At 68.4% G+C, this 55,841-nt stretch carries 52 protein-coding genes (2 of these 52 running past the window's edge); 32 read left to right on the forward strand and 20 right to left on the reverse strand.

Features of this window, described 5'->3' with window-relative positions; all coding sequences use genetic code 11:
• Both D3H34_RS06470 and D3H34_RS06475 read right to left on the reverse strand, forming a co-directional pair.
• Positions 1 to 2,174, reverse strand: partial view of a hypothetical protein gene (locus tag D3H34_RS06470; RefSeq protein WP_119552617.1) — the 5' portion only. The gene continues 1,060 nt to the left of window position 1, outside the view; the window shows 2,174 of its 3,234 coding nt (coding positions 1-2,174); its start codon is at positions 2,172 to 2,174; its stop codon lies off the left edge, out of view.
• 224 nt (positions 2,175 to 2,398) lie between these two features.
• Positions 2,399 to 2,785: a DUF4259 domain-containing protein gene (locus D3H34_RS06475; protein WP_167481130.1), complete on the reverse strand. Its 387-nt coding sequence runs from the start codon at positions 2,783 to 2,785 to the stop codon at positions 2,399 to 2,401.
• Between the two features lie 328 nt (positions 2,786 to 3,113).
• On the opposite strand from D3H34_RS06475, the gene D3H34_RS06480 reads away from it, so the two are divergent.
• Both D3H34_RS06480 and D3H34_RS06485 read left to right on the forward strand, forming a co-directional pair.
• Positions 3,114 to 4,115 (forward strand): hypothetical protein, encoded by a 1,002-nt coding sequence (locus D3H34_RS06480; protein WP_119552619.1) that lies wholly within the window; start codon positions 3,114 to 3,116, stop codon positions 4,113 to 4,115.
• 205 nt (positions 4,116 to 4,320) lie between these two features.
• A complete protein-coding gene (locus tag D3H34_RS06485; protein ID WP_119552620.1) occupies positions 4,321 to 5,121 on the forward strand; it encodes a DUF1266 domain-containing protein in 801 nt (266 codons plus the stop codon).
• A gap of 31 nt (positions 5,122 to 5,152) precedes the next feature.
• Here the strand turns inward: D3H34_RS06485 and D3H34_RS06490 are convergent, their stop codons facing one another.
• Together D3H34_RS06490 and D3H34_RS06495 are read right to left on the reverse strand one after the other, a co-directional pair.
• On the reverse strand, positions 5,153 to 5,983 hold the full coding sequence (locus D3H34_RS06490; RefSeq protein ID WP_205736679.1) for a class I SAM-dependent methyltransferase: 831 nt from the start codon (positions 5,981 to 5,983) through the stop codon (positions 5,153 to 5,155).
• Between the two features lie 56 nt (positions 5,984 to 6,039).
• On the reverse strand, positions 6,040 to 7,935 hold the full coding sequence (locus D3H34_RS06495; protein WP_119552621.1) for a sigma-54-dependent Fis family transcriptional regulator: 1,896 nt from the start codon (positions 7,933 to 7,935) through the stop codon (positions 6,040 to 6,042).
• Positions 7,936 to 8,166: 231 nt separating this feature from the next.
• Between D3H34_RS06495 and adh the strand changes: the two genes are divergently transcribed.
• On the forward strand, positions 8,167 to 9,687 hold the full coding sequence (gene adh / locus D3H34_RS06500; RefSeq protein WP_119552622.1) for an aldehyde dehydrogenase: 1,521 nt from the start codon (positions 8,167 to 8,169) through the stop codon (positions 9,685 to 9,687).
• Complete coding sequence (locus tag D3H34_RS06505) at positions 9,687 to 10,070, forward strand: DUF779 domain-containing protein (RefSeq protein WP_119552623.1); 384 nt, start codon at positions 9,687 to 9,689, stop codon at positions 10,068 to 10,070. Before adh ends, D3H34_RS06505 begins: the two co-directional genes overlap by 1 nt.
• An 11-nt stretch (positions 10,071 to 10,081) precedes the next feature.
• Here D3H34_RS06505 and D3H34_RS06510 read toward each other — a convergent pair whose 3' ends face one another.
• Entirely contained in the window at positions 10,082 to 10,999 is a 918-nt protein-coding gene (locus tag D3H34_RS06510) for a LysR family transcriptional regulator (protein WP_119552624.1), read from the reverse strand.
• A gap of 141 nt (positions 11,000 to 11,140) precedes the next feature.
• Between D3H34_RS06510 and D3H34_RS06515 the strand changes: the two genes are divergently transcribed.
• The 13 genes from D3H34_RS06515 (at position 11,141) to D3H34_RS06575 (ending at position 26,532) form a co-directional block, all read left to right on the forward strand.
• Positions 11,141 to 11,557 carry a YjfI family protein gene (locus D3H34_RS06515; RefSeq protein WP_119552625.1) on the forward strand — a complete coding sequence of 139 codons (417 nt, stop codon included), beginning with the start codon at positions 11,141 to 11,143 and terminating at the stop codon, positions 11,555 to 11,557.
• Positions 11,558 to 11,569: 12 nt separating this feature from the next.
• Positions 11,570 to 12,292, forward strand: coding sequence for a PspA/IM30 family protein (locus D3H34_RS06520; RefSeq protein ID WP_119552626.1), 723 nt, complete (start codon positions 11,570 to 11,572; stop codon positions 12,290 to 12,292).
• Entirely contained in the window at positions 12,289 to 12,651 is a 363-nt protein-coding gene (locus D3H34_RS06525; protein ID WP_119552627.1) for a hypothetical protein, read from the forward strand. Before D3H34_RS06520 ends, D3H34_RS06525 begins: the two co-directional genes overlap by 4 nt.
• Positions 12,652 to 12,693: 42 nt before the next feature.
• The gene (locus D3H34_RS06530) at positions 12,694 to 13,338 is read left to right on the forward strand and encodes an OB-fold-containig protein (protein WP_119552628.1); all 645 of its coding nucleotides are present in this window, start codon (positions 12,694 to 12,696) and stop codon (positions 13,336 to 13,338) included.
• Between the two features lie 57 nt (positions 13,339 to 13,395).
• Positions 13,396 to 15,564 carry a flotillin family protein gene (locus tag D3H34_RS06535; RefSeq protein WP_119552629.1) on the forward strand — a complete coding sequence of 723 codons (2,169 nt, stop codon included), beginning with the start codon at positions 13,396 to 13,398 and terminating at the stop codon, positions 15,562 to 15,564.
• Positions 15,565 to 15,575: 11 nt separating this feature from the next.
• The gene (locus D3H34_RS06540; protein ID WP_119552630.1) at positions 15,576 to 16,121 is read left to right on the forward strand and encodes a TFIIB-type zinc ribbon-containing protein; all 546 of its coding nucleotides are present in this window, start codon (positions 15,576 to 15,578) and stop codon (positions 16,119 to 16,121) included.
• Between the two features lie 12 nt (positions 16,122 to 16,133).
• Positions 16,134 to 21,401, forward strand: a complete 5,268-nt coding sequence (locus D3H34_RS06545; protein WP_119552631.1) for a DNA repair ATPase — start codon at positions 16,134 to 16,136, stop codon at positions 21,399 to 21,401.
• Complete coding sequence (locus D3H34_RS06550; RefSeq protein WP_119552632.1) at positions 21,401 to 22,099, forward strand: phospholipase D-like domain-containing protein; 699 nt, start codon at positions 21,401 to 21,403, stop codon at positions 22,097 to 22,099. Before D3H34_RS06545 ends, D3H34_RS06550 begins: the two co-directional genes overlap by 1 nt.
• The gene (locus D3H34_RS06555; RefSeq protein WP_119552633.1) at positions 22,099 to 22,872 is read left to right on the forward strand and encodes a magnesium transporter CorA family protein; all 774 of its coding nucleotides are present in this window, start codon (positions 22,099 to 22,101) and stop codon (positions 22,870 to 22,872) included. The genes D3H34_RS06550 and D3H34_RS06555 overlap by 1 nt, the downstream gene beginning before the upstream one ends.
• Before the next feature lie 118 nt (positions 22,873 to 22,990).
• Positions 22,991 to 24,163: a CaiB/BaiF CoA transferase family protein gene (locus D3H34_RS06560; protein ID WP_119552634.1), complete on the forward strand. Its 1,173-nt coding sequence runs from the start codon at positions 22,991 to 22,993 to the stop codon at positions 24,161 to 24,163.
• The gene (locus tag D3H34_RS06565; protein WP_119552635.1) at positions 24,160 to 25,143 is read left to right on the forward strand and encodes a hydroxymethylglutaryl-CoA lyase; all 984 of its coding nucleotides are present in this window, start codon (positions 24,160 to 24,162) and stop codon (positions 25,141 to 25,143) included. The genes D3H34_RS06560 and D3H34_RS06565 overlap by 4 nt, the downstream gene beginning before the upstream one ends.
• Positions 25,140 to 25,520 (forward strand): VOC family protein, encoded by a 381-nt coding sequence (locus tag D3H34_RS06570; RefSeq protein ID WP_119552636.1) that lies wholly within the window; start codon positions 25,140 to 25,142, stop codon positions 25,518 to 25,520. The genes D3H34_RS06565 and D3H34_RS06570 overlap by 4 nt, the downstream gene beginning before the upstream one ends.
• Before the next feature lie 46 nt (positions 25,521 to 25,566).
• Positions 25,567 to 26,532, forward strand: coding sequence for a Bug family tripartite tricarboxylate transporter substrate binding protein (locus D3H34_RS06575; RefSeq protein WP_119552637.1), 966 nt, complete (start codon positions 25,567 to 25,569; stop codon positions 26,530 to 26,532).
• 25 nt (positions 26,533 to 26,557) lie between these two features.
• On the opposite strand, the gene D3H34_RS34205 is transcribed toward D3H34_RS06575, so the two are convergent.
• Complete coding sequence (locus D3H34_RS34205; protein WP_167481131.1) at positions 26,558 to 26,704, reverse strand: hypothetical protein; 147 nt, start codon at positions 26,702 to 26,704, stop codon at positions 26,558 to 26,560.
• Positions 26,705 to 26,893: 189 nt separating this feature from the next.
• On the opposite strand from D3H34_RS34205, the gene D3H34_RS06580 reads away from it, so the two are divergent.
• Complete coding sequence (locus tag D3H34_RS06580; RefSeq protein ID WP_119552638.1) at positions 26,894 to 27,367, forward strand: GNAT family N-acetyltransferase; 474 nt, start codon at positions 26,894 to 26,896, stop codon at positions 27,365 to 27,367.
• Here D3H34_RS06580 and D3H34_RS06585 read toward each other — a convergent pair.
• On the reverse strand, positions 27,354 to 27,920 hold the full coding sequence (locus D3H34_RS06585; protein WP_119552639.1) for a LuxR C-terminal-related transcriptional regulator: 567 nt from the start codon (positions 27,918 to 27,920) through the stop codon (positions 27,354 to 27,356). The genes D3H34_RS06580 and D3H34_RS06585 overlap by 14 nt on opposite strands.
• Positions 27,921 to 28,030: 110 nt before the next feature.
• On the opposite strand from D3H34_RS06585, the gene D3H34_RS06590 reads away from it, so the two are divergent.
• From D3H34_RS06590 to D3H34_RS06605, 4 genes are all read left to right on the forward strand, one after another.
• A complete protein-coding gene (locus D3H34_RS06590; RefSeq protein WP_119552640.1) occupies positions 28,031 to 28,834 on the forward strand; it encodes a CoA transferase subunit A in 804 nt (267 codons plus the stop codon).
• A gap of 1 nt (position 28,835) precedes the next feature.
• Positions 28,836 to 29,474: a 3-oxoacid CoA-transferase subunit B gene (locus D3H34_RS06595; protein WP_119552641.1), complete on the forward strand. Its 639-nt coding sequence runs from the start codon at positions 28,836 to 28,838 to the stop codon at positions 29,472 to 29,474.
• A gap of 106 nt (positions 29,475 to 29,580) precedes the next feature.
• Complete coding sequence (locus tag D3H34_RS06600) at positions 29,581 to 30,978, forward strand: CoA transferase (protein WP_119552642.1); 1,398 nt, start codon at positions 29,581 to 29,583, stop codon at positions 30,976 to 30,978.
• A 12-nt stretch (positions 30,979 to 30,990) separates the two neighbouring features.
• On the forward strand, positions 30,991 to 32,055 hold the full coding sequence (locus D3H34_RS06605; protein WP_119552643.1) for a DUF4241 domain-containing protein: 1,065 nt from the start codon (positions 30,991 to 30,993) through the stop codon (positions 32,053 to 32,055).
• Positions 32,056 to 32,059: 4 nt separating this feature from the next.
• On the opposite strand, the gene D3H34_RS06610 is transcribed toward D3H34_RS06605, so the two are convergent.
• Positions 32,060 to 33,229, reverse strand: a complete 1,170-nt coding sequence (locus tag D3H34_RS06610; protein WP_119552688.1) for a pyridoxal phosphate-dependent aminotransferase — start codon at positions 33,227 to 33,229, stop codon at positions 32,060 to 32,062.
• Between the two features lie 25 nt (positions 33,230 to 33,254).
• Positions 33,255 to 34,205: a LysR family transcriptional regulator gene (locus tag D3H34_RS06615; RefSeq protein ID WP_119552644.1), complete on the reverse strand. Its 951-nt coding sequence runs from the start codon at positions 34,203 to 34,205 to the stop codon at positions 33,255 to 33,257.
• 154 nt (positions 34,206 to 34,359) lie between these two features.
• Between D3H34_RS06615 and D3H34_RS06620 the strand changes: the two genes are divergently transcribed.
• The 5 genes from D3H34_RS06620 to mmsB all read left to right on the forward strand — a co-directional run bounded on the left by D3H34_RS06620 (position 34,360) and on the right by mmsB (position 39,627).
• Positions 34,360 to 35,883, forward strand: a complete 1,524-nt coding sequence (locus D3H34_RS06620) for a CoA-acylating methylmalonate-semialdehyde dehydrogenase (RefSeq protein ID WP_119552645.1) — start codon at positions 34,360 to 34,362, stop codon at positions 35,881 to 35,883.
• A gap of 32 nt (positions 35,884 to 35,915) precedes the next feature.
• On the forward strand, positions 35,916 to 36,275 hold the full coding sequence (locus D3H34_RS06625; protein ID WP_286185485.1) for a lysozyme inhibitor LprI family protein: 360 nt from the start codon (positions 35,916 to 35,918) through the stop codon (positions 36,273 to 36,275).
• Positions 36,272 to 37,426: an acyl-CoA dehydrogenase family protein gene (locus D3H34_RS06630; protein ID WP_119552647.1), complete on the forward strand. Its 1,155-nt coding sequence runs from the start codon at positions 36,272 to 36,274 to the stop codon at positions 37,424 to 37,426. Before D3H34_RS06625 ends, D3H34_RS06630 begins: the two co-directional genes overlap by 4 nt.
• Before the next feature lie 137 nt (positions 37,427 to 37,563).
• Positions 37,564 to 38,682 (forward strand): enoyl-CoA hydratase/isomerase family protein, encoded by a 1,119-nt coding sequence (locus D3H34_RS06635; RefSeq protein ID WP_119552648.1) that lies wholly within the window; start codon positions 37,564 to 37,566, stop codon positions 38,680 to 38,682.
• Positions 38,683 to 38,730: 48 nt separating this feature from the next.
• Positions 38,731 to 39,627: a 3-hydroxyisobutyrate dehydrogenase gene (mmsB, locus tag D3H34_RS06640; RefSeq protein ID WP_119552649.1), complete on the forward strand. Its 897-nt coding sequence runs from the start codon at positions 38,731 to 38,733 to the stop codon at positions 39,625 to 39,627.
• On the opposite strand, the gene D3H34_RS06645 is transcribed toward mmsB, so the two are convergent.
• The gene (locus D3H34_RS06645) at positions 39,612 to 40,883 is read right to left on the reverse strand and encodes an MFS transporter (RefSeq protein ID WP_119552650.1); all 1,272 of its coding nucleotides are present in this window, start codon (positions 40,881 to 40,883) and stop codon (positions 39,612 to 39,614) included. The genes mmsB and D3H34_RS06645 overlap by 16 nt on opposite strands.
• 97 nt (positions 40,884 to 40,980) lie before the next feature.
• Positions 40,981 to 41,907, reverse strand: a complete 927-nt coding sequence (locus tag D3H34_RS06650; protein WP_119552651.1) for a LysR family transcriptional regulator — start codon at positions 41,905 to 41,907, stop codon at positions 40,981 to 40,983.
• 100 nt (positions 41,908 to 42,007) lie between these two features.
• On the opposite strand from D3H34_RS06650, the gene metE reads away from it, so the two are divergent.
• The 3 genes from metE to D3H34_RS06665 all read left to right on the forward strand — a co-directional run bounded on the left by metE (position 42,008) and on the right by D3H34_RS06665 (position 45,786).
• On the forward strand, positions 42,008 to 44,353 hold the full coding sequence (gene metE / locus D3H34_RS06655) for a 5-methyltetrahydropteroyltriglutamate--homocysteine S-methyltransferase (protein WP_119552652.1): 2,346 nt from the start codon (positions 42,008 to 42,010) through the stop codon (positions 44,351 to 44,353).
• 135 nt (positions 44,354 to 44,488) lie between these two features.
• Entirely contained in the window at positions 44,489 to 45,244 is a 756-nt protein-coding gene (locus D3H34_RS06660; protein ID WP_286185486.1) for a hypothetical protein, read from the forward strand.
• 197 nt (positions 45,245 to 45,441) lie between these two features.
• Positions 45,442 to 45,786 (forward strand): alpha/beta hydrolase, encoded by a 345-nt coding sequence (locus tag D3H34_RS06665; protein WP_119552654.1) that lies wholly within the window; start codon positions 45,442 to 45,444, stop codon positions 45,784 to 45,786.
• A gap of 96 nt (positions 45,787 to 45,882) precedes the next feature.
• Here D3H34_RS06665 and D3H34_RS06670 read toward each other — a convergent pair whose 3' ends face one another.
• Entirely contained in the window at positions 45,883 to 46,467 is a 585-nt protein-coding gene (locus tag D3H34_RS06670; RefSeq protein WP_119552655.1) for a DNA-3-methyladenine glycosylase I, read from the reverse strand.
• Positions 46,468 to 46,515: 48 nt separating this feature from the next.
• On the opposite strand from D3H34_RS06670, the gene D3H34_RS06675 reads away from it, so the two are divergent.
• Positions 46,516 to 48,264 carry a dipeptidase gene (locus D3H34_RS06675; protein ID WP_119552656.1) on the forward strand — a complete coding sequence of 583 codons (1,749 nt, stop codon included), beginning with the start codon at positions 46,516 to 46,518 and terminating at the stop codon, positions 48,262 to 48,264.
• 18 nt (positions 48,265 to 48,282) lie between these two features.
• Here the strand turns inward: D3H34_RS06675 and D3H34_RS06680 are convergent, their stop codons facing one another.
• From D3H34_RS06680 to D3H34_RS06715, 8 genes are all read right to left on the reverse strand, one after another.
• Complete coding sequence (locus D3H34_RS06680) at positions 48,283 to 49,359, reverse strand: M48 family metalloprotease (RefSeq protein WP_119552657.1); 1,077 nt, start codon at positions 49,357 to 49,359, stop codon at positions 48,283 to 48,285.
• A 241-nt stretch (positions 49,360 to 49,600) separates the two neighbouring features.
• Positions 49,601 to 49,915 (reverse strand): chaperone modulator CbpM, encoded by a 315-nt coding sequence (locus D3H34_RS06685; RefSeq protein WP_119552658.1) that lies wholly within the window; start codon positions 49,913 to 49,915, stop codon positions 49,601 to 49,603.
• 2 nt (positions 49,916 to 49,917) lie between these two features.
• Entirely contained in the window at positions 49,918 to 50,880 is a 963-nt protein-coding gene (locus D3H34_RS06690; protein ID WP_119552659.1) for a DnaJ C-terminal domain-containing protein, read from the reverse strand.
• Between the two features lie 52 nt (positions 50,881 to 50,932).
• Entirely contained in the window at positions 50,933 to 51,598 is a 666-nt protein-coding gene (locus D3H34_RS06695; protein WP_119552660.1) for a histidine phosphatase family protein, read from the reverse strand.
• A 37-nt stretch (positions 51,599 to 51,635) separates the two neighbouring features.
• Positions 51,636 to 52,217 (reverse strand): glutathione S-transferase family protein, encoded by a 582-nt coding sequence (locus tag D3H34_RS06700; protein WP_119552661.1) that lies wholly within the window; start codon positions 52,215 to 52,217, stop codon positions 51,636 to 51,638.
• Positions 52,218 to 52,257: 40 nt separating this feature from the next.
• On the reverse strand, positions 52,258 to 52,896 hold the full coding sequence (locus D3H34_RS06705) for a CDP-alcohol phosphatidyltransferase family protein (RefSeq protein WP_119552662.1): 639 nt from the start codon (positions 52,894 to 52,896) through the stop codon (positions 52,258 to 52,260).
• Between the two features lie 97 nt (positions 52,897 to 52,993).
• A complete protein-coding gene (locus D3H34_RS06710) occupies positions 52,994 to 53,746 on the reverse strand; it encodes a glutamine amidotransferase (protein WP_119552663.1) in 753 nt (250 codons plus the stop codon).
• 34 nt (positions 53,747 to 53,780) lie between these two features.
• Positions 53,781 to 54,683 (reverse strand): LysR family transcriptional regulator, encoded by a 903-nt coding sequence (locus D3H34_RS06715; protein ID WP_147400391.1) that lies wholly within the window; start codon positions 54,681 to 54,683, stop codon positions 53,781 to 53,783.
• Between the two features lie 141 nt (positions 54,684 to 54,824).
• On the opposite strand from D3H34_RS06715, the gene D3H34_RS06720 reads away from it, so the two are divergent.
• A protein-coding gene (locus D3H34_RS06720; RefSeq protein ID WP_119552665.1) for a CaiB/BaiF CoA transferase family protein crosses the window boundary here: on the forward strand, positions 54,825 to 55,841 show its 5' portion. 138 nt of this gene lie beyond the right edge of the window; 1,017 of the gene's 1,155 nt are visible here — the first part of the coding sequence; it begins with the start codon at positions 54,825 to 54,827; the stop codon falls past the right edge of the window.

Here is a 55,841-nt window from a genome sequence, read left to right on the forward strand (position 1 = left end):
CCGTCGTCGCCGAGGAGGCCGCCCAGAAGGCCGTCATCGCCCACCAGGCCACTCAGCAAGCCGTCTTCGCCGCCGAGGAGGCCGGCGAGCGGGGTGGCGCTGAGCAATGCGCCGACCGCGCCATCCGGGCCGAGCAGGCTGTCCACGAGGCCGTCGCCGCCAAGCAGTCCGCCGGTGAGGCCTTCGCTGCCGAGCACGCCGGCCAGCGCGCCGTCGCCACCGAGCACGCCGCCCAGGATGCCTTCGTCGCCGAGGAGGCCGTTGACCAGGCCGTCATCGCCCAACACACCGCCGAGCAGGCCACCGTCGCCACCGAGCAGACCGCCCAACAGGCCGTCGTCACCCAACACACCGCCGAGCAGGCCACCGTCGCCACCGAGCAGACCGCCCAACAGGCCGTCGTCACCCAACACGCCGCCGAGCAGACCGCCTTCACCGCCGAGCAAGCCGCCCAGGAGGCCGTCGTCACCCAGCACGCCGCCGAGCAGACCGCCTTCACCGCCGAGCAAGCCGCCCAGCAGGCCGTCGTCACCCAGCACGCCGCCAAGCAGACCGCCTTCGCCACCGAGCAAGCCGCCCAGCAGACCGTCGTCGCCCAGCACACCGCCAAGCAAGCCGCCTTCGCCACCGAGGATGCCGCCCAGCAGGCCGTCGTCGCCCAGTACACCGCCGAGCAAACCGCCTTCTCCGCCGAGGAGGCCACCGAGCAGGCCGTCGTCACCCAGCACACCGCCGAGCAGACCACCGTCGCCGCCGAGGACGCCACCCAGCAAGCCGCCGTCGCCGAGCAGGCCACCCAGCAGGCCGTCGTCTCCCAGCAGTTGTCCGATCAGGCCGTCTTCGCCGAGCACGTTGCCCAGCAGGCTGCCGTCGCCGAGCAGGCCGTCGAGCACCTGACTGACCACGCCGTCGGTGCCGAGCAGGTCGTCCGCGAGGCCGTCCAGGCCCAGCGGGGTCGTGATGCCGCCGAGCAAGCCGTCGCCGCCCAGGATGTTCTCGAGCGCGTTGCCCAGCGCATCGGTCAGGTAGTCGACCTGGCCGATCAGCGATCCGACGAGGGCGTCGGTCAGGCCGTCACCCAGCAGGCCGTCGACCACCGGCGTCAGCACGCCGCCGACGTGGATGGCGATGTCTTCGACCGCGTTGTCCACGGCCTCGAACTCGTTCGGGTCATTGGGCCGGAACTCTTCGCCGGTGATGGGCGAGAGCAGGTCGTCCACCAGGTCCGTGAGGCCGTCGGCCACGGGCATCAGCGAGGCGAGCGTGCCCGACGAGCCGGCTGTCGCGGCGCGCACGTTGGCTGCGCCGCTCCCGCCTCCCAGGCCGAGGGCGTTGTCGAGCGCGCCGAGCAGGCCGCCGACGAGGCCGTCGCCCGGATCGAGCAGGTGGTCTGCGTCTGCATCGGCGTCCGCGTCGGCATCCGCATCAGCGTCTGCATCCGCGTCGGCATCGGCGTCCGCATCTGCATCGGCGTCAGCGTCCGCATCGGCGTCAGCATCTGCGTCGGCATCCGAGTCAGCATCGGCATCGGTGTCCGAATCGGCATCTGCGTCGCTGTCGCCGATGCCCGAGACGAAGAGGGGGAAGCCGCCGCCGTCACCACCGCCACCGCCGCTCAGTGCGGCGCCCAGGCCGATGGCGCCCAGTGCGCCGAGTGCGAACTCACCCAGGCCGATGCCGCTGCCGCCCGCGGTCTTCTTGCTCACGGCGAGCGCCGCGGCTTCCGCGTCGCTGTCGGGCGAGGTGACATCGAGGTTGCCGGAGGCCACGTCGACATTCACCTGCTCCAGGCCGCTGGACAGCTTGGTCGAGGTGATGGTGGCGTCGGTACCGCCCGCGAAGACGCCGGCCAGCGGCGCCTTGTTGGTGGCCGAGCCGGGGAACAGCACGTTGGCCTGGCCGCCGTCGGGCACGATCACGCGGTCGCCCGCGATGAGGGTCTGGTTGCCGTCCACCGGCATCCGTAGTCCGTCGCGCATGACGACCGTGCCGGGCGAGGCGTTGGACAGCGTGCCCAGGCTGGTCGGCGCTGTCGCCGCAGCCGGGGCGGCCATGGCGGCTCCCGATCCGACAGGGCCCAGGGGCGTGACGCTGGCCTGGGCCAGCACCACGGGGGACGCGCCGCTTTCGGCAGCAGCAGGGATCGAAGCGATCGGCGATACGGTGGTGGACATGCAGCCTCCTCGTCAAATAAATGACTACAGAGGGCAACATGCGTGCCGCCTTTGATTCCGGCCGTCGGCGTTGAGCTGCGAACGCCCTATCTTGTTGATTTGAAAAGATTTTTGTGCAAGCGGCCCGATCGGGCCCAGGCGGCGAAACGGGCAGCTGTCGCCATCCGTTACGTAACGTGACGCACTTTTTTACCGGAACGCCGGACGCGTTCAGCGGTGCTCGGCTAACCGCGCAGCCGGACTTGGAGGCTCTTGAGGTTCGCCAGCCACGCGAGGTAGTCCTCGTCGTCCTCACCGAGTTCGGCCCAGGTGTCGTGCCCGTCCGCGTCGGGGTCGTCGAGGATGGCTTGCAACGCATCGGCGGCGGCATGCCGCAGCGCGGCGGGCGGCGCGGCCTTGCCGGCGCACCAGTCGATCGCGTGCGGGTGCACGTCGGCGCCGCCTTGTCCGGCGAGCACTGCCAGCACTTCGCTCGCGGCGACGATGCCTTCGGTCGAGCCCGAGTCCAGCGTCTCCTGGATGAAGGCGAGCGGGTCATCGGCTTCCTGCAGTTCACCCAGCCAATCGAGTGCCTCGTCGTTGCCGAAGCCGGCGGTGGACCATGTACCCATTCGTATGACTCCCGTGTGATGGCGCATTGCAAGGCGCCATGGATTGCGAAGACTGCCATGCTAGCGAACCGCATTTCGTGGTCGCGGCCGTGCGCAGAATTCGTCAGAATGCCGGGCGACGCTTCCAAGTAGCATGGCCGCGCCTCTTTCAACGAGGCGTGATCATCCAGTCCGTGAGCCCCGGGAGACAAGCTCCTCCTGGCCGGCATTGCAGCGATGTTCTTCCAGGACATTCCGCGATCACGACCGATCTGCCGTGCATGGCCAATGGAAGCAGATGTCGGGCCGCCTACTTATCCATGTCCACGGTTTCAGGGAGAGATTCAACATGTCATTCGTCTTTTCGTCGTTCACCGATCACCTGGGTGCGCTGCCGCCCGAACGCTCACGCCACGGCGATGCCTTGCGCGCACGCGTCCAGCAGCAGGTGCAGGCCCTGTCGCAATCCGATTTGTCGGGCTTCTCCTTCCTGCCCGACCAGACCGATCACCCCGACCACGAGGATGCGCCGCAAGTGTTCGCGCAGGCGGTCGAGCAGATGTACCTGCCCAAGCCCTGGCTGGGCGACGAGATCCCGCTGTTCTTCCTCGGCTACCACGCGATGAACCGCCTCAGCGGCAAGCGCACGTCGCAAGGGCTGCTGCTGACCGACCAGGCGATCTACGTGCAGGACGACTTCACCGTGCTGTCGGCCGCACCGCCGCCGGCGCAAGGCCATGCCTTGCCCGCGCGCGCGGACGATGCATCGTCCTTCGTCTCGACGCTGCTCGCGCGCTACAAGGCGTGGAAAGACTGGGCCGGCGTGGCCGACGAGCCCGAGGCGGAACTGCGCAAGCGCTGCGGCGAGGTGCTGGCGCCGACGGTCGCGGCGGTGGTGGCGTACCACGCGGAAAACGGCAGCCAGCGGCAGGTGCAGCAGCGCGAGTGGAAGCTGGCCGAACTCGTGGCCGACTATGGCGCGACCGACACCTTGCTCGATCCCGCCAACCCGAAGCTGGCCAAGAAGCTGGGCAAGGTGGTCGACAAGTTCCAGATCGCCGCAGGCGAGACGCTGCAGTTCGCGCTGGCCGACTTCCCGCTGTTCGGCGGCCCGTATGGCGTGGCGCTGACCGCGCAAGCGCTGTACGGCAAGGATCTGATGGAGTCGCCGCTTCGCATCGCGCTGGAGCGCGTGGAGCCGCGCGCGCTGCAGATCGGGGAGAAGGGCGACCAGTTGCTGACCGGTTCGACCCCGCCGATGGCGCTGCCCGCGCACATGAAGGAAGCACTGCGCGCGCCATTCCTCGCGTTCCTGCAGCAGGAAATCGTGCGCCTGCAATCGCGGGCCTGAGAAGGTGCGAACGAACCCGCCATGTCCGCTCATCCCGCCCAGACGCGCCCCCTCCGCGTTGCAAATGCTCGCCATAGCCCGAGCTATGGCTGTGCTTTGCGCCTTGAGGGGACGCGCCTGAGCGGGCTGCTCGGCCACGCCGGATTCATTCACACCTTCTGAGTCGTCCGCGTTTCATTCGACAAACAAATCGGGAGGAGTTTTCATGGGGTTCAAGGACACGCTCGCGCACGCGATGCTCGACAACGACAAGCTCAAGTTCGACGCTGCCGCGCCGGCGCTTTCCGCGCAAGAGCAATGGCTGGTCACGCTGAGCACGCCGCTGTCGGCCTTCAACGGCGACAGCGTGAACGCAGTGCTCACCGGCAAGGACAACGACACCCTGAGCGAAGGCGTCGCGCAGGTCTGGAACGTGACCGACCGGGCCAGCTTCGAGCAGACCGCCCGCTGGTTGACGGAAGAAGGTCAGCGCGCCACTTACCTGCCGTCGTGGAAGGCCATTGGTGCGATCGATGCGGCGGTGCAGTCCACGCCCGGCGTGCTGCGCCTGGTCATGGACGCGTGGTTTCCCGCGTTCTTCCAGATCAAGGCGCGTGAGCACCTGGACGTCCGCGCGCTCTCCGCGCAGACCGGGCGCTCGAGCGCCGACGTGAGCCAACTGCTGGCGGGCAGCCAGAGCTGGGTCAAGGCCTTGCGCCAGCACTTCGGCGTGGCGCCGGAGCAGGTGACGAGCCTGGTGGCCTGGGATGCGGTGCGCCTGGCCAACTTGTCGCGCTGGGCGGTGCAGCTGGGCTACATCGAGCGCGCGGAGTTCGCGGACTTTGCCGGCGCACTGGCACCGCAGGTGCGCGCGGCCTACACCAACTGGTCGCAGGTGAGTGCTGCGTACATCGCGGGCGGCCTGATCTGGCAGTACTCCGACGCGCGCGAAGAGCACCTGCTACGCACGAACCGCCTGCTGCTGAGCGACGCGCGCAGCCCGTATCGCAGCGTGCCTTTCGCCTGAGCCTGTCCAGGCACGTTCGCCACCGGGCGCGTCAGGCTTTCGCCTTCAGCGCATACACCGCATAGATCGGCACGCCCAGGAAGAACAGCACCATCGGCGCGAACAGCGTGTAGGGCCAGCCCATGCCCTCCATCACGCGGTAGGTGCCTTCCAGCTGCAGGTGCGGGTGGGGACGCGTCAGGTCCTCGCTCCGACGCAGGCCCCACCGGAACTCCGCACCGGTCGCGCGCACCGACGGGTGCTGGCGCGCGCGGCCCACGGCCAGCCAGCACATCGCGTCGAAGGCCAGCACCGAGCCCGGCGGCGCGCGTTCGCCGAACGTGGCGAACACGGCGTTCACCTGCTCGGGCTCGAGGTACATCAGCACGCCTTCGGTGAACAGGAAGACCGGCTGCGCCTGGCGCTTGCGCGGCAGGCCGAGCTGGTCCCACCAGTCGGGCGCCGTCAGGTCGAGTTCGCGCAGGTCGTGGCGCGGATGCGTTTCGGGCAGCAGCTCGCGGCGCAGGTCCAGCACCTCGGGCAGGTCGGCGTCGGTCATGCGCGACTTGCCGTCGTCCAACCACTGGAAGTAGTGGCTCAGGCCGCAGCCCATGTTCACGACGCGCGCCCCCGGATGCAGCTTGAGGAAGTCTTGCGCCAGGCTGCGGAAGCGCCGCGTGCGCGCAAGGATGCCGTAGATGCTCGTGCGGTCGTCGGGCAGGGCGTGGTCGTCGTCGCGGATCTTCTCGAGGATGCCGGCGGCGTAGGCGTCGCGCACGGCCATCTGCGGAAAGAGCGCATCGCCCGAGGCCCGCGCGGCCAGCGGAATCCGCAGGGTGGACGGCACAGCCGACAGTTTGCGCGCGGGTTTGCCGGTGGTCATGAAGGCGGGAACAAGGGCATGCGCAAAGTCTGGCCGGTCCCGCGCGTGCGGGCAAGTCAGTCTTTGGTGTTGCCCGCGGGCGGTCGCTGGCGGGCGAGGTGGCGGTACACGGTGCTGCGATGGACCCCGAGCCGGCGTGCCGCGCGCGACACGTCGTGGTCGCAGGCCCGCAGCGCCTCGTCGATGGCGTGGCGCGTGATGGTCTGCAGCGGTGCGTTGGGTTGCGGCGTTGCCGCTTCACCGAAGTCACCAGAGTCGGCGATGGGCGCGGCATCGCGCAGGTGCGCGGGCAGGGCATCGGCCGTCACGGCATCGCCCGCATCGGCCAGCGCGACGAGGGCACGCAGCACGCTGCGCAGCTCGCGCACGTTGCCGGGCCAGCGGTAGGCGGCCAGGCGTTCGAGCGCGTCGTTCTCCAGGCACAGGTGCTTGGCGGCGCCGCCCGATTCGAGAAACAGACGCGAGATCAGCGCGCGCCGGTCGGCGCGCTCGTGCAGCGAGGGCAGGGCAACGGTGAAACCGGCCACGCGGTACATCAGGTCGGCGCGGAAGCGCCCGGCCTCGACCAGCGCGGGCAGGCCCGCGTGCGTGGCGCAGACCAGGTCGAAATCGACCGCCACGCCCTGGCCGCCACCCAGCGGCGTGACCACGCGGCCTTCGAGCACGCGCAGCAGCCGCGTCTGCAGTGCGAGCGGGATCTCGGCGATCTCGTCGAGAAACAGCACGCCGCCGTGCGCTTCCCGGATGCGGCCCGGCATGCCCTTGCGGCGCGCGCCGGTGAAGGCGCCTTCTTCATAGCCGAACAGTTCGGCCTCGATCAGCGTCTCGGGCAGCGAGGCGCAATCGACCGCCACGAACGGGCCCGCGCTGCGCCGGCTGGCGGCATGCAGGCGGCGCGAGAACACCTCCTTGCCGCTGCCGGTCTCGCCGTTCACCAGCACCGGCACGCCTTCGTTGAGCACGCGCACGGCGCGTTCCAGCAGCGGGCGCACCACGTCGTCGTCGCCGGCGGACGTGGCGGCCATCGCGTGCCGCGCGCCGGTGCGGCCCGTGCCGCTGCTCGCCGTGCCCGTGCGCTCCATGACGGTCGCGATCTGCCGCCCGCCCGGCAGCGTGAGCAGGCTGCGCCGGTGTTCCATGCGCGGCCAGTGCACGCCCAGGAATTCCTCGGCGTCGACGCCGAGCAGGCCGTCCCACGAACGGCCGAACAGGTCGAGCGCGACGCGGTTGGCCGCGACGATGCGGCCACCCTCGATCACCACCAGCCCTTCGCGCGCGGTGCCGATCAGCGCCGGCCGCGCATGGAAGCGCAGCACATGGCCCGAAGCATCGGCCAGCAGCATGCGGTGCTCGACCTGCTGCGCCGCCATGCGCACCAGCCCGAGGGCGTGGTGGTTCACGCGCGCCGTTTCGCCCGAGATGTCGAGCGCGCCGGCCAGCTCGCCGCGGCCGGTGAAGATCGGCGCCGCGGCGCAGCCCAGCGCGCCGTTCTGTGCCAGGTAGTGCTCTCCGCCCAGCACCAACAGCGCCTCGCGCTCGGCCAGCGCGGTGCCGATGGCGTTGGTGCCGCGGTGACTTTCCGACCATTCCACGCCGGGCTGCAGCGCCACGCGTTGCGCCTTGGGCAGAAAGTCGGGGCTGCCGATTTCCTCGAGGATCAGGCCGCTGGCGTCCGACAGCGCGACGATGCAGCCGTTGCCCACGGCATGCTCGGCGAGCCCGTCGAGCTCGGGCTGCGCGCAGCTGAGCAGGCGCATGGCCTGTTCGCGCCGCTCGTCGAGCAGCGACGGCGCCATCGGCGTGGGGTCGATGCATTGCGGGTCGACCGGCCGGCTGCGCTGCCACGAGCGCGAGATGTGCGGCGCGATCCATGGCGCGGGGTCGCGCCCTTGCGCGAAGAACAGCTCGCGGGCCTGTTCGACGCTGACCGATGGCAACTGCGCTGCACTCATGCGTGGCTCCGATGGATGGGTTCCCGGCGATTCGCCTTGTGCGACATCGTAGTCGCCGTATTCGCGCAGACATGTCGCAGATTGCGAATGGAAACCCTCTGGACCGCCGCGCCTCCTCTGGAGAGTGGCCTCGGGATTGCCCTGATTCGGCCGGGTATGCCGCTTGCGGTGCCTGTGCGGGCCGCCGCATGTCGCGGCGCCCGTTCACACCTTACCCAACGGAGACAACCCATGGACATGCTCGAACCGGGCAAATTCGGTACCGCGGTGCCCTTCAAGAAGCGCTACGGCAACTACATCGGCGGCGAATGGGTCGCGCCGGTGGAGAACCAGTATTTCGGCAACATCACCCCCGTCACCGGCAAGGTCTTCTGCGAAGTGCCGCGTTCGAGCGCCGCCGACATCGAGCGCGCGCTCGACGCCGCCCACAAGGCCAAGGGCGCCTGGGGCCGCACCTCGACCACCGAGCGCGCGAACATCCTGAACCGCATCGCCGACCGCATGCAGGAGAACCTGCCCATGCTGGCCGCCGCCGAGACCTGGGACAACGGCAAGCCCATCCGCGAGACCATGGCCGCCGACCTGCCGCTGGCCATCGACCACTTCCGCTACTTCGCCTCGTGCGTGCGCTCGCAGGAAGGCGGCATCAGCGAGATCGACCACGAGACCTTCGCGTACCACTTCCACGAGCCCATCGGCGTGGTCGGCCAGATCATTCCGTGGAACTTCCCGATCCTCATGGCCGTGTGGAAGCTCGCGCCCGCGCTGGCGGCCGGCAACTGCGTGGTGCTCAAGCCCGCCGAGCAGACGCCGGTGTCGATCCTGGTGCTGCTGGAGGTCATCGGCGACCTGCTGCCGCCGGGCGTGCTGAACGTGGTCAACGGCTTCGGCGTGGAGGCGGGCAAGCCGCTGGCGTCGAGCAACCGCATCGGCAAGATCGCCTTCACCGGCGAGACCACCACCGGCCGGCTGATCTCGCAGTACGCGAGCCAGAACCTCATTCCGGTCACGCTGGAGCTGGGTGGCAAGTCGCCCAACATCTTCTTCGCCGACGTGATGGAGCGCGACGACGCCTTCTTCGACAAGGCGCTCGAAGGCTTCACCATGTTCGCGCTGAACCAGGGCGAGGTCTGCACCTGCCCGAGCCGCGCGCTGATCCAGGAGTCGATCTACGACCGCTTCATGGAACGCGCATTGAAGCGCGTGGCCGCGATCAAGCAGGGCAGCCCGCTCGACGCGGCCACCATGATCGGCGCGCAGGCCTCGAGCGAGCAGCTGGAGAAGATCCTGTCGTACCTCGACATCGGCCGGCAGGAGGGCGCGCAGGTGCTGATCGGCGGTGAGCGCCAGCGCCTCGATGGCGACCTGGCCGACGGCTACTACGTGAAGCCGACCGTGTTCAAGGGCCACAACAAGATGCGCATCTTCCAGGAAGAAATCTTCGGGCCCGTGGTGTCGGTCACCACCTTCAAGGACGAGGAAGAAGCCCTTGCCATCGCCAACGACACGCTCTACGGGCTGGGCGCCGGCGTGTGGAGCCGCGACATGAACCGCGCCTTCCGCATGGGCCGCGGCATCCAGGCCGGGCGCGTGTGGACCAACTGCTACCACCAGTACCCGGCGCATGCGGCCTTCGGCGGCTACAAGCAGTCGGGCATCGGACGCGAGAACCACAAGATGATGCTCGACCACTACCAGCAGACCAAGAACCTGCTCGTGAGCTACAGCGAGAACAAGCTGGGCTTCTTCTGATGACCGGCGAGGTTCTGCGCGTCACCGCGACCGACGCGGCGCTCGCGCTCGTGGGCGACCTCGCCGCAAGGCACGGCCCGCTGATGTTCCATCAGTCGGGCGGTTGCTGCGACGGCAGCGCACCCATGTGCTATGCCCAGGGCGAGTTCATCGTGGGCGACTACGACCGTCTGCTGGGCCACATCGGCGGCATGCCGTTCTACATCAGCGGGCCGCAGTTCGCGTACTGGCAGCACACGCAGCTGATCATCGACGTGGTGCCGGGGCGCGGCGGCATGTTCTCGCTCGAAGGGCCGCTGGGCGTGCGCTTCCTGACGCGCTCGCGGCTGTTCACGGATGAAGAGTGGGCGGTGCTGGAGGCGGGAGCGGACGCGGCGAGATAGCGCGTTCGTATTCAGTTCGACGAGGCGAGCAGCTGCTGTACCAGCAGCTGCGCTGCCGGCGAGAGCGCCGCACCGGTCTTCGTCGCCATCAGCAGGCGCCGCGTGGCCCAGGCGTCCTTGAGGTGCACCACCTTCAGGTCGAGGGCCGCCACCTGCGCCTTGCAGGCGGCCAGCGGCACCACGCCGATGCCCAGGTTGGCCGCGATCATGTGGCACATCGCATCGAAGCTGCGCACCTGCACGCGCAGGCGCATCGGGATGCCGGCCTGCTCGGCCGCGCGCGAGGTCAGCTCGAGCAGCGAGCTGCTGCGGTTCAGCCCCACGAACTCATGGGCCAGGCAGGTCTTGAAGTCGACCTGCTTCGTGCGCAGTCGGGCCAGCGGGTGCGGCTTGGCGCACAGCACCACGAGCTCGTCGGTCTGGAAGGGTGCGACGTCCAGGCCATAGGCGGGCGTGTTCTCTGCGAACACGCCTACGTCGGCGAGGCCATCGACCAGTGCGCGCACGATGTCGCCGCTCAGTTGTTCCTCGACTTCGACGCGGATGTCGGGATGCTTGCCGAGGAAGGCCGCCAGCGTGGTCGGCAGGAACTCCGTCAGTGCCGACATGTTGGCCCACAACCGCACATGGCCGCGCACGCCGCTGGAGTAGTCGCCCAGCTCGCTGCTGAACTGCTCGAAGCCCTGAAAGAGCCGCATCGCATGCTGCATCGCCACATGCCCGGCCGGTGTGAGCGCGATGCCCTGGGAGCTGCGCTCGAGCAGCTTCGATCCGGTGGCCGTTTCGAAGTCGGACAACCGCCGGCTCGCCGCCGAGAGCGCGAGGTGACACGCCTCCGCCCCCTTGGTGATGCTGCCCGACTGGGCGACCGCGCAGAACAGGCGCAGCGTCACGAAATCGACACGTGCGGGGTTGATGGTGCTGGCCATCGGCGGATTCTAGAGAGCGCGCCAGTGCCTAAAGTCATGCGCACGGGTCAAAAAGATTTTTGACATGTTATGTCGCTGCACCTATAGTGAATCCAGCGAAGCATCGCGCGCTTCCAACGGTAGACAACCCAAAGGAGAGGTATGCAAACACTGCTCGATCAACTCAAGGGGCTCGATGCGCTGGCGGGTGCGGCGATGGGCGGGCTGCCCGTGCAGCTGCAGCCCATTCCGGGCAGCACGCCGGTGGTCCAGGTGAGCATCGAAGGGCGCGACGAGCTGCCGATCTTCGTCACGAGCTCCGAGATGCAGATCATCTGCATCTGCTACCTCTGGACCGAAGAGGACGTGAAGCCCGCGCGGCGCACCGAGCTGCTCGAATCGCTGCTCGACCTCAATCCGTCGGTGCCGCTGTCGTCCTTCGGGCGCGTCGGTGGCCGCTACGTGCTCACCGGGGCTCTCGGGCGCAATGCCAGCGTGGAAGACATCGCACGCGAGGTGGCCGTGCTCAGCGACAACGCGCTCGATGCCCTCGACGCCCTGTCCGATTTCCTGAACTAAGCGGAGACTCCCATGACAGTCATCAAGAAGCTGGTCACCTTGCTGCGCGGCAGCGCCCGCGAAATCGGCGAGAGCGTGATCGACAGCAACGCCACGCGCATCTACGAACAGGAAATCATCGACGCCAAGCACAGCATCGAGAAGGCCAAGGGCGACCTTACCGGCGTGATGGCCAAGGAGATGCAGTCGGCCCGCGAGATCGAACGCCTGAAGGGCGAGGTCGCGCGCTACGAAGGCCTGGCGCTCGAAGCCCTCAACAAGACGCAGGAAGGCCTGGCGCTCGATGTGGCGGCCAAGGTCGGCACGCTGGAGCAGGAACTCGAGGAGCAGGCCAAGGCCCACGCCTCGTACGCGCTGCAGGTGTCCCGGCTCAAGGAACTGATCAAGTCGGCCGAAGCGCGCATCCGCGAGCACGAGCGCGAGATCGGCATCGCCAAGACCACCGAGAGCGTCTACCGCGCCACGCAGTCGATCTCCGAGAACATCGGCAGCGGCGGATCGCGCCTGGCCAGTGCGCGCGAGTCGCTGGAGCGCATTCGCTCGCGCCACGAGGACCTGGCCGATCGCATGACGGCAGGCCAGCAGCTCGAAGACGAGTTCGGTCACAGTGCGCTCGAAAAGAAGCTGGCAGCGGCGGGCATCGGCAACGACGCCGACCGCACCGGCAAGGTGATGGAGCGCATCCGGGCCCGTCAGGCCAAGCCGTCCGAGCCGCCGAAGCCGGTTTCGGAATGACCGTGCGGGTCAAGCCGGTTCGCTGGCAGGGCTCGGACGAGGCGATACGCGCGGTCCAGGTGGCCTTCGATGTGGAAGAGGCGGTGCTCGAGGCCGTGCGCACCGCGGCGTTCGAGCAGCATGTGTCCACGCCCGACCAGATCCGGCAGGTGCTGGGTCTGGCGACCACCTCGAAGCCGAAGCGGCCGCGCCTCACGGTGTCGCTGAATGCGGCCGACTATGAATTCCTGGCGGCGCGCTACGGCCTGTCGCCCGAGGATCGCCTGGCCATCAAGGAGAAGGCCACGCGCGAACTGATTGCCTTTGCAGGCAGGGCGAACAAGAAGAACACCGGAACAAAGAAGCCGGGCGGCAGGTAAGAAGAAAAGAGAACAACAACCAACCCGCACGCGGGAGGATCAATGGGCGATTTCATGGGAGCGGTGACGGGGTACCCCACCGCGATCTACACGGTGCTGCTCGGCGTCGTGGTGATCTATTGGGTGCTCGCGGTGGTCGGCATGGTCGACTTCGAGAGCAGCGGGATCGACGTCGACCTGCAGACGCATGCCGACGGCGACACCAGCGACATGGGCCAGATCGCGAGCTACGTGGTCGCCTTCGGCCTGAACGGCGTGCCGTTCTCGGTGGCCGTGAGCCTGCTGGTACTGGTGGCGTGGACGCTGTCGTGCCTGGGCGGCGAGTGGCTGCTGCCGCTGGTGCCGACGATGGTGCTCAAGCTGGTGGCCGGCACGGTGCTGCTGGTGGCCAGCGCGGCCATCGCGATTCCGGTGACGGCGGTGGCGATCCGTCCGCTCAAGGGCCTCTTCGTGAGCCACACGGCCGTGAGCAATGCGGCGCTGGTGGGCCAGGTCTGCCGCGTTGTCACCGGCACGGTGAACGAGAAAGACGGCCGCGCCGAGGTGGCGCGCCGCGGCGCCAGCCTCAACATCCGTGTCTGGGCGCCCACGCCCAACAGCCTCAAGCGCGGCTCGCACGCGCTCATCCTCGAATACGACGAGGTGGCCGCGCGCTACCTCATCGCGGCGCACGAAGACATCGTCTGACCGCGCGCATCCCTCACCCCGATTCGTTCGCTCGCTCTTAAAGCATCTGGAGAAAAAATGGAGCCCATCATCTTTGCCGTGGTCATCCTGGCCGTCGTCATCCTCGGCCTGTTCGCGATGTTCGCCAAGTTCTATCGCAAGATCGAACAGGGCCATGCACTCATCGTGAACACGCTGCGCGCCGAGCCCGAGGTGACCTTCACCGGCCGCATGGTCTACCCGATCATCCACAAGGCCGAGCTGATGGACATCTCGGTCAAGACCATCGAGATCGATCGTTCGGCCAACGAAGGCCTGATCTGCCGCGACAACATTCGCGCCGACATCAAGGTGAAGTTCTTCGTGCGCGTGAACAAGACGGCCGACGACGTGCTGAAGGTGGCACAGGGCATCGGCTGCGCGCGGGCTTCGAACCACGAGACGCTCGAAGAGCTGTTCTCGGCCAAGTTCTCCGAAGCGCTCAAGACGGTCGGCAAGTCGATGGACTTCGTCGACCTGTACCAGGCACGCGACGGCTTCCGCGACGAGATCATCAGCCAGATCGGCAACGACCTCTCGGGCTACGTGCTCGAAGACGCCGCCATCGACTACCTCGAGCAGACGCCACTGTCGGAACTCGATGCCAACAACATCCTCGATGCACAGGGCATCAAGAAGATCACCGAACTGACGGCGGTCGAGCATGTGCGCACCAACGAGCTGCGCCGCAACGAGGAAATGCAGATCAAGAAGAAGAACGTCGAGACGCAGGAAGCGCTGCTCGAACTGGAGCGCCAGCAGGCCGACGCCACCGCGCGCCAGCAGCGCGAAATTGCCAGCGTACGTGCCCGCGAGGAGGCCGAGACGGCCAAGATCCGGGCGGAAGAACTCACCAAGTCCGAAACGGCGCGCCTGCTCGGGGAGCAGACGGTGTCCGTGCAGCACGAGAACGTACAGCGCGAGAGGGAAGTGGCCGAGAACAACCGCAAGCGCGCCGTGGCCATCGAGGAAGAAAAGGTCATCCGTGCCCGCGACCTCGAGATCGTCGATCGCGAGAAGGAGGTGACCCTGCAGCGCATCGAGAAGGACAAGGCCGTCGAAGTGCAGAAGAAGGCCATCGCCGACGTGATCCGCGAGCGCATCGTGGTCGAGCGCACCGTGGCCGAGCAGGAAGAAGCCATCAAGGAACTGCGCGTGGTGGCCGAAGCCGAGCGCACCAAGAAGTCGGTTGTCATCATGGCCGAGGGCCAGGCCGAAGAGAAGATGGTGCTCGACGTGAAGGCGGCCGAGACGCAGGAAAAGCGCGCGCGCCACAAGGCGGCCGAGGAACTCACGCTGGCCGAGGCCAAGCTCAAGGTGGCCGAACGCGACGCCGAATCGAAGAAGCGCGAAGCCGAAGGCGTGGAAGCCATTTCCGCTGCACCGGGTCTTGCCGCGGCCAAGGTCGAGATCGCCACGGCCCAGGCCAAGCTCGCGAGCTTCGAAGCCGAGGCTTCGGGCAAGGAAAAGCTGGGTCTGGCCGACGTGCATGTGCGTCAGGCCGATGCCGATGCGATCCTCAAGGCCGGTCAGGCCGACGCGCAGGTCATCGAGGCCCGTTCGCAGGCCGAGGCGGCCGGCATGCGTGCCAAGTTCGAGGCCGAGGCCTCCGGCAAGGAAAAACTCGGTCTCGCCGACGTCAACGTGCGCGCGGCCGACGCAGAAGCCACGCTCAAGTCGGGCCAGGCCGATGCACAGGTCATCGAGGCGCGCTTCAATGCCGAGGCGAAGGGCCTGCACGAGAAGTTCGAGGCCATGAAGTCCATGAGCCCCGAGACCCGCGACCACGAAGAATTCCGCATGCGCCTGGAGAAGTCGCACATCGAGACCCTCAAGGGCATCGACGCGCAGACGTCCATCGCCAAGGAGCAGGCCGAGGTGCTCGGCACCGCGCTGGCCAACGCCAAGATCGACATCGTGGGCGGGCAGGGCGACTACTTCGACAGCTTCGTGCGCTCGCTCTCCGTGGGCAAGGGCATCGACGGCGTCATCTCCAAGAGCCAGGCCGTGCAGGTCGCCTTCAAGGACCAGCTCTCCGGCGAGCGTGATGTGGTGAAGGACCTGCGCGACATCGTCGGCGCGCTGGGCAATTCGTCGGGCGAAATCCAGAACCTCAGCGTTGCCTCGCTGATGAGCAGGATCGCCAGCGACGGCACCGAGAGCCAGAAGTCGGCGCTGCAGAACCTAATCTCCACCTTCCGTCACTGATCGGGTGCGCGATGAACCCGAACCTGAAGTGCAGCTGCACGGCGCACGCCGCGATGCAACCGGTCGCCCTCGCCGAAGCATTGCTCGGCGTGCAGTGCGGTGACTGCCAAGGCATGGTGATGGCGATGGACGACTGGCGCGCCTGGAAGGTCGCCCACCCGAACCGCGTGCCGCATGAGGTCGACGACGAAGTCATCGAGGTGTTCGACCTGGCGGCCGTGCGCCATTGCCCTGCATGCGACCGCTTGATGCAGCGCCTGCGCGTGAGCGCCGGGCCTGATTTCCGCATCGACCGCTGCGTGGCCTGCCAGAACCTCTGGTTCGACCAGGGCGAGTGGCGCGCCCTCGTGAGCCGCGGCCTGGCCGACCGGCTCGACGAGCTGCTGTCCGACGGCTGGCAGCGCCGGCTGCAGACCGAAGAGGTGCGCGAGGCCCGCGTCGCCGCGCTGCGCCGCCGCTACGGCGACGACTGCATCGACGAGCTGGACCGCATCCGCGGCTGGCTCGACACCCAGCCTCACCGCGACGAATTGCTCGCACTGCTGCGCGCGGACTGACCGCGCCCATCCATGCAATCCACTGACGACACCGGAGCGCCGAGCGGCGCCCAGGCCCCCTCCGACCCGACCGAAGCGCTGGTTTCCGGCAGCGGCAGCTACGACCTGCTGAAGAAGCGGCTCGAAACGCAGGGCGAGGGCCTGCTCCAGAAGACGCAGGCGCTCAACGAGCAGCGCCTGGCCGAGTTCGGCCGCTCCGACCAGGCGCTGATCCTGCGCACCCGCGCGCGCACCGAGAACAACGCCGTGGCGCGCGACATCGTGCGCATCGGCGACCTGCTGCTGTTCGGCTACAACGTCTTCATCGGCCTGCGCAAGGAAACGGCCGTGGGCGACGTGTTCGGCCTGTACAGGCTCGCGCCCCCGGGCGAGGCCGCCACCGAGAGCGACGAGCTGCAGGCCGTGCCGCTGGCCGGCACCTTCCTGGAAGACACGCGCTTCGTCTCCGATTTCCGCGAGCTCTACGCCTACTACAAGCAGGCCACGCTGCTGCAGCTGCGCGTCACACAGGACAAGCTGCTCGCCTCGTTCCAGATCGGCCAACAGCTGCACGATGTGCGCGTGTTCCGCTGGGCCATCGAACGCGACGGCGGCATCAGCTACATCGACAACCGCGGTGAGCGCGACATCGCCTTGCCCGCGAGCCACGACTTCGAGTGGACCATCGCCACCCGCGAAGACCATGTGGGCGGCAAGCACCCGCACGTGAACGTGCTGGACACCGTGTTTGTCGAGACGCTGGGCGGCGACCTCACGATCAAGATCGAGAACAACACCGAGACCGGCCTGGGCATCTACAGCGAGCCGGTGGAAGACAGGAGCCAGTCGCTCACCGATGCCGAGATCGCGTGGGCCAAGCTCGGCATGCTGATCCTGCTGCGCGTGAAGCCCTACCGCGAGCAGGTCACGCGCTACCTGGTGTTCAACATCCGCACGCAGCAGGTCGAGCGCATCGACGCCATCGGCGGCTCCTGTGTCCAGCTGCCCGAAGACCACGGCATCATCTTTCCCGGTGGCTACTACCTGCAGTCGGGCGAACACAAGCGCTTCGACCTGCCGGGCGAGGTGGTGGAGAACCTGCGCTTCAAGCGCATGCTGCGCTCGCCCAACGGCGAGGACGTGGCCTACATCTTCTACGACCGCAAGCCGGGTCGCTACGCGCTCTTCAACTACAACCTGATCGACAAGAAGCTCGCCACGCCGATCATCGCCAACGGCTACGCGCGCTTTGCCGACGGCCGCATCCTGGTGTTCAACGGCGACGACGGCGAGCCCACGCGCGTGCACCCCATGCAGCTGTGGCAGACGCCGTTCGCCAGCGAAGAGCACGTGAGCGCGCAGCCGCCCGCCACCGGCTTCTTCGGCAAGATCGGCAATGCCGAGCTGGTGCGCGGCGTGTCCGACCTCATGGGCATTGCCCGCGCGGTGCGCGAACAGGCGCCCACGCGCGCGGCCTACGACGACCTGATCCGCCAGTGCACCCGCGTGAGCGACGCCTACTTCTGGCTCGACGCGCCCGAGGCCGCCGGCCTCATGGGCGAGCTGCGCAGCATCGCCGAGGTGGCGCGCAGCACGCTGGCCGAGTTCGAAAAGGTCGACACCATCCGCCGCGAAACCGCACGCGCACTGGCGCGCGCGGAAGACGAGCAGCACGCGCTGATGGTCGATATCGCCAGCACGCTCTGGCGCGCACCCGACGATTTCGTGAAGGCGTTGGGGCGTCTGCGTGAGCGGCGCGGCGCGCTGCAGATGCTCAAGGAGCTGCGCTACGCCGACCTGCCGCGCATCGCCGCCATGGATGCGGCGCTGGAGGCCGAGCAGCAGCGCATCGGCGAGCGCGCGATGCAGTTCCTGGCGGCCGACACCGCCTTCAATGGCCAGCGCCAGGCGTTGGACAAGCTCGCGCTCGAACTACCCCACCTGGGCACCTCGCCCGCGCTTGGCCAGATGCTGGCGACGCTCGATGAACAGGCCGCGGGTCTCGATCTGCTGACCGAGCAACTGGGCAGCCTGCCGGGCGGCGACGCGGTGATCCGCACCTCGATCCTCGACCGCATCTCGCTGATCTACGCGGACATCAACCGCATGCGTGCCGATGCACGCGCACGGCGCAAGTCGCTGGGGGCGACAGAGGCGCGCGCGGAGTTCGGCGCGCAGTTCAAGCTCTTCAGCCAGGCGGTCGAGAACGCGCTGGAGTTTGCCGACACGCCCGAGAAATGCGACGACGCGCTCACGCGCCTTTTGGCCCAGCTCGAGGAAATCGAAGGCCGCTTCGCCGAACAGGAAGATTTCCTGGCCGACATCGCCGAGAAGCGCGAGACCGTGTACGAAGCGCTGTCCGCGCGCCGCCAGAGCCTGGTGGAAGCCCGCCAGCGCCGCGCACAGGGCGTGGTCGATGCGGCGGGGCGCATCCTCGACGGTATTCCGCGCCGCATCGCGCAATTCGGCGACCTGACGCAGGTCCACAGCTACTTCGCTGCCGATCCGATGATCGGCAAGCTCCACACGCTGATCGCCGACCTGCGCACGCTGGGTGCTGCGGTGCAGGCCGACGAGCTCGACACGCGCCTGAAGACCGCGCGCGACCAGGCCCTGCGCTCCATCCGCGACAAGCGCGAGCTGGTGAGCGAGGGCGGCGACACGCTGCGCCTGGGCCGACACGCCTTCACCGTGCATCGCCAGCCGGTCGACCTGACGCTGGTGGCCCGCGACGAGGGCATGGCCTACCGGGTGACGGGCACCGACTACCAGAGCCCGGTCGACGAGCCGCGGCTGCTGCCGCTGCAGCGCTACTGGAACCAGTCGCTGGTGTCGGAGACGCCCGAGCTGTCGCGTGCCGAGTACCTGGCCGGCCGCTTGCTGGAGGCCTTGCTCGACGGAAAGACCGAGCGCAGCTGGGCCGAAGTGCTCACCTTGCTGGCCGAAGACCCGCTGCATCCGCAGCTGCTCGACATGGTCCGCCGCTTCGCCGCGGCGCGCTATCAGGAGGGCTACCAGAAGGGCATCCACGACGACGACGCGATGCGCCTGCTGGGCGCGCTCGTCGGCATGCAGGACCAGGCCGGTCTGCTGGCCTGGGGCCCGACCGAACGCGCGCTGGCCTTGCTCTACTGGCAGCACGGCCACCTGATCGCGCACCGTGAATCGATGCTGCGCCGCGCGCGTGCCGCGATGCAGATGTTGTCGTTGTTCGGCCGGCGCGATGCGCTCGAGCAGCTCGAAGCCGACATCGCACGCGCGCTGAATCATTTCGCCCGCGATGTGGTGCCCGACCTGCTGCCGCAGGCTGGCACCGCGAGCGACGAGGAGCGCGACGCGCACGACGGCCGCGTGACCACCTTGTGCGACCAGGCCGCCGCGTACCTCGTGCGCGAACTGGCCAGCGAGCACGGCGGCGAGACCTGGGCCGTATCGGGCGCGGGCGAAGACCTGGCGGCGGCGCTGTTGCGCGAACTGGAGCGCGGCGGCCGGCGCGATGCGTGGCAGCACGACCTCGACGCCGCACCGCCGGCCGAGCGCTGGCGCCTGGCCCGTGACTGGGTGCGTGCCTACACCACGCACCAGGCGCCCCAATCGGTCGACTGGATCGACGATGCGGCCAGCGTGCTGGCGATGCCGCTGCAGCGCACCCGCGTCAATGCGGCGCTCGACCGCACGGTCGAAGGCCTGCGCGGCGAGCATCCACGCGTGGGGGAGGGGCGCCTGACGCTGAACCTCAACGATTTCTGGCGCCGCTTCCTGTTCCACACCGCGCACGCGGTGCCGGGTTACGAGGCGCTGCACAGCCTGCGCCACGAGCTGCTCGAACGCGAGAAGGCGCGGCTCAAGCTCAGCCAGTTTCAGGCCAAGCCGCTCTCGACCTTCGTGCGCAACCAGCTGATCGACGAGCTCTACCTGCCCATCATCGGCGACAACCTTGCCAAGCAGATCGGCTCGGCGGGCGAAGGCAGCCGCACCGACCGCATGGGCTTGCTGCTGCTGATTTCGCCACCCGGCTACGGCAAGACCACGCTGATGGAATACGTGGCCGACCGCCTCGGGCTGATCTTCGTGCGCATCAACTGCCCGGCGCTGGGCCACGGCGTGACGGCCATCGACCCGGCCAATGCGCCCAACAGCGCCGCGCGCCAGGAACTCGAAAAGCTCAACCTGGGCCTGGCCATGGGCAGCAACGTGATGCTGTACCTGGACGACATCCAGCACACCAGCCCCGAGTTCCTGCAGAAGTTCATCGCGCTGGCCGACGGCACGCGCCGCATCGAGGGCGTGTGGAACGGCGAGCCGCGCAGCTACGACATGCGCGGCAAGCGCTTCGCGATCGTGATGGCGGGCAACCCGTACACCGAGTCGGGCGACGTGTTCAAGATCCCGGACATGCTGGCCAACCGCGCCGACATCTACAACCTGGGCGACGTGCTCTCGGGCCGCGAGGCGGCGTTCGCGCTCTCGTACATCGAGAACAGCCTCACGTCCAACCCCACGCTGATGCCGCTGGCCTCGCGCGACCCGAAGGACGTGCAGTTGCTGGTGAAGATGGCCCAGGGCCACGACGTGCCGAGCAGCGCGCTGTCGCATGCCTACAGCTCGGTCGAGCTGGAAGAGATCAAGGCGTTGCTGCAACGCCTTTTCCGCGCACGCGACCTGCTGCTGAAGGTGAACCTCGCGTACATCGCATCGGCTGCGCAACAAGAGAGCTACCGCACCGCGCCGCCGTTCAAGCTGCAGGGCAGTTACCGCAACATGACCAAGCTCGCGGGCAAGATCACCCCGCTGATGCGCGACGACGAGCTCGACGCGCTGCTGCGCGACCACTACCGCGGCGAGGCCCAGACGCTGACCACCGGCGCCGAGGAAAACCTGCTGCGACTGGCCCAGCTGCTCGGCAGCCCGACGCCGGAAGAAAGCGAACGCTGGACCGCCATCTGCGACGAATTCGTACGGCAGCGCAAGCTCGGCGGCGCCGACGTGGACGGCAGCCAGCGCATCGCGAGCAGCATGCTCGACGTGGCGCGCGCGGTCGATGCGCTCAAGCCCGAGCCCGTGGTGCAGGCCGAGGGCCCGAGCGAAAGCCAGCGCCTGGCCGACGCGATGCTGCAGATCGCCGTGACCTACCGCGAACTGATCCTGCCGCTGGTGACCGCCACGGAGCGCCGGCTCGAACTCGACCGTTCGATCAAGCAGGACATGGAGCGCCTTGCCGCCGAAGTGCAGGCCACGCGGGCCGTGTCCAAGCGCGCATCCCCTCCGCCGCATCCGCCCAAAGCCGACAAGGATCACTGATGTCCGCATTGCCCGAACTGCTGGCCCAGCTCGACGCCACCATGACCGATGCGCGCCTGAGCGACGACGAGCGCCGCGTGCTGGTCCACACCCTGCGCGAAGCCTCGCCGCCCGAAGACGGCCTGCGCCAGCTGCGCAACCGAGCCTTCGACCTGGTGCGCTCGCGCACCGCCGACCCCGAGCAGCTGTCGCTGCTCAAGTGGCTCGAGGGCGTGGTGCGCGCGATCGATACGGGCCGCTCGCCCGACAGCGTCACGGTACGCTCGCAGGCCTACTTCAGCCCGGGCACGGCCTGCCTGCAGGCGATCAACCAGCAAGTGCGGACGGCGAAGCGCGCGATCGACCTGTGCGTGTTCACGCTGTCGGACGACCGCATCACCGCCGAGGTGCTGGCGGCGCACCGGCGCGGCGTGACGGTGCGCTTCGTCACCGACAACGACAAGGAGTTCGACCGCGGCAGCGATGTCGGCCAGTTGCGCGCGGCCGGCATCCCGGTGGCGGTGGACCGCACCGACGCCCACATGCATCACAAGTTCGCGCTCTTCGACGGCGCGCGGCTGCTCAACGGCAGCTACAACTGGACCCGCAGCGCCTGCGAGTACAACGAGGAGAACCTGGTGCTGAGCAACGACCCACCACTGGTGCGCCGCTTCGCGGACGAGTTCGACACCTTGTGGAAAGAACTGCAGGCCACCTGATGCCAAGACGAATCGACTACGACTGGGAGCTGCCCCCCGCGATGCAGCAGCGGCTGGGCGGCAGCACCTACGGCGCGCAGCGCATCATCCATGAGCAGGACCACCTGATGGTGATCCTGCACGAGCCGCCCTCGGGTACCGGCGCCGAGCGCAAGCCCGTGGTGTTCCTGCGCAAGCCCGACGGCGCGTGGCTGCACAAGGGCAACAACCCCGGCGAGCGGGCGCTCGCCAAGCTGCTCGAAAGTTACCGCGTGGCGTTCAGCACCTTCGAGATCCGTCACCAGGCCGCGGAGACCTCGGAAGACCTGTTCCAGATCCTCGGCCCGCTGATCCCGCTCACCCGTGCCGCACGGAACATGCAGGACACGTTGCAGGCCGCGCGCGATGCCGTCAAGGACGACCTGATGCTCATCGACCAGCGCGACCTCGCGGTGGAGATCGCACGCGGCTTCGAGCTGCTGCTGGCCGACACGCGCATGTCGCTCGACTACCGGCTGGCACGCGCCGCCGAGGCGCAAGCGCATTCCGCCATCGAGATGAGCCGTGCGCAGCACAAGCTCAACACCATCGCCGCACTGACCTTTCCGCTGATGGCCATCGGTGCAGCCTTCGGCATGAACCTGCACAGCGGGGTGGAGAACCTGCCGTCCTGGGTGTATTGGCTCGTCTTCGCGGCCGGCATCTGCCTGGGCGTGATGCTGCGCGGCTGGGTGAAGACGCCGGCTGAGCCGTCGGTCCCGGCGAAGCCCGCGTCCACGCTGAAGAAGAAGTAGCAGCAGGGCGCATCGCGCGGCCTTCGCGTTTCGCGAAGCCCTGCTGCCGTCAGAGCAATTCCGTTCATCGCGATCTGTTTCTAGAGTGGGGGCCACCCACTTGGAGACAGAGACAGACATGAACGCACTCGAAGGCCTGAAGGTGCTGGAGCTCGGCCAGCTCATCGCCGGCCCGTTCGCCGGCAAGACGCTCGCCGAGTTCGGCGCCGACGTGATCAAGGTCGAGCCCGCCGGCGTCGGTGACCCGCTGCGCAAATGGCGGCTGCTGCGGGACGGCACCTCGGTGTGGTGGGAGGTGCAGTCGCGCAACAAGCGCTCGGTGTGCCTGGACCTGCGCAGCGCCGAAGGGCAGGAGGCGGTGCGTGCACTGGCCCTCGAGGCCGACGTGCTGATCGAGAACTTCAAGCCCGGCACGCTCGAAGGCTGGGGCCTGGGTTGGGAGCAGCTGCATGCGCTGAACCCGCGGCTCATCATGCTGCGCATCTCGGGCTACGGCCAGACCGGCCCGTATCGCGACAAGCCGGGCTTCGGCGTGCTCGGCGAATCGATGGGCGGGCTGCGCTACCTGAGCGGCGAGCCGGGTCGGGTGCCGGTGCGCGTGGGCGTCTCGCTGGGCGACACGCTGGCCGCGCTGCACGGCGTGATCGGCGTGCTCACGGCACTGCACCACCGCACGGTGCACGGTGGCGAAGGGCAGTTCATCGACGTGGCGCTGTACGAGTCGGTGTTCAACGTGATGGAAAGCCTGCTGCCTGAATACGACGCCTTCGGCGCGGTGCGCGAGCGGGCCGGCAGTGCGCTGCCCGGCATCGCACCGACCAATGCCTATCGCTGCAACGACGGGCACTATGTGCTGGTGGCCGGCAATGGCGACAGCATCTTTCGCCGGCTGATGCGGGCCATCGGTCGCGAGGACCTGGAGAACGATCCGCAGTTGCTGCACAACGATGGCCGTGTCGCGCGCGTGGAGGAGATCGATGCGGCCATCCAGGCGTGGACCTTGCAGCGCGGCCGCGACGAAGCACTGGCGGTGCTAGACGCGGCCGGCGTGCCGGCGGGGCGCATCTACACCGTGGCCGACATCGCGAGCGATCCGCAGTACCTGGCGCGCGAGATGATCGTCCAGACGCGTGGCTCCGACGGCGTACCGCTGAAGGTGCCGGGCGTGGTGCCGAAGCTCAGTGCCACGCCGGGGCGCATCGCGCATGCGGCGCCGCGTCTTGGCGAACACACGGAAGACCTGAAGCGCGAAGGCTGGCCCGCGCGTCGCAAGGAAAGCGAGGCCGCATGAAAACAGGCAACAGCACGCGGCTGCGCATCAACGAAGTCGCCACGCGCGACGGTTTCCAGATGGAAAGCCGCTTCATTCCCACCGACGACAAGATCGCGCTGATCGATCGGCTCGGCACGCTCGGCTACGCCAAGATCGAAGTCACTTCGTTCACCTCGGCCCAGGCGATTCCCGCGCTGCGCGACGGCGAAGAAGTGATGCAGCGCATCGTGCGCCAGCCGGGCGTGGTCTATACCGCACTCGTGCCGAATGTGCGCGGTGCGCAGCGCGCGCTGGAAAGCCGCATCGACGAATTCAACGTCGTCATGTCGGTCAGCCAGACGCACAACCTCAGCAACCTGCGGATGACGCGCGAGCAGTCGTTCGCGCAACTGGCCGAGGTCATCACGTTGGCGAAAGAGGCGAAGGTGCCGGTGAACGTGTCGCTGTCCTGCGTGTTCGGCTGCCCGATGGAAGGCGACGTGCCGCTGGAGACCGTGCAGGGCTGGATCGACCGCTTCGCCGGGTTGGACGTGCATGGCATCACGCTGTGCGATACCACCGGCATGGCGCACCCCGTGCAGGTGCAGGCGGTCTGCGAGGCCGTGCGCGGGCGGTATCCGGCATTGGACTGGACGGCGCACTTTCACAACACGCGGGGCATGGGCCTGGCGAACACCATCGCCGCTGTCGAGGCGGGCATCCATCGGCTCGACATGTCGCTGGGCGGCATCGGCGGTTGCCCTTATGCGCCGGGCGCGACGGGCAATGTCGCGACCGAGGATGTGGTCCACATGCTGCAGTGCATGGGCTATGACACCGGCATGGACCTCGATGGGTTGATCGGTGCCGCGGCCCAGTTGGAAGCGCTCGTGGAGCACGAGCTGCCGGGTCAGGTCTCGCGTGCCGGGCATCGGCTCACGCGGCATGCGCGCCCAGCGGATTTCAACGAGATCGTCGAGCGCGCGAACGCGCGCCTGCTTCACAAGGAGAACGCATGATCGACCACCTGGATCACCTGGTGCTCACCACCGCGAACGAAGACGCCTGCGTGCGTTTCTACGTGGAGACGATGGGCATGACGCTGGAAGTCTTCGGCGCCGGCCGCAAGGCCTTTCGCTTCGGCCAGCAGAAGATCAACCTGCATGTGAAAGGCCACGAGTTCGAGCCCAAGGCCGAGGTGCCCACGCCCGGCTCGCTCGACCTGTGCTTCATCGCCAGCGTGCCGCTCGATGCCGTCGTTGCGCGGCTGGGCGAAAAGGGCGTGCCGATCGTCGAGGGCCCGGTGATGCGCACGGGGGCCACGTCGCGCATCCGTTCGGTCTATGTGCGCGACCCTGACCTGAATCTCATCGAGATCTCGGAGCTGGCGCCTTGACGCGTGCAGCCTGAAGACAGTCCATAAAACCACCGGAGACAAACCCATGAAACCCGTTCACCGCCTGCTCGTGGTCTGCCTTGCGCTGGCCGCTGCCGCCTCGCACGCAGACACCTGGCCCTCGAAACCCCTGACCTTCGTGGTGCCGACCGCGCCCGCGGGTTCCACCGACATCATGGCGCGGCTGGTCGCCGACCCGCTGCAGCGCGCTCTGGGCCAGCCGGTCGTGGTCGACAACAAGCCGGGGGCCAGCGGCAACATCGGCACCGAGTTCGTGGCCCGCGCCGCGCCCGACGGCTACACGCTGCTCATGCAGTACTCGGGCTACCACGTCGGCAACCCGTCGCTGTACCCGAACCTGCGCTGGAGCCCGACGAAGGACTTCGTGCCGGTGGCGATGGTGATGCGCGCGCCCCACGTGGTGGCGGTGAGCGGCAAGTTGCCAGTGAACTCGATGAAGGAGCTCATCGAATACGGCCGGAAGAAGGAGGGCGGCCTCTTCTACGCCTCGTCGGGCAACGGCTCGATCCAGCACATCGCGGGCGAGCTGCTGTCGCGCCAGACGAAGCAGCCGGCCACGCACGTGCCCTACAAGGGCTCCGGGCCGGCCATCAACGACCTGGTGGCGGGCAATGTCGACATCTTCATCACCACGCCGCCGTCGGTCATCGGCCACTTTGCGGGTGGGCGCATCAAGGCGCTGGCCTATACCGGCAGCAAGCGGCATGCCTCGATGCCCAATGTGCCGACCTCGGCCGAGGCCGGGTTGCCGGGCTATGAGGTCGAGTCGTGGTTCGCCGTGTTCGCGCCGGCGAAGACGCCGCCGGAGGTCGTGAACAAGCTCAGCACGGAGATCCGCAAGATCGTGGAGAGCGAGGCCTTCCGCAAGAAGATGGACGAGCAGGGCGCTTTCGCGACCTACATGGACCCGGCGGCGCTGGGCAAGTTCGTCGACCAGGAATTGGCGACCTGGTCGAAGGTGATCAAGGGCGCGGACATCAAGCCGGACTGAGCCCGGCGCGATCCAGCCCCGGTGCTCAGGGCTTGACGCCCAGCACGGACAGGATCACCGCCGCGAGGCCGAGTGCCACGGGCACCTGATGCCCGGCCAGGGCGCGGGCCTGCGCAACGGTCAGTCTGGTCTGCTGAAGGAGGTTCTTCTCGGAATGAAGGGGTGTGGACATGGTGTCTGCTCCTGTGTGGGGCGAACGATGTGTTCGCGTGGGTTCCACGATAGGCCTCTGGCAGCGCGACAACGCATGGCTTTTGTCGACACGGCGTTTCCGTTTTCGCAACGATCCGGGGGCTCTGGCGTGGAACTTCTGCTCAGAACTCAGAATCGGGCCATGCAAAGGAAAGCCCGAAACACACACATGACCGGTTTGAAGATACGCAGGGCCACCCCGACCGATGCGGTGCCCTGGCCGCTCCTGCTCGACGCGGACGGCCCGCGTCCCGAGATCGAGAAATACCTGCAGCGCGGCGAGCAATGGCTGGCCGAACAGGCCGGCGAGGTCGTCGGCCAGATGGTGCTGATGGAAACGCGCGCCGACACTTGGGAGATCATGAACATCGCCGTGGCCGAGTCGCACAAGGGCCAGGGCATCGGCACGGCGATGCTGCGCAAGGCGAAGACGCTGGCCGCGCAGCGCGGCGCGCACCGGCTCGAAGTCGGCACGGGCAACAGCAGCCTGCGCGAGCTGGCGTTCTACCAGCGCTTCGGCTTTCGCATCGTCGGGGTCGACTTCGACTACTTCGTGCGCCGCTGGGGCCGGGCGACGAAGCAGAACGGGATTCCGCTGCGGGACATGCTGCGGATGGAGCTTTGGCTCGTCAGCCCGCAATGAGCTTCTGAACCAACTCCGCGGTGGTGGCCGCCGCGTACTTGCGCATGAGGCGCGCGCGGTGCAGCTCGACCGTGCGGTGGCTGATGCCGAGCGCCTTGCCGATCTCCTTGGACGTCAGCCCGCGCATCACCTGCGCCGCGACCTCTCGCTCACGCGGCGTGAGCTCGGCCTTCACGGCGCGGCGCGAACCCAGGTCCTCGAAGGTCCAGATGCCGGCCTCGTGTGGTGCGGCGCGGTTCATCGCGTGGCCGGTGACGTGGCACCAGAAGGTCTCGCCGGCGAGCGTGCCGTGCAGGCCGCCCAGGCGCTTCATCATGCGGTTGTCGGCGTAGTGGCCGCTGGCGTTGAGAAAGGGCTCCATGCGCTTGCCGATGCGCTCGAACTCGGCCACGCTGGGGTACAGGATGCTGAACGAATGCCCGACCAGCGCGGAGGGCTGGGCGCCGAAGATCTCGCACACGCGCTGGTTGCAGGCGACGATGGTGCGGTTGCTCGACACCACCATGCCGACGGGGGCGTGCTCGAAGGCCAGTCGATAGTCGATTTCAGGCATCAGGCGATCTCTGGCATCGGGGGTCACCATTACGAAATACTACGTATGCGGGTACGTAGTATCGTTGAAGCCTTTCCCACCCACTCTCCACCACCCATCAAGGAGCCCGAGTGAACAAGATTTATCCCTCCGCAGACGCGGCACTCAAGGGGGTCGTGGCCGACGGGCAGACGCTCGCGGTCGGCGGCTTCGGCCTGTGCGGCATTCCCGAAGCGCTGATCGACGCGCTGAAGGACTCCGGCGTGCAGAACCTCACCGTCATCTCGAACAACGCGGGCGTCGACGGCTTCGGTCTCGGCAAGCTGCTCGAGACGCGCCAGATCAAGAAGATGATCGCGTCGTACGTGGGCGAGAACAAGGAGTTCGAGCGCCAGTACCTGGCCGGTGAACTGGCCCTCGAATTCACGCCCCAGGGCACGCTGGCCGAGAAGCTGCGCGCCGGCGGCGCGGGCATCCCGGCCTTCTTCACGAAGACCGGCGTGGGCACGCAAGTGGCCGAAGGCAAGGAGCTGCGCGAATTCAATGGCGAGACCTACGTCATGGAGCACTCGCTGGTGCCCGACGTGGCACTGGTCAAGGCCGACGTGGCCGACAAGGCCGGCAACCTGCGTTTCCGCCTCACGGCCCGCAACTTCAACCCGGCCGCCGCCATGGCCGGCAAGGTCTGCATCGTCGAGGTCGAGAAGATCGTCGAGGTGGGCGAGCTGGCCCCTGACGACATCCACCTGCCGGGCATCTACGTGCACCGCCTGGTGCTCAACGCCACGCCCGAGAAGCGCATCGAGAAGCGCACCGTGAGCGCATCGGTCGATGCCGCCGCCGCCAAGGTCGAGGCGCAGACCGCCATCGCCCAGGCCGCAGCCGCAGGCAGCGAAGCAGCCGTGAAGGCCGTCAACAAGAAAGAAGGAGCCTGAGATGCCCTGGACCCAAGACCAGATGGCGGCCCGTGCCGCGCAAGAACTCGAAGACGGCTTCTACGTCAACCTCGGCATCGGCATTCCGACGCTGGTGGCCAACCACACCGGCACCAAGGAAGTCTGGCTGCAGAGCGAAAACGGCATGCTCGGCATCGGCCAGTTCCCGACCGAAGACAACGTCGATGCCGACCTCATCAACGCCGGCAAGCAGACCGTCACCACGCTGCCCGGCTCGGCCATCTTCGGCAGCCATGACAGCTTCGCGATGATCCGCGGCGGCAAGATCAACCTGTCGATCCTGGGCGCGATGCAGGTCAGCGCCAAGGGCGACCTCGCCAACTGGATGATCCCCGGCAAGATGGTCAAGGGCATGGGCGGCGCAATGGACCTCGTGGCCGGCGTGAAGCGCGTGATCGTGCTGATGGAACACGTCGCCAAGAAGAAAGACGGCACCGAGGACCTGAAGATCCTCGAGCAGTGCTCGCTGCCGCTGACCGGTGTGGGCGTGGTCGACCGCATCATCACCGACCTGGCCGTGATGGACGTCGTGCCCGAAGGCCTGAAGGTGATCGAGCTGGCGCCGGGCGTGAGCTTCGATGCGCTGCAGGCGAAGACGGGCGCCAAGCTGATCCAGTAATCGGCACAAGGTCGCGCACGCAACGACACACCAAGGCAGGGCCGCGCAAGCGGACCCTGCCTTTTTCATTTCTTCTTTCCTTCCTCTTTCCCCGAAAGGTTGACGCATGGCAACGAGTGAAGAAGTCCTGGCCGGGCTCTGGCAACTGGCGGGTCTGCCTGCCGAGGCGCTGGCCTTTGCGCGGCTCACGGGCGCCGATCCGGTGCTGCCGTCGTCCTTCGCGGTCGGCCTCGCGGCGCAGGCGAGCATCGCCGCCGCTGCGCTGGCGGCGTGCGAGCTGGGGCACCGGCGCGGTGTGGCGCGTCAGGAAGTGGCTGTCGACACGCTGCACGCCGCGCTCGATTGCACGGGCTGGTTCAGCCTCGACGGCCGCGTGCCCGAGCTGTGGGACACCTTCTCGGGCATGTACCGCTGCGTCGACGGCTGGGTGCGCATCCATGCGAACTTCAAGCACCACCGCGAAGGCGCGCTGCGTTTGATGCAGCTCGATCCGGCCACCGCCACGCGCGCCGATGCCGAGGCCGCAATGGCCGGCTGGCGTGCGCGCGATTTCGAGGATGCCGCCGCAGCGCAAGGCTTGGTGGCCACCGCGCTGCGCCGCTTCGATGAATGGGATGCCTCGCCGCAAGGTCAGGCCGTGGCGGCGCAGCCGCTGTTCACCATCGAGCGCATCGGAGAGGCTCCGCCGCGCGCGTTGCCGCCGTTGCGCGAGCACCAGCGCCCGCTCGAAGGCCTGCGCGTGCTCGACCTCACGCGCATCCTCGCCGGGCCGGTCGGTGGGCGCGCGCTGGCGGCCTATGGTGCCGACGTGATGCTGGTCAACTCACCGAACCTCCCGAACATCGAATCGATCGCCGACACCAGCCGCGGCAAGCTCTCGACGCATGTGGACCTGTGCACCGGCGAAGGCCGCGCCGTGCTGCGCGGGCTCGCGGCCGACGCGCACGTCTTCGTGCAGGGCTACCGTCCCGGCGGTATCGCGGCACTGGGCTTCGGCCCTGAGGCGTTGGCGCGCGAGCGGCCAGGCATCGTGTGCGTCTCGCTCACGGCCTACGGCACGCAGGGGCCTTGGGCCGGGCGGCGCGGCTTCGACTCGCTGGTGCAGACGGCGATGGGCTTCAACCATGCCGAGGGCGAGGCCGCCGGTGACGGCAAGCCGCGCCCGATGCCGATGCAGATCCTCGATGAGGCGAGCGGCTACCTGATCGCCCTCGGCGCCGCGGCGGCGCTGTGGCGGCAGCAGCAGGAGGGCGGCAGCTGGCATGTGCAGGTGTCGCTGGCGCAGACGGGGCAGTGGCTGCGCGGGCTGGGGCGTGTGCCGGGCGGGCTGTCGATCGCGCGGGCCGGGGTCGAGCCGTATGTGGAGACGTCGGCCTCGGGCTTCGGCGAACTGGCGGCGCTGCGCCACGGCGCGCAGTTGTCGCGCACGCCGGCGGCCTGGCCGCGGCCGTCGATGCCACCGGGGAGCCATCCGCCGGTGTGGCCCGCCGTTGCCGGGGGATGAGAAACTGGGCGCATGGCTTATCTCGACATCGACAACCTCCAGAGCATTTTTCTCGACGACGACACGCTGCGCGCACGGCATCTGCAGCGGGAATCCTGCGGGACCCTGAACATCACGAGCGGCCGCATCGTGGCCTGCGATCCGCTGGTGCAGCCCCAGCGGGAACCCTTCGTTCGCAGCGTGAGCGGGCGGGGCGCATTCCCCGTCGAGGTCTTGCACAGCGGAGGTCGCCACGCGCTGGCCGTGCTGTGGCTGCGCGAGCGAGGCGACCTGCAGGCGAGCGATCTGCGCTGGGAAGCGGCGTTGCTCGACGGGCAATCGCAGGACGAGCTCGGCAGCGACGAGTTCTACGGTTATCCGGTCGATGCCGGCGTCGGCTGCTTCATGGATGTCGACGGCGCCAAGGCCATGGCCGAGCGCGAGGCGCGCGAGTCCGCCAACCCCGAATACATCAGCTACTTCGACGACGTGCTCGACGCGGAAATGGGCGAGAGCGGCAGGGCCAATCACTATCCGTTGGGCGCGGGCAGCGCGAACAACATCGTGACCTTCAGCGCCGGCTGGGGCGACGGCAGCTACCCGAGCTTCTGGGCGCTCGACGCGGTGGGCGCGCCCGTGGCGCTGGTGACCGACTTCATGACCATGCAGGGCGGCGACGCGCGCGACGAGGACGACAAGCGCAGCGATGCCTACCTGGCCAGTCTCTCGCCTGAGAAGCTGGCGGCGCTCGAGGCGCTGGGCGCGGCGGCGATCGCAGGCGATGCGGTGGCGATCCAGCCCTTGCTCGACGACGGCCTCGCGCAGGCCAACGAGATCGTTCCCTCGCTGGGCGAAACGGCGATCACGAGCGCCATCCGAATGAACCAGCTCGACGCGCTGCGCCTGCTGCTGGCGGCGGTGCAGGGACTGCCGATGCCGCCGCGGTTCTACCGCATGGACGAGGACGAGAGCTACATCGACTACGCGCGCAAGCTCAAGAAGCCGCGCGTGGACGGGCTCATCGCGCTGCTGGAAAAAGCGGCGGCACCCGCGGCGCCGGCGCCCAGGCCCGGGTTCCTGAAGCGGCTCTTTTCCTGAGGGATCAGGCGCCCAGCGCCGCGCGCACCTTGTCGCCGAGCCCGCGCAGCCGTTCCACCGGCTCGTTGGAGAACACGAAGCGCAGGTACTGCGCGCCATGCGTCTCGCCCCAGCCCTTCATGGCGGTGGCGCACACGCGATGGGTCAGCAGGCGCTCCGAGAGCGTCTGCCCGTCGATGCCGAAATCGCTCGTGCGCAGCAGCAGCGACCAGCCGCCGGCGGGCACGCCGACCGGCAGGCCCTTGAGTTCCTCGAGCACGGTGTCGCGCCGCCGCTCCAGCTCGCTCACGTAGGGCGCGAGCGTGTGCGCCGATTGCGCCAGCGCCGTGGCCACCGCGTCCTGCGCGATGCCCACCGGCACCACCACGTTCGCGAGCGAGACGGCCACGAGGTCCGGCATGTAGCTTTCGGGCGCCACGGTCCAGCCGACGCGCCAGCCGATCATGCGCAGCTCCTTGGCCGACGAGCCCACGGTGATCGTGCGCTCGGCCATGCCGGGCAGGCCGGCGGGGTGGATGACCTGGCGGCCGTCGTACAGCAGGCGCTCCATGGCCGTGTCGAGGATCAGCGTCAGGTCGTGCTGCACGCAGAGCGCGGCGATGGCTCGCCAGTCGTCGGCGTCGAAGTACCCGCCCGTCGGCATCGAGGGCGACATCAGCAGCATCACGCGCACGCGGGGGCCGACTGCGGTTGCCAGCGCCTCGCGGTCCAGCTTCCACTCGCCGCCGGGGGTGAAGCGGAAGGGCACGTACTTCGGCGTGCCGCCTGCGAGCCGGATGCGGTTGAGAAGACCGGCGTAGGTCGGGTCGGTCACGAGCACTTCGTCGCCCACCTCGACCGTCGCGAGCAGCGCGTTGAGGATGCCCGAGAGCCCGCCCGCGGAGATCACGCATTGCCGCGCGCCGTCGTACGCCACGCCCGAGAGTTCCGACACATGCCGCGCCGCCACCTCGCGCAACCGCGACTGGCCGACGAAGGGCAGGTAGCTGTTGTCCGAGTCTTCCGAGGCCGCACGCACGGTGCGGGCGATGGCCTCGGCGTCGGGCGGGATGTCGACATCGAGGTTTTCCAGCCGCAGGAACGGCGGGCCGTCTGCGTCGTCGGCGATGGCACCCATGCGGTCGACGCCGATGCCGGCGATGTGCGCGAGGCGCGCGGGACGGTGACGTGGCATGGGCGGCTCCATTTCCGTGAACGGACTACGGGGGCGGCCTGCGCGAGCGGGCCGGGCGCTGTGCCGCGCCATTCTCTTCGCCGGGGCCGGGCAGGAGCAACAGCGCCTGGCGCGCCTGCGCCGTCTCGCGCAGGAAGTTCCACACCGTCTGCATGCGCGCCAGGTGCTTGGTCTCTGCAGGCATCGACATCCAGAAGGTGCGCGTGAAGTTCGCTGCGTCCGGCAGCACGGGCCTGAGCGCGCCGTCGTCCTGCGCGATGAACGCCGGCAGCACCGCGATGCCCGCACCCGCCACCACCGCCCGGTGCTGCGCCAGCACGCTGGTGCTGCGCAGCGCAAAGCTGTCGGGGCGGTGCAGCTCGTCGAGGTACTGCAGCTCCTTGCTGAACAGCAGGTCGTCCACGTAGCTGATGAAGGTGTGGCCGCGCAGGTCTTCGCGGGTCTGGATGGGCTTGTGCGCGGCGAGGTACTGCTTCGACGCGTACAGCCGCAGCGTGTAGTCGGTGAGCTTGGTGACGACCACCGGCCCGCGCGCCGGCCGTTCGAGCGAGATCACGATGTCGGCTTCGCGCCGCGACAGGTGCACGAGGCGCGGCATCGCGAGCAGGTCGATGGTGAGCTTGGGGTGCTGCCGTGCGAACAGCGCAAGCTGTGGCGCCAGCACCACCGTGCCGAAACCCTCGGTGGCGCCGATGCGCACCAGGCCCGACAGGCCTTCCTGCGAAGCGGGCGCGGTGCTCTCCACGGCCTGGAAGGCGCTTTCCATCGCCTCGACCTGCGGCTGCAGCCGGCGGCCCGCCTCGGTGAGCCGGTGGCCGCCGGACTCGCGCGAGAACAGGGGCGCGCCGACCTCCTTTTCGAGCGCCTGGATGCGCCGCGCGACGGTGGTGTGGTCGACCTCCAGCCGGCGCGCCGCGCTCATCAGCGTGCCCGAGCGGGCAAGTTCGAGAAAGTAGCGCAGGTTGTCCCAGTCCATGTGCGTCCGGCCTTGTGTGGAGGGTCATGCGGGGCTTTGCATTTTTGCAAAGCGATGACGCATATTTGTCTATTGTCATGGCAAATCTGCAAAGCTAGGATGCACGACTGAACCGGCCCGGCCGGCACCCGTATTCACTGGAGACAAAACCCTCATGGACGCCACCACCACCCCCTCGACCCAGGTCGCCACCGTCAAGCTGCTCATCGGCGGCAAATTCGTCGAATCGAAGACCACCGAATGGCGCGACGTGGTCAACCCGGCCACGCAGCAGGTGCTGGCCCGCGTGCCCTTCGCAACGCAGGCCGAGCTCGACGCTGCTGTCGACTCCGCCAAGGAAGCCTTCAAGACCTGGCGCAAGACCCCCATCGGCGCGCGCGCCCGCATCTTCCTGAAGCTGCAGCAGCTCATCCGCGAGAACATGGGCGAACTGGCCGCGATCCTCACGGCCGAGCAGGGCAAGACTCTGCCGGACGCCGAAGGCGACGTGTTCCGCGGCCTCGAAGTGGTCGAGCACGCCTCGAACATCGGCAACCTGCAACTGGGCGAGCTGGCCAACAACGTGGCCAACGGCGTCGACACCTACACGCTGCTGCAGCCGCTGGGCGTGTGCGCCGGCATCACGCCGTTCAACTTCCCGGCCATGATCCCGCTGTGGATGTTCCCGATGGCCATCGTCACCGGCAACACCTTCGTGCTCAAGCCCTCCGAGCAGGACCCCATGGTCACGATGCGCCTGTGCGAACTGGCGCTCGAAGCCGGCGTGCCCCCGGGCGTGCTGAACGTGGTGCACGGCGGCGAAGCCATCGTCAACGGCATCTGCGACCACAAGGACATCAAGGCGGTCAGCTTCGTCGGCTCGACCAAGGTCGGCACGCACGTCTACAACCGCGCCACCCTGGCCGGCAAGCGCGCGCAATGCATGATGGGCGCGAAGAACCACGCCATCGTGATGCCCGACGCCAACAAGGAGCAGACGCTCAATGCACTGGCTGGTGCCAGCTTCGGTGCAGCGGGCCAGCGCTGCATGGCCGTGTCGGTCGCGGTGCTGGTGGGCGAGGCGCGCAACTGGGTGCCCGAACTCATCGAGAAGGCCAAGACGCTGAAGATCGGCGCGGGCACCGAGAAGGGCGTGGACGTGGGCCCGCTGGTGTCGTGCGCAGCGTACGACCGCGTGAACAGCCTCATCGAACGAGGCGAAGCCGACGGCGCCAAGCTGGTGCTCGACGGCCGCAAGCCGACGGTGCCAGGCTACGAGAAGGGCAACTTCGTCGGCCCGACGATCTTCACCGGCGTGAAGCCCGGCATGACGATCTACGAACAGGAAGTGTTCGGCCCCGTGCTGTGCATCGCCGATGCCGAGACCATCGACGAAGCCATCGACCTGATCAACAGCAACCCGAACGGCAACGGTACGGCGATCTTCACGCAGTCGGGCGCCGCCGCTCGCCGCTTCCAGGAAGACATCGACGTCGGCCAGGTCGGCATCAACGTGCCGATCCCGGTGCCGGTCCCGATGTTCTCGTTCACCGGTTCGCGCGCTTCCAAGCTGGGCGACCTGGGCCCGTACGGCAAGCAGGTCATCATGTTCTACACGCAGACCAAGACTGTCACGGCACGCTGGTTCGACGACAGCACCGTGAGCCAGGGCGTCAACACGACGATCAGCCTCAAGTGAGGTACGCGTTCCGCGGTCTCGCGGCATCGGCCGTGCTGCTGCTTCTGCTCGCCAAGGGCGCGCAGGCGGCCGATGAGGCGAGCTCGCTGGACTGCAAGCCCGACGGCAACCAGCAGCAGATGAATGACTGCGCGCTGCGCGACTTCCGCGCGGCCGATGCCGCGCTCAACATCCGCTACGGCGAGGTGATGAAGACGCTCTCGCCGCAGATGCGCGTGGCGCTGCGCACGGAGCAGCGGACCTGGCTCAAGGGCCGCGACCCAGCCTGCAAGCGGGCGTCGAAAGCGAACGAGGGCGGCTCGATCTGGCCGCTGGTGTTCCATTCGTGTCTGGAAAAATCGACCCGCAAACGCACCGCCGAACTTGATCTCTGGAAGGGTCGCCAACAATGAATTTCGAACTGTCCGAAGAACAGAACGCCTTCGCGCAGACCGCGCGCGATTTCGCGGTGAGCGAATTCGCGCCGCACGCCGCGCAGTGGGACGCCGAGGCCACCTTTCCGCGCGAGGCTATCGCCAAGGCGGGTGAACTGGGCTTCTGTGGCCTGTATGCGCCCGAACGCATTGGCGGCCTCGGCCTGCCGCGCCTCGATTCGGCGCTGGTGTTCGAAGAGATGGCCGCGGTCGATCCCTCGACCACGGCCTTCATCACGATCCACAACATGGCCACGTGGATGCTCGGCACCTGGGCCACCGACGCAGTGGCGCAGCAGTGGGGCGAAGACCTCACGAGCGGGCGCAAGCTGGCGTCGTACTGCCTGACCGAACCGGGCGCGGGCTCCGACGCGGGCTCGCTCAAGACGCGCGCCGAACTGCAGGGCGCCGAGTACGTCATCAACGGCGGCAAGGCCTTCATCTCGGGCGCCGGCTCGACCGACGTGCTGGTGCTGATGGCGCGCACCGGCGGTGCGGGCGCGAGCGGCATCTCGGCCTTCGCGGTGCCGGCCGATGCGCCGGGCGTCAGCTACGGCAAGAAGGAGCACAAGATGGGCTGGAACAGCCAGCCCACGCGCACCATCAACTTCGACAACGTCCGCATCCCCGCGCAGAACCTGCTGGGCAAGGAAGGCGAGGGCTTTCGCATCGCCATGAAGGGGCTTGATGGCGGGCGCATCAACATCGCGACCTGCTCGGTGGGCGCGGCGCAGGGTGCGCTCGACGCGGCGCGCCGCTATCTGCACGAGCGCCAGCAGTTCGGCAAGCCAATCGCGAGCTTCCAGGCGCTGCAGTTCAAGCTGGCCGACATGGCGACCGAACTGGTCGCCGCGCGGCAGATGGTGCGGCTGGCTGCGAGCAAGCTCGACGCGGGCCATGCCGATGCGAGCACCTATTGCGCGATGGCCAAGCGCTTCGCGACCGATGCCGGCTTCAACGTCTGCAACGACGCGCTGCAGTTGCACGGCGGCTACGGCTACCTGAGCGAGTTTCCGCTGGAGCGTTTGGTGCGCGACGCGCGCGTGCACCAGATCCTCGAGGGCACCAACGAAATCATGCGCGTCATCGTTGCGCGAAAATTGCTGGAAGGCGACAGCGATATCCGATAAACAAGGCACACCCCCAGGCTTGCCCACTTCGTGTGGCCTCCAACCCCCTTGCAGGGGGCAATACCAGCGGCCCGGCAAAGCCGGTTCCGCGGTATTCCGCGCACGTATCCTTTGGGGTTTCTCTTTCCGTGAATGACATGACAGACAACGTAGTTCTCTTCAACGAAATCAAGACCGCCGGCGGCCAGCGCTTCGGCGTGGCCACGCTCAATTCGCCGGCATCGCTCAACTCGCTCTCGGTGGCGATGGTGCGCCTGCTCACGCCCAAGCTGCGCGAATGGGCGGCCGATGCCGGCATCGTCGGCGTGCTGCTCGACGCGGCGGGCGAGAAGGCCTTCTGCGCCGGCGGCGACCTGCGCCAGCTCTACCAGACGCTGCTCGACTGCGGCCCCGAACGCAACACCTACGCCGAAGACTTCTTCCGCGAGGAGTACGAGCTCGACCACCTGATCCACACCTTCCCCAAGCCCTTCCTGTGCTGGGGCCACGGCATCGTGATGGGCGGCGGCGTGGGCCTGCTGGCGGGCGCTTCGCATCGCGTGATGACGTTGCAAAGCCGCATCGCCATGCCCGAGATCAACATCGGCCTGTACCCCGACGTGGGCGGCAGCTGGTTCCTGCGCCGCACGCCGGGCCGCACGGGCCTGTTCCTGGCGCTCACGGCCGCCAACATCAACGCGCACGACACCATCTTCTGCGGCCTGGCCGACGTGCTGGTGCCGCAGGAGCGCAAGGCCGACGTGCTCGCGGCCATCGCGTCCACGCAGTGGGCCGGTGGCGACGCCCGGGCCGACCGCGCCACGCTGTCGCGCATCCTGGCCCAGGCGGGCGAGGGCGCGGAGATGCCCGCGTCGAAGGTGCGCGAGCACTACGACACCATCAACGCGCTGATGGCCGGCGACGACCTGCTGGACATCGCGAAGCGTCTGCGCGACCTGCAAAGCGACGATGCCTGGCTGCAGACCGCGTCCAAGACCTTCGTCAAAGGCGCACCGAGTTCCATCGCGCTGAGCTTCGAACTCTGGCAGCGCGTGCCGCGCATGTCGCTGGCCGAGGTGTTCCGCCTCGAATACTGGGCCTCGCTGGGTTTCTGCGCGAACAAGGATTTCGCCGAAGGCATCCGCGCCGTGCTGGTCGACAAGGACCGCAACCCACGCTGGAACCCCGCCACGCTCGAAGAGATCACGCCCGCTTTCGTCGAAGACCACCTGCGCCCGCGCGGCGAGATGCCGGCCGAGCTGGCGTCGCTGGTCTGACCTGACCCGACTTCACATCCCCTGCACAGAACAACGGAGACAACACACATGAAGATCGCATTCATCGGCCTGGGCAACATGGGCGGCCCGATGGCCCTGAACCTGCACAAGGCCGGCCACACGGTCAGCGCCTTCGACCTCTCGGCCGAGGCCTGCAAGAAGTTCGGCGCCGAGGGCCTGCCGATCGCCAAGTCGGCCGCCGAGACGGTGGCGGGCGCCGAGGTGGTCATCAGCATGCTGCCGGCCAGCGCGCACGTCGAGGGCCTGTTCCTCGGCGGTGCTGGCAAGCCCGGCCTGCTCGACAGCATCCAGGCCGGCACGCTCGTGATCGACAGCAGCACCATCGCCGCCGCGACCTCGCGCAAGGTGGCCGAGGCGGCCGCTGCCAAGGGCGTCGCGATGATCGACGCGCCGGTGTCTGGCGGCACGGGTGGTGCGATCGCCGGCACGCTGACCTTCATGGTCGGCGGCGAGACGAAAGACCTGGAGCGCGCGCGCCCGGTGCTCGAGAAGATGGGCGCCAACATCTTCCACGCCGGCGCGGCCGGTGCGGGCCAGACCGCCAAGATCTGCAACAACATGCTGCTCGGCATCTTGATGATCGGCACGTCGGAAGCGCTGGCACTGGGCGTGGCCAACGGGCTCGACCCGAAGGTGCTGTCCGAGATCATGCGCCGCAGCTCGGGTGGCAACTGGGCGCTGGAAAAGTACAACCCCGTGCCCGGCGTGATGGAAGCCGCACCCGCCTCGAAGAACTACGCCGGCGGCTTCGGCACCGACCTGATGCTCAAGGACCTGGGCCTGGCCCAGGAGAACGCCACCGCCGTTCGCGCGGCCACGCCGCTGGGCGGCCTGGCGCGCAGCCTGTACGCGGCGCACAGCCTCGCGGGCCACGGCGCGCTCGATTTCTCGAGCGTGCTGAAACTGGTTCAGAAGGCCGACTGAACGGCGCGCCGGCCGCGCTGCGCCATCGCGAGCAGCAGGCCGGCCGCCACGACATTCGCGCCGATGGCCACGAGGATCGGCAGCAGGTAGCTGCGCGTGAGGTCGAAGGCGAAGCCCGCGGCGCTCGGGCCGATCAGCGTGCCGATCGCGACGCTGGTATAGAGGATGCCGATGATCGCGCCGATGTGGCGCCCGCCGAACCAGTCCATCACCAGCGCGGGCAGCAGTGCCACGAAGCCGCCGTAGAACACGCCGTAGGCGAAGGCGAAGAGCGCCAGGCCCCAGAGCCCGCCCGACATCGCCCACACCACCAGCGACAGCGCCATCCCCGCCGACATCAGCGGCAGCGCGTAGTGCCGGCCCATGCGGTCGGCCAGCCCGCCGAGGAAGAAGCGTCCCGCCGTGCTGCCGACGCCGATCGCACCCAGCAGCAGCACCGCCGACGATGCGGCCACGCCGTGGTCGAGCGCGTAGGGCACCAGGTGCACGAAGGGCACGAACAAGCCGAACGAGCTGATCAGACAGGCCGCGTACAGCCCGGCGAACCGGCCCGAGCCCACGGCCTCGCGCACCGAGGCGCCGGGCGGCAGTGCGGTGGACGCGAGCGCCTTTGGCGGATCGCCGTCGGGGCCGAGACCGCGTGTGCGCGGGTCGTTCTCGACCAGCAGCGCCATGCCCACGCCGACCACGGCCGCGAGCACGCCGAGCGCGAGGTAGGCATCGCGCCAGCCCAGCGTGTCGATGAGCCACGAGGCCAGCGGCGGCATCGCCAGCGTGCCGACGCCGATGCCGCTCACGGCCAGCCCCGAGGCGAAGCCGCGCTGGCGCACGAACCAGCGCTGCACCGCGCCCAGCACCGGCACATATGAGGCGCCCACGCCCAGGCCGACACCGAGCCCGTAGGCCCAGAAGATCTGCGTCAGGCTGCGTGCCTGGCTCGCAAGCACCAGCCCGAGGCCCACGAACACCATGCCCGCGATCGCGAGCCGCCGCGCGCCCCAGCGGTCGGCGAGCGGACCGCTGAACACGCCCAGCCCGAAGTACAGGAAGCCCGCGAGCGAGAACACCAGAGATACCTCGCCGCGCGAGGCGCCGAAGTCGTGCTGCAGTGCCTCGAGGAAGGCGCTGAAGGTATAGGCGCAGCCGAAGCCCACGAACATGACGGCGAAGGCGCCGGCGACCACGAGCCAGCCGTGGAAGAAGCGGTGGCGCGGGGGCCGGGCGGTGGAGGTATCGAGCGTGTTCGGGGATGTCATCGGTCAATCCGTGGTGGTGGTCGATCTTCAGGCCGTGCACCCGCATGCACTGGCCGGATTCGGACGTGATCCTCCCGTCATCGCTACTCCTATGGCGTCACAATAACTCGATTCCCGGCAGGCTCTTGAAGCAGCTCTCGCGCGTGACGCGCACGAAGTCGTCCAGCCACGGCCGCGCCGAGGTCGCCTGCGTGCAGGCCATGTAGAGCCGCCCTGTGAGTCCCTTTGCGCCCACGCGGCGCGCGGTGACGTAACCGCGGTCGAGGTAGTTCTGCACCGCCCACAGCGGCAGCGTCGCCACGCCGCGCCCGCTCGCCACCAGCTGCAGCATCGCCACCGTGAGTTCGGTCGTGCGCCGGTGCGCGGGCTCCACGCCGGCAGGCGCCAGCACCTGCCGCACGATGTCGAGCATCTCGTCGGGCACGGGGTAGGTGATGAGCGTCTGGTCGGCGAAGTGGCGTGCCGTGAGGTGGGTCTTGTTCGTGAGCGCATGGTCGTTGGCCAGCAGCGCCACGATCTCGAAGCGGAACAGCGCGTGGTAGTCCACGCTCTCGTCCGGGTCTTCTTCGGAGACGATCGCCACCTCGGCGCGGTTCTGCATCACCAGCGCGATCGGGTCGGGGTGGAAGCCCGAGACGATGTCCAGCTCGATCTCGGGCCAGCGCTGGCGAAAGGCGTCCATCGCAGGCATCAGCCAGTCGAAGCAGGTGTGGCACTCGACCACGATGCGCAGCTGGCCGCTGCGCCCGAGCGCGAGCCGTGCCACGTCGCGTTCGGCCTCCTCGACGAGCGGCAGCGCGGTGTCGGCCAGCTGCAGCAGCCGCAGCCCCGTGGTGCTGAACTGCGGTGGCACCGACTTGCGCTCGAACAGCTGCGCGCCGTAGCGGTCTTCCAGCAGCTTGATCTGGTGCGACAGCGCCGACTGCGTGAGGTTGAGCAGCTGCGCCGCACGCACCAGGCTGCCGGTGTCGCGCAGCGCGGTCAGCGTGCGCAGATGACGGATTTCAAGGATGGACTGCATCATGAAAATGATTCAAGCGAACGGGCAAAAGGTTTCGTTTGAATCATATTCCTCAAACACCGACCATCGACGGTTTCCAAGATCAGCGACCGGATAACCTGCAATGACCACCCGTACCCACATCCTCGGCTTTCCGCGCATGGGCGCCCACCGGGAACTCAAGTTCGCCCTCGAGAAGCACTGGCGTGGCGAGATCGACCATGCCGCGCTCGAAGCCGTCGGCGAGGCACTGCGCGCACGCCACTGGCAGGCGCAGCGCGACGCGGGGCTCGACTTCGTGACGGTGGGCGACTTCGCGTTCTATGACCACGTAGCCAACCACATCCAATTGCTGGGCTGCGAGCCGGCACGCTTCGACTTCAGCGGCGACGAGCCCGAACTGTCGCGCTACTTCAAGATGGCACGCGGCGTGGAAGACGAGGCCGGCCATGTGCACGACGCCAGCTGCAACCACGGCGCCGAAGGCACCTTCGCGTTGGAAATGACCAAGTGGTTCGACACCAACTACCACTACCTCGTGCCCGAGTTCAAGGCCGACACCCGGTTTGCGCTCGCATCGACGCGCCTCTTCGACGAGGTCGCGCAGGCGCATCAGGCCGGGCATGCGGTCAAGACCGTGCTGCTCGGGCCGTTGAGCTTCCTGTACCTGGGCAAGGAGAAGGCGCCGGACTTCGATCGCTTCTCGCTGCTCGAATCGCTGCTGCCGGTGTACGAACAGGTGCTCGGCCGGCTCAAGCAGCAGGGTGTGGAGTGGGTGCAGGTCGATGAGCCCATCCTCGGCCTCGACCTGCCCGAGGCCTGGCGCAACGCCTTCGAGCGCGTCTACTGGCAGCTCGCGCGCAATGCGCCGAAGCTGCTGCTGGCGAGCTACTTCTCGCCACTGTCGGAGAACCTGCGCCTGGCGTGCCAGTTGCCTGTGGCCGGCCTGCATGTCGATGCCGTGCGCGCGCCGCAGGAACTGACCGGCGTGGCCGACTGGCTGCCGGCGCACAAGGTGCTGTCGGTCGGCGTGGTCGATGGCCGCAACATCTGGCGCACCGACGTCGATGCGGCGCTGGACAAGCTGAAGCCGGTGGCCGAAAAGCATCAGGGCGAGCTCTGGATTGCGCCGTCGTGCTCGCTGCTGCATGTGCCGTTCAGCCTCGCGGCCGAGACGAAGCTCGACACCGAGCTGACCTCGTGGCTCGCCTTCGCGATCGAGAAGCTCGACGAGCTGCGCGTGCTGCGCGCGGCTGTCGATGGCGATGAGGCTTCGGTGGCCGCCGAACTCACCGCCGCCCGCGCCGCCGTGGCTGCGCGCCGCGCCAGCCCGCGCGTGCACCGCGCCGATGTGGCGCTGCGCTTGGCGCGCAGCGTGGCCGGCGACGACCGCCGTGTGTCTTCCTTCCCGCAGCGCCAGCAGGTGCAGCGCACGCGCTTCGCATTGCCCGCGCTGCCGACCACCACCATCGGCTCGTTCCCGCAGACCGGAGACATTCGCGCAGCGCGTGCCGCCTTCAAGCGCGGCGAGCTCGATGCCGCCGGCTACCGCGAGAAGATGCGCGCCGAGATCGCACTCGCCGTGCGCAAGCAGGAAGAACTCGGCATCGACGTGCTGGTGCACGGCGAAGCGGAGCGCAACGACATGGTCGAGTACTTCGGCGAACAGCTCGACGGTTTCGCCTTCACGGCCAACGGCTGGGTGCAGTCGTACGGTTCGCGCTGCGTGAAGCCGCCGGTGATCTTCGGCGACGTGGCGCGCCCGGCGCCGATGACGGTCGAATGGACGGCCTACGCGCAGAGTCTCACCAAGCTGCCGATGAAGGGCATGCTGACCGGCCCCGTGACCATCCTGCAGTGGTCCTTCGTGCGCGACGACCAGCCGCGCGCCACCACCTGCGAGCAGATCGCGTGGGCGATCCGCGACGAGGTGAACGACCTCGAGGCCGCGGGCATCGGCATCATCCAGATCGACGAGCCTGCGATCCGCGAAGGCTTGCCGTTGCGCCGCGCGGGCTGGCCGGCGTACCTGAAGGCGGCCACGCGCGCCTTCCGCATCAGCGCCTCGGGCGTGCGCGACGAGACGCAGATCCACACGCACATGTGCTATTCGGAGTTCAACGACATCCTGCCGGAGATCGCTGCGATGGACGCCGACGTGATCACCATCGAGACCAGCCGCTCCGACATGGAACTGCTGCGAGGTTTCGGTGGGGAGAACAACGTGGGCGGCTTCCGCTATCCGAACGAGATCGGTCCGGGCGTGTACGACATCCACTCGCCGCGCGTGCCCTCGGTCGACGAGATCGTGCGCCTCATGCGCAAGGCCGCGCAGGTGGTGCCGGGCGAGAACCTCTGGATCAACCCCGACTGCGGCCTCAAGACCCGCGGTTGGCCCGAAACCGAGGCGGCGCTGTCGAACATGGTCGCGGCCGCGAAGCTGCTGCGCGAGGAGCTGGCGCAGGCTTGAAAAGAGGGCGGGATGGCGGCGTGCCAATAATGCGGGATGTCGCTGTTTTCCCGCCTGTCATCGCCTCGTTGCGTCCTGTTGCTGTCGTTGCTTCTTGCCCCCTTGACGGGGTGGGCGCAGGACCGCGCGCAAGCCTTGCTCCAGTTCGAGGGCGTGCAGGCGCGCTACCAGAACGCCTACGGTCCCGGCGCCGTGTCGCGCGGTGCGCGCGAACTGCTGGAACCGCCGGACCTGGCCATCGCTGACAAGGCCTTGCAGTCGCTCGACGTGGCGGCCGGGCGCGCCTTCGATGTCAATGCCTCGGTCGCCGCGATCCGGCAGGACGTGGCGGCGGCCGGGCAGGGCGCTGCCGCGCCGGGGCCCCAGGTGCTGGAGGCCGTGGCGCGCCTGGCCAAGCTGCGCGCCGACTATGCCGCGATGGACGAAGGCGCCAAGGTGGCCTTCTTTCATCAGCAACATGCGCGACCGGCCGACGCCGCGCGCATCGAACTGCTGTCGCGCATGACGGTGGCCGAGGCGCGCGAGATCGATTTTTCGAGCCAGCTGCTCATGAGCGCAGTGGTCAAGCAGCTGGCGCGCGGCAATGTTGCCCAGTTCAGCTCGCTGCCCGATCGCACGCTCGACACGGCGCTCGATTCGCTGTGGTCGCGCGGTGTCACGTCGCCGCGGCCGCGCAATCTCATGACCGTGGCGCGCGAGTTCGAAAAGCTGGTCACGCAGGCGCTGCTCCTGGCGCTGCCCGACGCCGATGTGGCTGCGTTGCTCGCCTGGCGTAATGAACCGCAGGCCGCAGCCGAGCGCGAAGCGCTGCTCGGCAGCTATCGCGCCGAGGTCAAGGGCAGCGGCGCGGTCGCCATCCGCACGCTGGTGCGCACCTGGGGTCGGCCCTGAGACTTGACGGAAGAGCGCAAAAGTTTGCAGACTTGCAGGGTTTTGTACGAAAAAACGGCGCGCCGACCCCGCATGTCGGAAAGTTCCCCGTGATTGTTTCAATTCCGTGAACACTGCGATTCAGAATGACTGGGGTTTACCCTTGGAATTCGGCGCACACTTCAGGCCATCCAAAGCCCGATCAAGAAGGAATTGAAATGAAGACCTCGAACATCCTCGCCGCCGCCGCTCTGTCCCTGCTCGCCGCCGCTGGCGCCGCCCACGCAGAGACCTATGAAGGCGTGCACGCCGTGACCTCCGGCTACAGCCGTGCCGACGTGGCACCGCAAGCCGCCGCCGCTGCCCGCGCCGGCAACGAATACAGCGACGCCGTGTCGGCCAGCGTGGCCCCCGTGCTGGCGTCGTCGGTGGACCGCGCCACCGTGCGCAGCCAAGCCGTCGCAACGGCTCACGCTCCGGGCCAGAACCTGAAGCGCGAAGCCTTCGTCGGCAGCGTGATCCCCGCGCAAGCCCGCGAATTCACGCGCCAGGCTGGCCTGTGATCGACGGCGGCGTGAGCCGCCTCGGTTGAAAAGACCACCACCCGAAGAAGCCGGACCGTGCGAAAGCACCGTCCGGTTTTTTCATGCCTGTCCGGATCAGGCGCGGCGGTGGCTGCGATGGCAGTGGCAGTCGGGTGCGTGGTCGTCGACGATGCCCGTGGCCTGCATCCAGGCATAGACGATCACCGGGCCGACGAACTTGAAGCCGCGCTGCTTCAAGGCTTTTGACATCACCTCGGACAGCGGCGTCTGCGTGGGCACGTGCCCCGTGGTGTTGACGACCGGCTGGCCGCCCGCCAGGCCCCAGACGAAATCGGAGAAGTCTTCGCCCGCTGCCTGCATTGCGAGGTAGGCCTTGGCGTTGCCGATGGCGGCTTCGATCTTCGCGCGCGAGCGCACGATGCCCGCGTCCTGCATCAGGCGCTCGACGTCGGCCGGTGTGAAGCGCGCCACCGTCTCGGGCACGAAGCCTTCGAAGGCCGCGCGGAAGGCGTCGCGCTTGCGCAGGATGGTGAGCCACGACAGGCCGGCCTGGAAGCCGTCGAGCATCAGTTTTTCCCATAGCGCGCGGCTGTCGCGTTCGGGCACGCCCCATTCGGCGTCGTGGTAGCTGGCCAGCAGCGGATCGGTGCGGGCCCAGGCGCATCGCTGGGGCGAAGAAGGGCTGTCGTCGTGGGGCATGGCTCGGCTATCGTCGGGGGATGTTTTCGGAATGAGGGGGTGACCCTGATGCAGCAGTTTCGTTTTTCATTGTCGGCGCTTTCGCTGGCCCTCGCGGCGCTTGCCGTTGGTGTTCCTGTCGGTGCCGAGACCCTGAAGAAGCCCGCGCTCGACCAGCTCGCCGCCGCCTGGAAGGGCGGCCGCACGGCGCCCGACTTCAAGGCCTTCCTGGTGCAGGCGGCCCAGGCCCAGCCCGGGGTGCAGGCCAGCGTCGCGGCCTACAGCGGCGGCAAGGCGCTGGCGGGCGACGACCTCGTCAACATCGCGCGCCTGCTCGGCCTGTACAACCGGCTGCAGAACCAGAAGGCCGTGATCGCCAGCATCGGCACGATGGTGGCCTTGCCCACGGTGCGCAACGTGCAGGTGCCGCCGCACGAGAGCCCGCCGATGGTCGCGTTCGGCCACCTGGTCGAGAAGATGGCGAAGGACTTCGGGCTCGGCTATCGCAATGTCGACGGGCGCATCTTCGAAGTGACCCTGAAGGGCCGGGGCAGCGAGGAGTTCGGCATCCTCACGCACGCCGACGTGGTGCCAGCCGTGCTCTCCGAATGGGTGCTCGACGACGGTACGCGCCTGGACCCCTTCGCGATGACGCGCGTGGGCGACTTCCTCTACGGGCGCGGCACCATCGACGACAAGGGCTCCATCGCGGCCGTGCTCTACGCCATGAAGGCCGTGAAGGACAGCGGCCTGCCCGTCGAGCGCGGCGTGCGCCTGATGATCGAGACCACCGAGGAAACCGGCGGCGATGCGATGCAGTACTACCGCAACAAGACGCCGCTGCCGGCCTACAACATCGTGCTCGACAGCAAGTACCCCGCGGTCGTGGCCGAGAAGGGCTCGGGCGCGCTGAAGGTGTTCTTCCCCGCGGAAGCGACCGACCCTGCCGCGACGGCCACGACGGCCATCACCGCGATGAGCGGCGCCGCCTCGACCAACGCGATCCCGCAGACCGCGACCGCCACGCTCAAGGGCGGCGACCTCGCGGCCGTGGCCGCGAAGCTCGACGCCGCCAAGGCTGCCTTCGTGCGCAAGTACGAAGGCCAGGGTGGCAAGTTCGCGATCGACATCGCGCGCGGCGCCGAGGCCATCGAACTGAAGGTCACGGGCACCTCGGCCCACGGCTCGCGGCCGGAAGAGGGCGTGAACCCCGTGCCGCGCCTGGCGCTGTTCCTGAAGGAGTCCGGCGTGCCGCTGGCCGCCAATCCCTACCTGCGGGCCGTGCAGTACATCGATGCGCTCTACGGCACCGGCTACCTCGGCGAGAAGATGGGGCTGGGCTACCAGGACGATTTCATGGGCCCGCTCACGATGTCGCCCACGCTGGTGCGCATGGGCGCCGACGGTCGCGTCGAGGTGACGGCCAACGTGCGCATGCCGCGCGGTCGCACGCCCGACGAACTGAAGGCGCAGGTCACGGCGAAGGTGAACGGCTGGGCCACGGCCAGCCAGGTGAAGCTCGAGCTGGCCTACGACCAGGGCAACTGGATGGCGCGCGACCCGAAGGGCGCGTGGCTCTCGACCTTGCTCAACATCTTCGGCGACACCACCGGCCTCGAGGCCAAGCCCGTGCCCACCGCCGGCAGCACGACGGCCAAGCTGATGCCCAACGCGATCAACTTCGGCCCCGCCATGCCCGGCAAGAAGTACACGGCGCACAACGCCAAGGAATACAAGGAAGTGCCCGACCTCGACGCCGACATGCAGATGTTCACCGAGATGCTGGTGCGCATCGGCAACCTGCAGCAGATGCAGTAGGGGCCAACTCCCTGGCGATCAGGACTTCGACTTCGCAAGGGGCACCAGGGGTGCCCCGTTTTTCTTCTTGGACAGGATCTCCGCGATGGTGCGCCGCATCGCGACGAAGCGCTTGGCGGAGGTCGGCGGGGCGCTGAGGAATCCCTTCTTCCTTGCGCCGGCGGTGTGTACGCCGAGCTCACGCCAGATCTTCTCGGCGCCGTCGATGTCGTAGCCCGATGCGGCCACCATGTAGAGGCCGAGGTAGTCGGCCTCCGCATCGAACTGCTGCGAGAAGGGCGACGAGAGCGCTTCTTCCGCCAGCCCGGTGCCGCCCAGGGCGCCGTCCACGATGCCGGCTGCGATGCCCACCGCCCGGGCCTTCCCGCCATGGGACAGCACGCCGTTGGCCAGCTCGTGTCCGAGGATGATCGCCAGGTCGCGGTTGTCGGGAAAAAAGCTCATCAGCGCCGAGTTGACGATGATCTCGTGCCCGTCGTTCTGTGCGTGGACCTCGTTCTTCATCCGGGCAATGGCCGAGTAGTTGCACGCCGCGACGTAGGGCAGGCGCAGCGCCGTCGATTGGCCGTCGCGCTGCACCACAGCCTCCAGCCAGCCCTCGCGCGCTCCGGACTTGGCGCGCACGGCGTCGAGCAGAACGTCGTTGAGACGGTCGATCCCCTTCTCGCCGGCGGGCAGCGGTTTGTCGTTGACCGAGAGCAGGATGTCCCCGGCGCGCAAGGGGGTGGCCGGCGCCTGCTTCCTGTCGAGCGTCCACAGCACGGTCAGCCGGTCGTCCAGGCGCAGGGACTGCTTCGCCGCCGCGCGCTCTTCCTTCTCGAAACTCCACAGGCTGGCGATGTGCGCACCCAGGCTCGCGCGCACGTCGCCGCCGCAGAACGGCGCGCTGTGTTCCATGAGCGGGATCGCCACGTCGTCGAGCCGGCGCTGCAGGGTCATGCGCTGGTTCAGCGACATCGACTGCTGCAGGGCCTGTTCCTGCACGACGTCCGGATCGTCGCTGGACGGCCGGATGGCCGTGGCGCAGGCCGAGAGGGCGAAGGTGGCCGCGATCGACGCGCACGCCGGGAAGAAGGAAAGACGAGGCTTGTTCATCCGCTCAAGAGGCACTGGCAAGCGTTCGCAGCGATGTGCGAACGTGATCCCCTGATTCGATCAGGGCGGGAGGGATTTCTCGACGACGACGGCGGTCGGGATTTCCGGGCAAGGCGAGGTGTCACGCCCGCCCGGCATTGTGGAAGCGCGGGTGCGCCTCAAGCTGAAGATCAGATGAAGGTTGCCTGAATCGCAGGCGCTGCTTGCGCCGCGCGGGGCACGCGTCAGCCCACGTCGTGCGTCAGCCCACGCCGTGCGCCTGCAGCACCGCCTTGAGCCGGCGCACCTCGTGCTGCAGGTCGAGGATCAGCGCGGCGGCATCGAGGTTCACGCCGAAGTCGCGTTCGAGCCGGCGAGCTTCGAGCGCGTGTTGCAGGTCGGCGCTGGAGAACGCCCAGCGCTCGGGGGGGGCGTCGCTGGTGTCGACCTGCACGATGCCTACTTCGACCAGCTGCACGACCCAGGCGGTGTCGGCGCCGCAGGCGTGCGCCAGTTCGTTGGCGGCCAGCGGGTGCGAGACGCCGATGGTGGTGGTGACGGATGAGAAGTTCGCCATGCTCAGACTCCCAGGTGCTGGCGGGGATTGAACGAGGAGGTCGCCTGTGCCAGCTGTGCGTAGGCGTTGCGCGCGGCCTCGCTGTCGGCGGGCGGCAACGCGATCTCGAGCAGCAGGTACAGGTCGCCGGGCGTCTTGCCCGCGAAGCCGCGGCCCTTGAGGCGCAACTTCATGCCGCCGCGCGCATTCGGCGGCACCGTGACCTCGACCACGCCGCCGGTCGGCGTGGGCACCTCCACCTTGGCGCCCAGCGCGGCTTCGGCCGGGGTGATGGGCAGCGTCATGTACAGGTCGCGCTCTTCCACGCGGTAGAGCTTGTGCGGCGCGATGCGTACTTCGAGGTACAGGTCGCCCGCCGGCTCGCCGCCGTGGCCGGGCATGCCTTGCCCCGCGAGGCGGATGAACTGGCCGGGGTGCACGCCGGGCGGGATCTTCACGCTGAGCGTGCGGTTCTCCCACTGCGGATGACCTTGCGCGTCGATCACCTGGGCGCGCAGCGTGAGCTCGCGCTCGATGCCGTTCAGCGCGTCTTCCAGCGTGATCTCGATGGCCGCGTGGTGGTCCTCGCCGCGTGCGCGGTAGTTCTGCCGCGTGGCCCCGCGCCGCTCGGCGTCGCCGAACATCGACGAGAAGAACTCGCTGAAGTCGGCATGGTCGGCCGGACCCTGGCGCGGGCCGCGGTGGAACTCGTAGCCGGTGTCCCAGCCGGGCGGAGGCTGGAAGTCGCCTTCGGGCCGGCCGCCGCGCGCGACGCGGTCGGCCAGCGCGTCGTAGGCGGCGCGCTTTTCCTTGTCGCCGAGCACGTCCTTGGCCTCGTTGATGTCGCGCATGCGCTGCTCGGCGTCGGGCTCCTTGCTGACGTCGGGGTGGTACTTGCGGGCGAGCTTGCGATAGGCCTTGCGGACCTCGTCGTCGGACGCGGTGCGCTCGACGCCCAGTGCGCTGTAGTAGTCCTTGAATTCCATGGTGGGTGGCGATTCCTTTCAGGGACGGCGTACGGGGCAGCCAGGAACCAGGTCAGGCCAGGGCTGCTTCGCCGTCGGCTTGCCGCTGTTGCAGCGGCGTCACGGCCCATGTGGGGCCGGCACGTGTGAAGCGCAAGGGTTGCGCGTTGCCGAAGATGCTCGAATCGACCGTCACGCCCAGCAGCGCGGCCAGCGCATAGAGCGTGCCGCCGTGCGCCACCACCAGCACCGGGGCCGGCTGCGCCGCGAGCGCGGCGCCCAGTGCTGCGCGCTTGCGGTCGACGAACTGCGCCAGCGTCTCGCCGCCTTCGGGCTCGCAGGCCCAGTCGATGTTCGCCGACGAGGTGCCGATGAGCGCGCCGAAGTTGCGCTCGCGCAGGTTCTCGTGCGCGGTGGGCACCAGGTTCAGGGCGCGCGCCACGGTGTGGGCGGTGTCGAAGGCGCGGCGCGCGTCGCTGCACACGATGGCGCCGATCGGCTCGCCGACCAGCAGCTCGGCTGCCTGCAGTGCCTGCTGCTCGCCGAGCGCGCTCAGCGGTTCATCGGGTGCCTGGAAGACGCGCAGTGCGTTGCGCCCGGTCTGGCCGTGGCGCAGGAAGTAGAAGTGATCGCAGGCCGGGGCGAGCGGCTGCTCGGCGGCCAGGCGGATCAAGAGGTCGATGCCGGCCGCGTTGTGGGCGACATGGACGGTGGGGGAGGTGGGTGTGGCCTGGGACATGGCCGCAATTCTGCCGGGGAACGATGGCGCGCCGGTTTCAGCCGAACTTCATGCCCCGCGGCCGGGCCTGCAGCCGGTGGATGTAGGCGTCGAGTTTCGGCCGGTTGGAGCGCCCGCCGAAAGCGCGGTGCCAGATGAGCATCGAGCCGATCATCACGTCGGCTGCGGTGAACTGCGCGCCGAACAGGTAGGGGCCGTCGCCGAGTTCGCGTTCGACGGCGTCCTTGGCGTGCTCGAAATCGGTCCAGCCGCGTGCGCTGTTGTTGGTCTTGATCTTCAGCAGGCTGTCGCCCATGGCGGGTTCGAGCTGCGCGGTCGAATAGACCATGAGCGACAGGTAGCGTCCGCGCTCGGGCGTGCCCACGGCCGGCGCCAGCCGCTTGCCGGGGTACTTCTCGGCGATGTACATGCAGATGGCCGCGTTTTCGAAAAGGCGCGTGCGGCCGTCGACCAGCGCGGGCAGCTTGCCGGCGGGGTTGATCTTCAGGAACTCGGGGCGCTTGTGGGCGCCCTCCTTGATGAGGGTGGGCACGATTTCGTAGTCGACCTCGGCCTCGTCGAGCATCCACTTGGCGACCTGCGCACGGCTGCGTGGGTCGAAATACAACTTCATCGTCATGCGGATCTCCTGGGGGCGTTTGGGGGAGGAAGAGCCAGAACTAGAACTTGGGAATGCGCAGCGTCTTGCTGATCATCAGCGTGCCCGAGAGCGCGAACAGCAGCACCAGCGGGTGCAGCTGCCAGGGGCCGAGCATCCAGGCGCCGCCCCACACGTTGGCGCCGATGGCACCCTTCGAGGCGGCGTAGGCGAGCACGCCCACCAGCACCACGCTGGTCGGGATCGGCGTGCCTTCGAAGTACTTCACCTTGTCGCCGCCGGCCGAGAGTGCTTCGGCTGTCACGTTGAAGCGTGCGAGCCGGCTCACGCCGCAGCCGACGAAGTAGATGAGCACCGCGCAGTCCCAGCCGCCGTCCAGGCCCGCCGCGAAACCCAGCGCGGCCGGGAGCACGCCGAACGAGATCACGTCGGCCAGCGAATCGAGTTCGCGTCCGAGTGCCGACTGGGTCTGGCGCCAGCGCGCGATGCGGCCGTCGAGCACGTCGAAGATGAAGGCCGCCGGAGCGAGCGCCGCGGCCCAGTAGAAATGTGCGAGCGACTGGCTCTTCATGAAGGCCATCGCGAAGAACACCGCGCCGACGCCGCAGGCCGCGTTGCCGAGCGTGAACACGTCGGCCAGGTGGAAGCCGCGGATCATCGAGAAATGCTTGCGGGCTGGCGTGGGCGAAGGCGAGGTCATGAGGCGGGGAAAGCTGCGAAAGGAACCGCACCTTAACCCAAGCGCGGCCCGCCTTTTGTAGTCGTGCGCCGACGCCCCGTCAGCCGTGGCGGCGGTGTCAGGCGCTCTGCTGCGCCTGTGCCTTCGTCTCGACGATCCGCGCGAAGCGCCCGAGCAGGCCCGCCGCCGCGCCCGTGGGCCGCACGCCCTCGCGCAGCGCCGCGGCATCGAGTTCGTCCGAGGCGAGGTCACGGGCCAGCAGTTCGATGTAGCCGCCCATGGTCTCGGCATCGAACTCGGGGTGGAACTGCAGGCCCCAGGCCTGCGCGCCCACGCGGAAGGCATGCACCGGCTCGTGCGCGCTGTGGGCCAGCCGCACCGCGCCCTCGGGCAGGCGCAGCGCGCTCTGCCAGTGGATCGCCTGCGCCGGGAACTGCGCGGGCAGCCCGCCCAGCAAGGCATCGTCGGCGGCCGCCGCATCGAGCGTGACGGTGACGGTGCCGACCTCCGGCCCTTGCGGATGGTTGCCCGCCTCGCCGCCGAGCGCGTGCGCGAGCAGCTGGTGGCCGTAGCAGATGCCGAGCACGGGCGTTTCGCGGGCGACCACGTCGGCGAGCCAGGCGGCGGTGGTTTCGCTCCAGGGCTCGCGGTGCGACACCATCGCGTGCGAGCCGGTGACGACCACGCCCGCGACCTGGTCGGGCGCGGGCAGCGTGTCGCCGCGGCGCGGGTCGACCACGGCCAGGGGCAGGGTCTGCGTGCCGAGGCCGTCGGCGATCCAGTGCTCGAAGTCGCCGCGGCGTTCGCGCAGCGCGTCATGGGTGTCACCGAGCTTGACGATGACCAGGGGATACGGGGGCGTGCTGTGCATGGTGTCGATGATGCCGCAGCGCGGCGCGCCCGGTTCAGCTCGCGGCCGATTCCCGACGGTGCAGCAAGTCCATGAAAGCACGGCCCACCGGCGAAGGCGAACGCCCCGCGCGCGTGACCAGCCCGATGGGCCGCGACATCACCGGGCGCTGCAGCGGCACGGTGGCCAGCTCGTCGTTCTGCGACAGCTGCAGGGCGAGCCGGGGCAGGGCGGTGAGCCCCAGCCCGGCCGCGACGAGCGCGCCCGCCACGGCCACGCTCGGGTATTCGAGCGCCGGCTGCACCGGCAGGCCGCGCTGCAGGAAGGCGGCGTCGGTGATCGGCCGGATGCTGCTCTGGAAGCTGCTCGCGATGAAGGGCCGCGTCGCGAACACCGACCACGACACCGAGGCGCGCGTGGCCAGCGGGTCGTCGCGCCGGCACAGCAGCACGAACGGGTCGTCGCGCAGGTGCCGGTAGAGCATGGGCTCGTGCGGGCCGGGGCGCACGCTGAGGCCGAAATCGGCGCGGCCTTCGTCCACGGCGGCGCGCACCGCGTCGGCCGGCCCTTCGATCAGCGAGAACTGCACCTGCGGATGCTGCTGGCGAAACTCTGCAATGGCATTGGGCAGCAATGCCACACCGGTGGAGGGCAGCGCCGCGATGGTCAGGTGCCCGCTGCGGCCTTCGAGGAACTGCGAGAGCTCGCTGAACGAGCTGTTGAAGTTCTCCAGGATGCGCAGCGCGATCGGCAGCAGCTCGCGACCGGCCGGCGTGAGTTCGACGTGCCGCGTGTCGCGGTCGAACAGGCGCGCGCCCACCAGGTCTTCGACGATGCGCACCGTGCGGCTCAGCGCCGGCTGCGAGACGTGCAAGGCCTGCGCGGCGGCGCGGAAGTTGGTGGTCTTCGCGACTTCGACGAAGGCCTCGAGCTGCTGCAGCGTGATGTCGACTCGCAAGAACGGGGCTCCTGGACACCTGTGAATTGATCCATCCAAGTTATCACAGATATAGGAATATTGTTCTTCTCATATCAATGCGTGGCGGCCAGACTCCTGCATCGATACAACGGAGACAAGGAGCCCACGGGCTTCGCCGACATGACCCCCCAAATTCTGGAAGGCATCCGGGTGCTCGAACTCGGGCAGGTGCTCGCGGGCCCTTTCGCGGGCGCGATCCTGGCCGACCTCGGCGCCGACGTGGTGAAGCTCGAACGCACCGAAGGCGGCGACGACGCGCGACACATGGGCCCGGCATTCCGCCACGGCGATGCGCTCAACTTCCACGTGTTCAACCGCGGCAAGCGCTCGGTTGCCATCGACCTGAAGAGCGCCGAAGGCATGGCCGCCTTCGAGACGCTCGCGGCCGGTGCCGACATCCTCATCCACAACCTGCGGCCGGGCGTCACGCAGTCGATGGGCATCGACGGCCCGTCGCTGTGTGCGCGCCATCCGCGGCTCATCTATTGCGAGATCTCCGCCTTCGGCCACACCGGACCGCTGCGCATGCAGCCGGGCTACGAGCCGCTGATCCAGGCCTTCAGCGGGCTGTCGAGCATCAACGGTGGGCCCGACGATCCGCCGATGCGCACCGGCGCCTCGGTCTGCGACCAGGGCACCGGCATGTGGGCCGTGATCGGTGCGCTGGCGCTGCTGCAGCGGCGCCACCAGACGGGCCAGGGCGGCGTGGTGAGCACCTCGCTGCTGGAGACTGCATTGGTCTGGACCGGCCAGAAGGCCGATGCCTACGTCAACGAAGGCCGGCTGCCCGACCGCCACCGCTCGGGCCACCCGGGCTTCGTCCCGTACGAGGCTTTCGACACCGCCGATGCGCCGCTCCTGATCTGCTGCGGCAACGACCGGCTCTTCGCCAAGTTCGCCCACGAGCTCGGGCGCGACGACTGGACCACCGACGCGCGCTTTGCCGGCAACCGCCAGCGGCTGCAGCACAAGGCGGCGCTGTTCGAGCAGATCGGCCCGCTGCTGCGCGCGCGCACCCGTGCCGAATGGATGACGCGCTTCACCACCGCCGGCGTGCCCTGCGCGCCGGTGCACACGGTGCCCGAGGCCGTCGCGCATCCGCAGGTCGAGGCGCTCGGCATGCTGCAACCCGTGCCG

This window comes from Acidovorax cavernicola, assembly GCF_003581445.1.

What these genes read in the sequence shown, in the direction of transcription:
- D3H34_RS06475 (WP_167481130.1), bottom strand. Translation starts at nt 2,785, where the DNA reads ATGGGTACATGGTCCACCGCCGGCTTCGGCAACGACGAGGCACTCGAT.
- D3H34_RS06480 (WP_119552619.1), top strand. Translation starts at nt 3,114, where the DNA reads ATGTCATTCGTCTTTTCGTCGTTCACCGATCACCTGGGTGCGCTGCCG.
- D3H34_RS06485 (WP_119552620.1), top strand. Translation starts at nt 4,321, where the DNA reads ATGGGGTTCAAGGACACGCTCGCGCACGCGATGCTCGACAACGACAAG.
- D3H34_RS06490 (WP_205736679.1), bottom strand. Translation starts at nt 5,983, where the DNA reads ATGACCACCGGCAAACCCGCGCGCAAACTGTCGGCTGTGCCGTCCACC.
- D3H34_RS06495 (WP_119552621.1), bottom strand. Translation starts at nt 7,935, where the DNA reads ATGAGTGCAGCGCAGTTGCCATCGGTCAGCGTCGAACAGGCCCGCGAG.
- adh (WP_119552622.1), top strand. Translation starts at nt 8,167, where the DNA reads ATGGACATGCTCGAACCGGGCAAATTCGGTACCGCGGTGCCCTTCAAG.
- D3H34_RS06505 (WP_119552623.1), top strand. Translation starts at nt 9,687, where the DNA reads ATGACCGGCGAGGTTCTGCGCGTCACCGCGACCGACGCGGCGCTCGCG.
- D3H34_RS06510 (WP_119552624.1), bottom strand. Translation starts at nt 10,999, where the DNA reads ATGGCCAGCACCATCAACCCCGCACGTGTCGATTTCGTGACGCTGCGC.
- D3H34_RS06515 (WP_119552625.1), top strand. Translation starts at nt 11,141, where the DNA reads ATGCAAACACTGCTCGATCAACTCAAGGGGCTCGATGCGCTGGCGGGT.
- D3H34_RS06520 (WP_119552626.1), top strand. Translation starts at nt 11,570, where the DNA reads ATGACAGTCATCAAGAAGCTGGTCACCTTGCTGCGCGGCAGCGCCCGC.
- D3H34_RS06525 (WP_119552627.1), top strand. Translation starts at nt 12,289, where the DNA reads ATGACCGTGCGGGTCAAGCCGGTTCGCTGGCAGGGCTCGGACGAGGCG.
- D3H34_RS06530 (WP_119552628.1), top strand. Translation starts at nt 12,694, where the DNA reads ATGGGCGATTTCATGGGAGCGGTGACGGGGTACCCCACCGCGATCTAC.
- D3H34_RS06535 (WP_119552629.1), top strand. Translation starts at nt 13,396, where the DNA reads ATGGAGCCCATCATCTTTGCCGTGGTCATCCTGGCCGTCGTCATCCTC.
- D3H34_RS06540 (WP_119552630.1), top strand. Translation starts at nt 15,576, where the DNA reads ATGAACCCGAACCTGAAGTGCAGCTGCACGGCGCACGCCGCGATGCAA.
- D3H34_RS06545 (WP_119552631.1), top strand. Translation starts at nt 16,134, where the DNA reads ATGCAATCCACTGACGACACCGGAGCGCCGAGCGGCGCCCAGGCCCCC.
- D3H34_RS06550 (WP_119552632.1), top strand. Translation starts at nt 21,401, where the DNA reads ATGTCCGCATTGCCCGAACTGCTGGCCCAGCTCGACGCCACCATGACC.
- D3H34_RS06555 (WP_119552633.1), top strand. Translation starts at nt 22,099, where the DNA reads ATGCCAAGACGAATCGACTACGACTGGGAGCTGCCCCCCGCGATGCAG.
- D3H34_RS06560 (WP_119552634.1), top strand. Translation starts at nt 22,991, where the DNA reads ATGAACGCACTCGAAGGCCTGAAGGTGCTGGAGCTCGGCCAGCTCATC.
- D3H34_RS06565 (WP_119552635.1), top strand. Translation starts at nt 24,160, where the DNA reads ATGAAAACAGGCAACAGCACGCGGCTGCGCATCAACGAAGTCGCCACG.
- D3H34_RS06570 (WP_119552636.1), top strand. Translation starts at nt 25,140, where the DNA reads ATGATCGACCACCTGGATCACCTGGTGCTCACCACCGCGAACGAAGAC.
- D3H34_RS06575 (WP_119552637.1), top strand. Translation starts at nt 25,567, where the DNA reads ATGAAACCCGTTCACCGCCTGCTCGTGGTCTGCCTTGCGCTGGCCGCT.
- D3H34_RS34205 (WP_167481131.1), bottom strand. Translation starts at nt 26,704, where the DNA reads ATGTCCACACCCCTTCATTCCGAGAAGAACCTCCTTCAGCAGACCAGA.
- D3H34_RS06580 (WP_119552638.1), top strand. Translation starts at nt 26,894, where the DNA reads ATGACCGGTTTGAAGATACGCAGGGCCACCCCGACCGATGCGGTGCCC.
- D3H34_RS06585 (WP_119552639.1), bottom strand. Translation starts at nt 27,920, where the DNA reads ATGCCTGAAATCGACTATCGACTGGCCTTCGAGCACGCCCCCGTCGGC.
- D3H34_RS06595 (WP_119552641.1), top strand. Translation starts at nt 28,836, where the DNA reads ATGCCCTGGACCCAAGACCAGATGGCGGCCCGTGCCGCGCAAGAACTC.
- D3H34_RS06600 (WP_119552642.1), top strand. Translation starts at nt 29,581, where the DNA reads ATGGCAACGAGTGAAGAAGTCCTGGCCGGGCTCTGGCAACTGGCGGGT.
- D3H34_RS06605 (WP_119552643.1), top strand. Translation starts at nt 30,991, where the DNA reads ATGGCTTATCTCGACATCGACAACCTCCAGAGCATTTTTCTCGACGAC.
- D3H34_RS06610 (WP_119552688.1), bottom strand. Translation starts at nt 33,229, where the DNA reads ATGCCACGTCACCGTCCCGCGCGCCTCGCGCACATCGCCGGCATCGGC.
- D3H34_RS06615 (WP_119552644.1), bottom strand. Translation starts at nt 34,205, where the DNA reads ATGGACTGGGACAACCTGCGCTACTTTCTCGAACTTGCCCGCTCGGGC.
- D3H34_RS06620 (WP_119552645.1), top strand. Translation starts at nt 34,360, where the DNA reads ATGGACGCCACCACCACCCCCTCGACCCAGGTCGCCACCGTCAAGCTG.
- D3H34_RS06630 (WP_119552647.1), top strand. Translation starts at nt 36,272, where the DNA reads ATGAATTTCGAACTGTCCGAAGAACAGAACGCCTTCGCGCAGACCGCG.
- D3H34_RS06635 (WP_119552648.1), top strand. Translation starts at nt 37,564, where the DNA reads ATGACAGACAACGTAGTTCTCTTCAACGAAATCAAGACCGCCGGCGGC.
- mmsB (WP_119552649.1), top strand. Translation starts at nt 38,731, where the DNA reads ATGAAGATCGCATTCATCGGCCTGGGCAACATGGGCGGCCCGATGGCC.
- D3H34_RS06645 (WP_119552650.1), bottom strand. Translation starts at nt 40,883, where the DNA reads ATGACATCCCCGAACACGCTCGATACCTCCACCGCCCGGCCCCCGCGC.
- D3H34_RS06650 (WP_119552651.1), bottom strand. Translation starts at nt 41,907, where the DNA reads ATGATGCAGTCCATCCTTGAAATCCGTCATCTGCGCACGCTGACCGCG.
- metE (WP_119552652.1), top strand. Translation starts at nt 42,008, where the DNA reads ATGACCACCCGTACCCACATCCTCGGCTTTCCGCGCATGGGCGCCCAC.
- D3H34_RS06665 (WP_119552654.1), top strand. Translation starts at nt 45,442, where the DNA reads ATGAAGACCTCGAACATCCTCGCCGCCGCCGCTCTGTCCCTGCTCGCC.
- D3H34_RS06670 (WP_119552655.1), bottom strand. Translation starts at nt 46,467, where the DNA reads ATGCCCCACGACGACAGCCCTTCTTCGCCCCAGCGATGCGCCTGGGCC.
- D3H34_RS06675 (WP_119552656.1), top strand. Translation starts at nt 46,516, where the DNA reads ATGCAGCAGTTTCGTTTTTCATTGTCGGCGCTTTCGCTGGCCCTCGCG.
- D3H34_RS06680 (WP_119552657.1), bottom strand. Translation starts at nt 49,359, where the DNA reads ATGAACAAGCCTCGTCTTTCCTTCTTCCCGGCGTGCGCGTCGATCGCG.
- D3H34_RS06685 (WP_119552658.1), bottom strand. Translation starts at nt 49,915, where the DNA reads ATGGCGAACTTCTCATCCGTCACCACCACCATCGGCGTCTCGCACCCG.
- D3H34_RS06690 (WP_119552659.1), bottom strand. Translation starts at nt 50,880, where the DNA reads ATGGAATTCAAGGACTACTACAGCGCACTGGGCGTCGAGCGCACCGCG.
- D3H34_RS06695 (WP_119552660.1), bottom strand. Translation starts at nt 51,598, where the DNA reads ATGTCCCAGGCCACACCCACCTCCCCCACCGTCCATGTCGCCCACAAC.
- D3H34_RS06700 (WP_119552661.1), bottom strand. Translation starts at nt 52,217, where the DNA reads ATGACGATGAAGTTGTATTTCGACCCACGCAGCCGTGCGCAGGTCGCC.
- D3H34_RS06705 (WP_119552662.1), bottom strand. Translation starts at nt 52,896, where the DNA reads ATGACCTCGCCTTCGCCCACGCCAGCCCGCAAGCATTTCTCGATGATC.
- D3H34_RS06710 (WP_119552663.1), bottom strand. Translation starts at nt 53,746, where the DNA reads ATGCACAGCACGCCCCCGTATCCCCTGGTCATCGTCAAGCTCGGTGAC.